57 protein-coding genes and 1 other RNA gene (1 of these 58 running past the window's edge) are annotated in these 57,671 nt (G+C 43.6%); 39 read left to right on the forward strand and 19 right to left on the reverse strand.

Annotated features, from left to right (window positions below; genetic code table 11):
• The 9 genes from E5A76_RS07815 to tldD all read left to right on the forward strand — a co-directional run.
• Nucleotides 1–2,360: DUF6701 domain-containing protein (locus E5A76_RS07815; RefSeq protein WP_316247324.1), on the forward strand; the 2,360-nt coding region annotated here is incomplete at its 5' end.
• A gap of 126 nt (nucleotides 2,361–2,486) precedes the next feature.
• The gene (locus E5A76_RS07820; protein WP_005371106.1) at nucleotides 2,487–3,530 is read left to right on the forward strand and encodes a rod shape-determining protein; all 1,044 of its coding nucleotides are present in this window, start codon (nucleotides 2,487–2,489) and stop codon (nucleotides 3,528–3,530) included.
• A 40-nt stretch (nucleotides 3,531–3,570) separates the two neighbouring features.
• Complete coding sequence (gene mreC / locus E5A76_RS07825; protein ID WP_161118581.1) at nucleotides 3,571–4,548, forward strand: rod shape-determining protein MreC; 978 nt, start codon at nucleotides 3,571–3,573, stop codon at nucleotides 4,546–4,548.
• Nucleotides 4,538–5,026, forward strand: a complete 489-nt coding sequence (gene mreD / locus E5A76_RS07830; RefSeq protein WP_053988023.1) for a rod shape-determining protein MreD — start codon at nucleotides 4,538–4,540, stop codon at nucleotides 5,024–5,026. The genes mreC and mreD overlap by 11 nt, the downstream gene beginning before the upstream one ends.
• 89 nt (nucleotides 5,027–5,115) lie before the next feature.
• The gene (locus tag E5A76_RS07835) at nucleotides 5,116–5,688 is read left to right on the forward strand and encodes a Maf family protein (RefSeq protein WP_107166914.1); all 573 of its coding nucleotides are present in this window, start codon (nucleotides 5,116–5,118) and stop codon (nucleotides 5,686–5,688) included.
• A 12-nt stretch (nucleotides 5,689–5,700) separates the two neighbouring features.
• Nucleotides 5,701–7,170, forward strand: coding sequence for a ribonuclease G (rng, locus tag E5A76_RS07840; RefSeq protein ID WP_161118582.1), 1,470 nt, complete (start codon nucleotides 5,701–5,703; stop codon nucleotides 7,168–7,170).
• 22 nt (nucleotides 7,171–7,192) lie between these two features.
• Nucleotides 7,193–11,092, forward strand: coding sequence for a YhdP family protein (locus tag E5A76_RS07845; RefSeq protein ID WP_161118583.1), 3,900 nt, complete (start codon nucleotides 7,193–7,195; stop codon nucleotides 11,090–11,092).
• Between the two features lie 109 nt (nucleotides 11,093–11,201).
• Nucleotides 11,202–12,020, forward strand: coding sequence for a carbon-nitrogen hydrolase family protein (locus E5A76_RS07850; RefSeq protein ID WP_161118584.1), 819 nt, complete (start codon nucleotides 11,202–11,204; stop codon nucleotides 12,018–12,020).
• A 19-nt stretch (nucleotides 12,021–12,039) separates the two neighbouring features.
• Nucleotides 12,040–13,485, forward strand: a complete 1,446-nt coding sequence (gene tldD / locus E5A76_RS07855) for a metalloprotease TldD (RefSeq protein ID WP_053988028.1) — start codon at nucleotides 12,040–12,042, stop codon at nucleotides 13,483–13,485.
• A gap of 83 nt (nucleotides 13,486–13,568) precedes the next feature.
• On the opposite strand, the gene yjgA is transcribed toward tldD, so the two are convergent.
• A complete protein-coding gene (gene yjgA / locus E5A76_RS07860) occupies nucleotides 13,569–14,093 on the reverse strand; it encodes a ribosome biogenesis factor YjgA (RefSeq protein ID WP_053988029.1) in 525 nt (174 codons plus the stop codon).
• A gap of 113 nt (nucleotides 14,094–14,206) precedes the next feature.
• Here yjgA and pmbA point away from each other — a divergent pair, with 113 nt between their 5' ends.
• Nucleotides 14,207–15,550 (forward strand): metalloprotease PmbA, encoded by a 1,344-nt coding sequence (gene pmbA / locus E5A76_RS07865; RefSeq protein WP_161118585.1) that lies wholly within the window; start codon nucleotides 14,207–14,209, stop codon nucleotides 15,548–15,550.
• Between the two features lie 91 nt (nucleotides 15,551–15,641).
• On the opposite strand, the gene mgtE is transcribed toward pmbA, so the two are convergent.
• From mgtE to E5A76_RS07920, 11 genes are all read right to left on the reverse strand, one after another.
• The gene (mgtE, locus tag E5A76_RS07870) at nucleotides 15,642–17,003 is read right to left on the reverse strand and encodes a magnesium transporter (protein WP_053988031.1); all 1,362 of its coding nucleotides are present in this window, start codon (nucleotides 17,001–17,003) and stop codon (nucleotides 15,642–15,644) included.
• A 292-nt stretch (nucleotides 17,004–17,295) separates the two neighbouring features.
• Nucleotides 17,296–17,568 carry an HPr family phosphocarrier protein gene (locus E5A76_RS07875; protein WP_107166909.1) on the reverse strand — a complete coding sequence of 91 codons (273 nt, stop codon included), beginning with the start codon at nucleotides 17,566–17,568 and terminating at the stop codon, nucleotides 17,296–17,298.
• Entirely contained in the window at nucleotides 17,565–18,416 is an 852-nt protein-coding gene (gene rapZ, locus E5A76_RS07880; protein ID WP_053988032.1) for an RNase adapter RapZ, read from the reverse strand. The genes E5A76_RS07875 and rapZ overlap by 4 nt, the downstream gene beginning before the upstream one ends.
• 39 nt (nucleotides 18,417–18,455) lie before the next feature.
• A complete protein-coding gene (gene ptsN, locus E5A76_RS07885; protein ID WP_053988033.1) occupies nucleotides 18,456–18,905 on the reverse strand; it encodes a PTS IIA-like nitrogen regulatory protein PtsN in 450 nt (149 codons plus the stop codon).
• Between the two features lie 3 nt (nucleotides 18,906–18,908).
• Nucleotides 18,909–19,196, reverse strand: coding sequence for a ribosome hibernation promoting factor (hpf, locus tag E5A76_RS07890; protein WP_053988034.1), 288 nt, complete (start codon nucleotides 19,194–19,196; stop codon nucleotides 18,909–18,911).
• Between the two features lie 35 nt (nucleotides 19,197–19,231).
• Complete coding sequence (locus tag E5A76_RS07895; RefSeq protein WP_053988035.1) at nucleotides 19,232–20,701, reverse strand: RNA polymerase factor sigma-54; 1,470 nt, start codon at nucleotides 20,699–20,701, stop codon at nucleotides 19,232–19,234.
• A gap of 72 nt (nucleotides 20,702–20,773) precedes the next feature.
• The gene (gene lptB / locus E5A76_RS07900; RefSeq protein ID WP_053988036.1) at nucleotides 20,774–21,499 is read right to left on the reverse strand and encodes an LPS export ABC transporter ATP-binding protein; all 726 of its coding nucleotides are present in this window, start codon (nucleotides 21,497–21,499) and stop codon (nucleotides 20,774–20,776) included.
• A 9-nt stretch (nucleotides 21,500–21,508) separates the two neighbouring features.
• Nucleotides 21,509–22,015, reverse strand: coding sequence for a lipopolysaccharide transport periplasmic protein LptA (gene lptA, locus E5A76_RS07905; RefSeq protein ID WP_053988037.1), 507 nt, complete (start codon nucleotides 22,013–22,015; stop codon nucleotides 21,509–21,511).
• Complete coding sequence (gene lptC, locus E5A76_RS07910) at nucleotides 21,996–22,559, reverse strand: LPS export ABC transporter periplasmic protein LptC (protein WP_053988038.1); 564 nt, start codon at nucleotides 22,557–22,559, stop codon at nucleotides 21,996–21,998. Before lptC ends, lptA begins: the two co-directional genes overlap by 20 nt.
• 63 nt (nucleotides 22,560–22,622) lie before the next feature.
• Nucleotides 22,623–23,594 (reverse strand): KpsF/GutQ family sugar-phosphate isomerase, encoded by a 972-nt coding sequence (locus E5A76_RS07915; protein WP_161118586.1) that lies wholly within the window; start codon nucleotides 23,592–23,594, stop codon nucleotides 22,623–22,625.
• Between the two features lie 14 nt (nucleotides 23,595–23,608).
• Nucleotides 23,609–24,568 carry a calcium/sodium antiporter gene (locus tag E5A76_RS07920; RefSeq protein WP_053988040.1) on the reverse strand — a complete coding sequence of 320 codons (960 nt, stop codon included), beginning with the start codon at nucleotides 24,566–24,568 and terminating at the stop codon, nucleotides 23,609–23,611.
• A gap of 518 nt (nucleotides 24,569–25,086) precedes the next feature.
• Between E5A76_RS07920 and mlaF the strand changes: the two genes are divergently transcribed.
• Genes mlaF through murA form a run of 7 tightly spaced genes read left to right on the forward strand, consistent with a single transcriptional unit; the run spans nucleotide 25,087 to nucleotide 29,765 of the window.
• Complete coding sequence (gene mlaF, locus E5A76_RS07925) at nucleotides 25,087–25,887, forward strand: phospholipid ABC transporter ATP-binding protein MlaF (RefSeq protein WP_053988041.1); 801 nt, start codon at nucleotides 25,087–25,089, stop codon at nucleotides 25,885–25,887.
• Nucleotides 25,888–25,940: 53 nt separating this feature from the next.
• Nucleotides 25,941–26,723 carry a lipid asymmetry maintenance ABC transporter permease subunit MlaE gene (gene mlaE, locus E5A76_RS07930; RefSeq protein WP_053988042.1) on the forward strand — a complete coding sequence of 261 codons (783 nt, stop codon included), beginning with the start codon at nucleotides 25,941–25,943 and terminating at the stop codon, nucleotides 26,721–26,723.
• A 59-nt stretch (nucleotides 26,724–26,782) separates the two neighbouring features.
• Complete coding sequence (gene mlaD, locus E5A76_RS07935; protein WP_107218570.1) at nucleotides 26,783–27,262, forward strand: outer membrane lipid asymmetry maintenance protein MlaD; 480 nt, start codon at nucleotides 26,783–26,785, stop codon at nucleotides 27,260–27,262.
• Nucleotides 27,263–27,270: 8 nt separating this feature from the next.
• Nucleotides 27,271–27,909 (forward strand): phospholipid-binding protein MlaC, encoded by a 639-nt coding sequence (gene mlaC, locus E5A76_RS07940; RefSeq protein ID WP_161118587.1) that lies wholly within the window; start codon nucleotides 27,271–27,273, stop codon nucleotides 27,907–27,909.
• Nucleotides 27,906–28,223, forward strand: coding sequence for an STAS domain-containing protein (locus E5A76_RS07945; protein WP_187695588.1), 318 nt, complete (start codon nucleotides 27,906–27,908; stop codon nucleotides 28,221–28,223). The genes mlaC and E5A76_RS07945 overlap by 4 nt, the downstream gene beginning before the upstream one ends.
• A 19-nt stretch (nucleotides 28,224–28,242) precedes the next feature.
• Nucleotides 28,243–28,497 carry a BolA family iron metabolism protein IbaG gene (ibaG, locus tag E5A76_RS07950; protein WP_008987882.1) on the forward strand — a complete coding sequence of 85 codons (255 nt, stop codon included), beginning with the start codon at nucleotides 28,243–28,245 and terminating at the stop codon, nucleotides 28,495–28,497.
• A gap of 11 nt (nucleotides 28,498–28,508) precedes the next feature.
• Nucleotides 28,509–29,765 carry a UDP-N-acetylglucosamine 1-carboxyvinyltransferase gene (murA, locus tag E5A76_RS07955; protein WP_053988045.1) on the forward strand — a complete coding sequence of 419 codons (1,257 nt, stop codon included), beginning with the start codon at nucleotides 28,509–28,511 and terminating at the stop codon, nucleotides 29,763–29,765.
• A 68-nt stretch (nucleotides 29,766–29,833) separates the two neighbouring features.
• On the opposite strand, the gene degS is transcribed toward murA, so the two are convergent.
• The 3 genes from degS to zapG form a co-directional block, all read right to left on the reverse strand.
• On the reverse strand, nucleotides 29,834–30,916 hold the full coding sequence (gene degS, locus E5A76_RS07960; protein WP_053988046.1) for an outer membrane-stress sensor serine endopeptidase DegS: 1,083 nt from the start codon (nucleotides 30,914–30,916) through the stop codon (nucleotides 29,834–29,836).
• A gap of 128 nt (nucleotides 30,917–31,044) precedes the next feature.
• Nucleotides 31,045–32,415 (reverse strand): Do family serine endopeptidase, encoded by a 1,371-nt coding sequence (locus E5A76_RS07965; RefSeq protein WP_161118588.1) that lies wholly within the window; start codon nucleotides 32,413–32,415, stop codon nucleotides 31,045–31,047.
• A gap of 112 nt (nucleotides 32,416–32,527) precedes the next feature.
• A complete protein-coding gene (gene zapG / locus E5A76_RS07970) occupies nucleotides 32,528–32,986 on the reverse strand; it encodes a Z-ring associated protein ZapG (protein ID WP_181319887.1) in 459 nt (152 codons plus the stop codon).
• 196 nt (nucleotides 32,987–33,182) lie between these two features.
• Between zapG and zapE the strand changes: the two genes are divergently transcribed.
• The 8 genes from zapE (at nucleotide 33,183) to sspB (ending at nucleotide 39,606) form a co-directional block, all read left to right on the forward strand.
• Entirely contained in the window at nucleotides 33,183–34,286 is a 1,104-nt protein-coding gene (gene zapE, locus E5A76_RS07975; protein ID WP_161118589.1) for a cell division protein ZapE, read from the forward strand.
• A 284-nt stretch (nucleotides 34,287–34,570) separates the two neighbouring features.
• Nucleotides 34,571–34,999, forward strand: coding sequence for a 50S ribosomal protein L13 (gene rplM / locus E5A76_RS07980; protein ID WP_005371187.1), 429 nt, complete (start codon nucleotides 34,571–34,573; stop codon nucleotides 34,997–34,999).
• 15 nt (nucleotides 35,000–35,014) lie between these two features.
• A complete protein-coding gene (gene rpsI, locus E5A76_RS07985) occupies nucleotides 35,015–35,407 on the forward strand; it encodes a 30S ribosomal protein S9 (protein WP_005371189.1) in 393 nt (130 codons plus the stop codon).
• 377 nt (nucleotides 35,408–35,784) lie between these two features.
• Entirely contained in the window at nucleotides 35,785–36,375 is a 591-nt protein-coding gene (gene petA / locus E5A76_RS07990) for a ubiquinol-cytochrome c reductase iron-sulfur subunit (protein ID WP_053988049.1), read from the forward strand.
• Nucleotides 36,375–37,640 (forward strand): cytochrome b, encoded by a 1,266-nt coding sequence (locus E5A76_RS07995; protein WP_008987889.1) that lies wholly within the window; start codon nucleotides 36,375–36,377, stop codon nucleotides 37,638–37,640. The genes petA and E5A76_RS07995 overlap by 1 nt, the downstream gene beginning before the upstream one ends.
• Nucleotides 37,637–38,374: a cytochrome c1 gene (locus E5A76_RS08000; protein WP_161118590.1), complete on the forward strand. Its 738-nt coding sequence runs from the start codon at nucleotides 37,637–37,639 to the stop codon at nucleotides 38,372–38,374. The genes E5A76_RS07995 and E5A76_RS08000 overlap by 4 nt, the downstream gene beginning before the upstream one ends.
• 85 nt (nucleotides 38,375–38,459) lie before the next feature.
• Nucleotides 38,460–39,098: a stringent starvation protein SspA gene (gene sspA, locus E5A76_RS08005; RefSeq protein ID WP_008987891.1), complete on the forward strand. Its 639-nt coding sequence runs from the start codon at nucleotides 38,460–38,462 to the stop codon at nucleotides 39,096–39,098.
• 1 nt (nucleotide 39,099) lies between these two features.
• Nucleotides 39,100–39,606: a ClpXP protease specificity-enhancing factor gene (gene sspB / locus E5A76_RS08010; RefSeq protein WP_053988051.1), complete on the forward strand. Its 507-nt coding sequence runs from the start codon at nucleotides 39,100–39,102 to the stop codon at nucleotides 39,604–39,606.
• Nucleotides 39,607–39,670: 64 nt separating this feature from the next.
• Here sspB and E5A76_RS08015 read toward each other — a convergent pair whose 3' ends face one another.
• Genes E5A76_RS08015 through E5A76_RS08030 form a run of 4 tightly spaced genes read right to left on the reverse strand, consistent with a single transcriptional unit; the run spans nucleotide 39,671 to nucleotide 42,886 of the window.
• Nucleotides 39,671–40,213 (reverse strand): BON domain-containing protein, encoded by a 543-nt coding sequence (locus tag E5A76_RS08015; protein WP_161118591.1) that lies wholly within the window; start codon nucleotides 40,211–40,213, stop codon nucleotides 39,671–39,673.
• A 3-nt stretch (nucleotides 40,214–40,216) separates the two neighbouring features.
• Nucleotides 40,217–40,807 (reverse strand): phosphoheptose isomerase, encoded by a 591-nt coding sequence (locus E5A76_RS08020; protein ID WP_008987894.1) that lies wholly within the window; start codon nucleotides 40,805–40,807, stop codon nucleotides 40,217–40,219.
• Nucleotides 40,808–40,809: 2 nt separating this feature from the next.
• A complete protein-coding gene (locus E5A76_RS08025; RefSeq protein ID WP_258178288.1) occupies nucleotides 40,810–41,169 on the reverse strand; it encodes a YraN family protein in 360 nt (119 codons plus the stop codon).
• On the reverse strand, nucleotides 41,162–42,886 hold the full coding sequence (locus E5A76_RS08030) for a penicillin-binding protein activator (RefSeq protein WP_053988097.1): 1,725 nt from the start codon (nucleotides 42,884–42,886) through the stop codon (nucleotides 41,162–41,164). Before E5A76_RS08030 ends, E5A76_RS08025 begins: the two co-directional genes overlap by 8 nt.
• A 103-nt stretch (nucleotides 42,887–42,989) precedes the next feature.
• Here E5A76_RS08030 and rsmI point away from each other — a divergent pair, with 103 nt between their 5' ends.
• The 14 genes from rsmI to E5A76_RS08100 form a co-directional block, all read left to right on the forward strand.
• Nucleotides 42,990–43,850: a 16S rRNA (cytidine(1402)-2'-O)-methyltransferase gene (gene rsmI / locus E5A76_RS08035; RefSeq protein ID WP_161118592.1), complete on the forward strand. Its 861-nt coding sequence runs from the start codon at nucleotides 42,990–42,992 to the stop codon at nucleotides 43,848–43,850.
• Between the two features lie 147 nt (nucleotides 43,851–43,997).
• Nucleotides 43,998–44,386: RNase P RNA component class A (rnpB, locus tag E5A76_RS08040), an RNA gene on the forward strand.
• Between the two features lie 267 nt (nucleotides 44,387–44,653).
• Nucleotides 44,654–45,112, forward strand: a complete 459-nt coding sequence (gene mraZ, locus E5A76_RS08045; RefSeq protein ID WP_161118593.1) for a division/cell wall cluster transcriptional repressor MraZ — start codon at nucleotides 44,654–44,656, stop codon at nucleotides 45,110–45,112.
• Between the two features lie 14 nt (nucleotides 45,113–45,126).
• The gene (gene rsmH, locus E5A76_RS08050) at nucleotides 45,127–46,074 is read left to right on the forward strand and encodes a 16S rRNA (cytosine(1402)-N(4))-methyltransferase RsmH (RefSeq protein ID WP_161118594.1); all 948 of its coding nucleotides are present in this window, start codon (nucleotides 45,127–45,129) and stop codon (nucleotides 46,072–46,074) included.
• Nucleotides 46,071–46,391, forward strand: coding sequence for a cell division protein FtsL (ftsL, locus tag E5A76_RS08055; protein WP_008987900.1), 321 nt, complete (start codon nucleotides 46,071–46,073; stop codon nucleotides 46,389–46,391). The genes rsmH and ftsL overlap by 4 nt, the downstream gene beginning before the upstream one ends.
• Nucleotide 46,392: 1 nt before the next feature.
• Entirely contained in the window at nucleotides 46,393–48,141 is a 1,749-nt protein-coding gene (locus tag E5A76_RS08060) for a penicillin-binding transpeptidase domain-containing protein (RefSeq protein WP_161118595.1), read from the forward strand.
• A 3-nt stretch (nucleotides 48,142–48,144) separates the two neighbouring features.
• The gene (gene murE / locus E5A76_RS08065) at nucleotides 48,145–49,662 is read left to right on the forward strand and encodes a UDP-N-acetylmuramoyl-L-alanyl-D-glutamate--2,6-diaminopimelate ligase (protein WP_161118596.1); all 1,518 of its coding nucleotides are present in this window, start codon (nucleotides 48,145–48,147) and stop codon (nucleotides 49,660–49,662) included.
• Nucleotides 49,659–51,041, forward strand: a complete 1,383-nt coding sequence (gene murF, locus E5A76_RS08070; RefSeq protein ID WP_161118597.1) for a UDP-N-acetylmuramoyl-tripeptide--D-alanyl-D-alanine ligase — start codon at nucleotides 49,659–49,661, stop codon at nucleotides 51,039–51,041. Before murE ends, murF begins: the two co-directional genes overlap by 4 nt.
• A complete protein-coding gene (gene mraY / locus E5A76_RS08075; RefSeq protein WP_053988059.1) occupies nucleotides 51,041–52,123 on the forward strand; it encodes a phospho-N-acetylmuramoyl-pentapeptide-transferase in 1,083 nt (360 codons plus the stop codon). The genes murF and mraY overlap by 1 nt, the downstream gene beginning before the upstream one ends.
• 2 nt (nucleotides 52,124–52,125) lie before the next feature.
• The gene (gene murD, locus E5A76_RS08080; protein ID WP_161118598.1) at nucleotides 52,126–53,466 is read left to right on the forward strand and encodes a UDP-N-acetylmuramoyl-L-alanine--D-glutamate ligase; all 1,341 of its coding nucleotides are present in this window, start codon (nucleotides 52,126–52,128) and stop codon (nucleotides 53,464–53,466) included.
• Nucleotides 53,466–54,776, forward strand: a complete 1,311-nt coding sequence (gene ftsW / locus E5A76_RS08085; protein WP_053988061.1) for a cell division protein FtsW — start codon at nucleotides 53,466–53,468, stop codon at nucleotides 54,774–54,776. Before murD ends, ftsW begins: the two co-directional genes overlap by 1 nt.
• Entirely contained in the window at nucleotides 54,763–55,827 is a 1,065-nt protein-coding gene (gene murG, locus E5A76_RS08090) for an undecaprenyldiphospho-muramoylpentapeptide beta-N-acetylglucosaminyltransferase (RefSeq protein WP_053988062.1), read from the forward strand. Before ftsW ends, murG begins: the two co-directional genes overlap by 14 nt.
• 15 nt (nucleotides 55,828–55,842) lie before the next feature.
• Nucleotides 55,843–57,306 carry a UDP-N-acetylmuramate--L-alanine ligase gene (gene murC / locus E5A76_RS08095; RefSeq protein WP_053988063.1) on the forward strand — a complete coding sequence of 488 codons (1,464 nt, stop codon included), beginning with the start codon at nucleotides 55,843–55,845 and terminating at the stop codon, nucleotides 57,304–57,306.
• A 277-nt stretch (nucleotides 57,307–57,583) separates the two neighbouring features.
• On the forward strand, nucleotides 57,584–57,671 hold the 5' end (the start) of the coding sequence (locus E5A76_RS08100) for a cell division protein FtsQ/DivIB (protein WP_053988064.1). 698 nt of this gene lie beyond the right edge of the window; the window shows 88 of its 786 coding nt (coding positions 1–88); the start codon lies at nucleotides 57,584–57,586; its stop codon lies beyond the right edge, outside the window.

Raw genomic sequence — 57,671 nt, forward strand, 5'->3', positions numbered from 1 at the left:
GTTCTATAACTATACATGAGAACTTTAATAATATATCTAACGGCTCTATTATCAAGGCATTAATATATTCTGAAAACTTAATTGATTTAAGTAATGATGGTACTGTTATTTATGGTTCAGTTACAGCAAATAGAGTAACTTTAGCCAATAAATCTAAGATAGTAGGTGAAAGTGAATGTTTTAATCCTAAACCGGATAATTACATATTAGAAATCGAACCTGAAACGGCATTCTCTTTAACTTGTGATTATTTGCCTGTGACGTTCCGTGTCAAAAAAGAAGATGGAGCATTGGCAGATACTTATTCTGGCAGCGTGTCTGTAACAACCAATATTACAGAGGTAGGAAAAGCCTCATGGTTTCCGACCGATAGTGACACGCCATATAAAGATGTCTCGGAAGAGACTAGCGTTAATATCGTTAATGGTATTGGTCAGCTGCGATTAAAAAGCCATGGTTACATCGGCAATATTGCGGTCACTGGGAAATTAGATAATTCACCTTCAACTAATACAGTCAATGGTAGTTATACCTTTGTGCCGTTTAAATTTGGTTTTGAACCAAGCCCGGTGAAAGTGATTGCGGGTAAGCCTACAGCGGTAAAAATAAAAGCATTAGCTTGTGAGAACGATGAAGCGACAGTTGCAACAGGTTACAACGGAAATAAACGATTAAGTATTTCGAGTGCTTTTTTACAACCGTCAACGAAAGGCAATGGCGACGTAGCGTTAAAAGCCAGCAGTGATTGGCAAACCGAGCAAGAAACGTTTGCTTTCCTAAATGGGGGTGCTGAATTTTCATTACGGTATCCCGATGTTGGTATTGTTGATTTAAAACTTGCTGATCCTAACTGCTCAGTATCTAACGGTTGCGATATTTTACCGTTAGATACGTTACCGAAAAGTTTTGCTGATTGGACACAATTAGAAGGCTCTGTTGAAGTGCGTGCTCGTCCGTGGACATTTGCGGTATGTCCGGGCAAGCAAAGTGATGGCACATCATCATCAGGTGTTGGTTTTGTCGCAGCTGGCGATCCGTTTAAAGTGACGGTGAAACCGCTTGTTTGGCAAGTGGATGGCTCGGAGACCACATCTATACAGACAACGGATCAGTTGTGCTCGGCACAAACAACACAAAATTTCTTTAAATCAGATGCACCTATTGCAGATGTCGAGCTATCTATTCCGAATACGGTATCAGTAACACCAGTTGATGGTAAGCCTGGTGTGCTGCAAGGGACGGTACAACAAAGTCATACCGATGAACTGGTGTTTAGCGATTTGTCGTGGAGTGAAGTGGGTAGTGTTCGCTTACAAGCTGATGCTAAAGCGTCATATTTAGACATGACGATTAACCAAGGCTATCGCCATCTTGGACGTTTTTATCCAAAGTATTTAGAGATCCAACCTAATCGTTTTACCTACCCTGACGGGCATAATGAGTTTGCTTATCTCAGTCAGCCATTTAATGCTGATCTGATGATCAAAGCGAAAAATGCATTGGGTGAGCAGGTCGAGAACTACAATGATTTTACTTTGGATTTCCAAGCCGAAGTTGCTTTGATGGCTTATGAATCTCCATCATTAAATAGCTTAAATGATCGTTTCTCGTATCATCATATTACAAGTTCAACAGACCACAGCTTTAAAGGGCGCTGGAATAGTGGCATTGAACAGGTGTGGTTATTAAAACGAAAACCTGTGATAGCAAGTCCATTAACTACTGTTGAAGATGGGCCTTGGGATGAATCGAATAGTCGTTGGGGCGGGTATATATCTTCGTATCATGATCCTATTTCTATCCGCAATACCACAACCGATGTTACCGATGAAGTTGATAGTAAACAGGTTGCCCCTTTTGAGACAGCACCTCATTTACATTATGGACGTATGGTATTGAGTGATGCGATTAGCCCATTTGATAAACCTGTCACTATTCCGCTTAATATTGAACACTGGAATGGGACAGAGTTTGTCACACATGATGCTGATAGCGGCTCTAAATATAACAGTAACTATTTCTGTAAGGTGGCGTTACATCCTGCTGATGCGAGTAATACATCGATATTAACATTGGGTAATACTGGCACAGTTATGGTGGGCGAAACTGATCAAATTGAAGCGCACCCTCATCTTTCTCCGCCTGATAAATATAAAAAACAACAAACCCGTTTTTGGTTACGTATAGCCGATGATGCTCCAGTTGATATAGGTTGTAGTCAAAACAATAAAGAATACCAACCTTGGCTCACTTACAATTGGCGAGAGTTAGGGGATGAGGATCCATCTGCAGTGGTCACTTTTGGCGTATATCGGGGCAGTGATCGCATCGTTTATCGAGGTGAAAAAGGGTTAAATTAAGCCTTAGTGCAAATAAATTGCAAATCTGTGGCAGGTTTGACAATCCTTGCCTTGTTTCAGTGTCTAGCGCTTGGTACATTTAGTGCAATTTAACGAATTTTGAGCTTTCAGGATTAGCCGAAGACTATGTTTAAAAAACTTCGTGGCATGTTTTCTAATGACCTGTCTATTGACTTGGGTACTGCCAACACCCTTATTTATGTCAAAGGACAGGGCATCGTTCTAGATGAACCATCTGTAGTTGCAATCCGTCAAGATCGTGCAGGCGCAACAAAAAGTGTTGCTGCGGTAGGTCATGACGCTAAATTAATGCTTGGTCGTACTCCGGGTAATATCGCTGCTATCCGTCCAATGAAAGACGGTGTAATTGCTGACTTCTATGTAACTGAAAAAATGTTACAGCATTTCATTAAGCAAGTGCATGACAATAGCATCCTTCGCCCAAGCCCACGTGTACTTGTTGCTGTTCCTTGTGGTTCAACGCAAGTAGAACGCCGTGCTATCCGTGAATCAGCACAAGGTGCTGGTGCTCGTGAAGTATATTTAATCGATGAGCCAATGGCGGCAGCTATCGGTGCGGGTATGCCAGTATCTGAAGCAACAGGTTCGATGGTGATCGATATCGGTGGTGGTACAACAGAAGTTGCAGTTATCTCGCTAAATGGCGTTGTTTACTCATCATCTGTACGCATCGGTGGTGACCGTTTTGATGAAGCAGTAATTAACTACGTACGTCGTAACTACGGTAGCTTAATTGGTGAAGCAACAGCTGAGCGTATTAAGCATGAAATCGGTTCTGCTTACCCTGGCGATGAAGTTCGTGAAATTGAAGTGCGTGGTCGTAACCTTGCTGAAGGTGTACCTCGTAGCTTTACGTTAAATTCAAATGAAATTCTAGAAGCACTACAAGAGCCATTAACGGGTATTGTATCTGCAGTGATGGTTGCACTAGAGCAGTGTCCACCAGAGCTAGCTTCTGATATTTCAGAGCGTGGTATGGTACTTACTGGTGGTGGTGCACTACTACGTGATTTAGACCGTCTACTAACAGAAGAAACAGGGATTCCTGTGGTTGTTGCTGAAGATCCACTAACATGTGTGGCTCGTGGTGGCGGTAAGGCGTTAGAAATGATTGATATGCACGGTGGCGATCTCTTCAGCGAAGAATAATGCCTGCGTTAGTATTCTATAAAACAGGTCATAGTGTTAGATGAAACCTATATTTGGCAGAGGCCCATCTCTGCAATTACGCCTGTTTCTTGCCATATTACTATCGGCTAGCTTAATGCTAGCCGATAGTCGTCTTGATGCTTTTGCCAATGTTCGTTATTTCCTGAACTCAGCAATCGCTCCGCTTCAATATGCTGCTAATTTACCTCGTGAATTATTGGATGGCCTGAATGGGCAAATGAGTTCACACAAGCAATTATTGGCTGAAAACAAAGCGTTGAAGCGTGATTTGCTGATGATGAAAAGTAATGTGCTATTGCTTGATCAATTACAGCAAGAAAATCAGCGTTTAAGAAATTTATTAGGTTCACCATTTGTACGCGGTGAACGTAAGATGATCGCAGAAGTCATGGCTGTTGATTCTGATCCTTATAGTCATCAAGTGATGATTGATAAAGGACGTGTCGATGGGGTTTATGAAGGCCAGCCAGTTATCAATGATAAAGGTATTGTTGGTCAGGTATCTTATGTTGGTGCCCATAATAGCCGTGTATTGCTATTGATAGATCCTACTCATGCGATCCCTGTACAAGTGGTGCGTAATGACATCCGTGTTATTGCAACAGGTACAGGTAAAAGTGATGAAATTCAGTTAGAGCATGTGCCTAGTAGTACCGATATTCGTGTAGGTGATCTACTGGTGAGTTCAGGCTTAGGTGGTCGTTATCCTGAAGGGTATCCGGTTGCTCGCGTCACCGAGTTCTCGTTTGATAATAAGCGCCCATTTGCCCAAATTATGGCAAAGCCAACGGTGCAATTTGACCGTTTACGTTACTTATTATTAGTGTGGCCAACATCTCGTGAGAAAATGGCAGAAACGCCAGCGGCTGAAGCTTCAGCAGTATCAAGTGCGACATCAACGTTAGCACCTGCAACAGAGCCTAAACCCGCAACCACAGGTACTACAGCGCCTGCTGAGCAGAAAAAGCCAACCAATGAGGTGACTGATGTCAACTAGCCAAGCACATGGCCGAATTTGGATTTGGCTTTCTTTTGTTTTTGCTCTGGTACTGCAAGCAGCACCGTGGCCGGGGGAGTTGGAGCCGTTCCGTCCATCATGGGTATTGCTGATCACCTGTTATTGGGTATTGGCACTACCGCATCGTGTAAACGTAGGTACGGCACTGATCATTGGTCTGTTGTGGGATCTGATTTTAGGTTCCACCCTCGGTGTGCGAGGCTTAATGATGTCGGTGATTGCGTACATTGTTGCTCTTAACTTTAGAGTGTTACGTAATCTTTCATTAGGCCAGCAGGCGATTGTTTTTGCCTTACTCTCATTAGCTGGTAAGTTAATTGAGTTTTGGGCTGAATATTTAGTATCAAATGTGAGCTTTGAGCCACAGCAACTATGGGCGGTATTATTAAACTTTATCTTATGGCCTTGGTTGTTCCTATTACTTCGACGAATACGTCGTAAGTTCTCGATTCGTTAGTAATATGAAATAAGGGGAAGCCAATTTGGTATTCCCCTTATTTATAATTAAATGTATTTAAAGTATAAATAACAGATTAGAGGTGTAACATGTCTGCAATTCAATTATATCTTGCTTCAGGTTCGCCTCGTCGAATGGAATTATTAGCTCAACTGGGTTACCACTTTGAACGTGTTGTGGTGGATGTGGAAGAGTGTCACCAGCAAGGTGAAAGTCCTGAGGCATACGTTCAGCGTTTATCACGAGATAAAGCGCGAGCAGGAGTTCAAGCAGCAGCACAAGATTTACCCGTATTAGGATCGGATACAATTGTTGTTGCAGATCAGCAAATATTGGAAAAACCAGTCGATTTTCAGGATGCAGAGCGTATGCTGAAACTGTTGTCAGGTCGTCAGCATCAAGTGATGACAGCAGTAACCGTTGCAACGAAAACACGTGTAGAAACCAAGCTAGTCATCACCCAAGTGTGGTTCAAGACTTTGTCAGATAACGAAATCAAAAAATATTGGCAGAGTGGTGAACCGCAGGATAAAGCGGGAAGCTATGGCATTCAGGGCTTAGGTGGCAAATTCGTTGAACGTATTGATGGCAGTTTTTATGCGGTGATGGGGTTACCTTTAGTGGAAACCGACATCCTGCTACAAGATTTTTTAAAGTTATAAATAGAGGCAACCATGAGCACTGAGCTGCTGATCAATGTGACGCCGAGTGAAACCCGTGTCGCAATGATTGAACATGGCGTACTGCAAGAGATCCACATTGAACGTGAATCGAAACGCGGTATCGTCGGAAATATTTACAAAGGGCGTGTAAGCCGAGTATTACCTGGTATGCAGGCTGCTTTTGTCGATATTGGATTAGAGAAAGCGGCATTTTTACATGCGTCTGATATCGTTCCTCATACTGAATGTGTGGCTGAAAATGAGAAAAAACAGTTTCAGGTTCGCGATATTTCAGAGCTAGTACGCCAAGGACAAGACATTGTCGTGCAAGTGGTTAAAGATCCATTGGGTACCAAAGGGGCACGTTTAACCACTGATATTACTTTGCCATCGCGTTATTTAGTTTTCATGCCGGGCGCAAGCCATGTTGGTGTTTCTCAGCGTATTGAAAGTGAAAAAGAGCGAGATCGCCTGAAAAAAGCCGTAATGAAACATTGCGACGATTTGGGTGGCTTTATTATTCGTACTGCAGCTGAAGGGGCGAATACTGATGAAGTGGCGCAAGATGCGGCATTTTTGAAGCACTTATGGCGTAAAGTGTTAGAGCGTCGTGCGAAATATAAACCACGTTCAATGCTATACGGTGAGCTAGGTTTAGCGCAGCGTATTTTACGTGATTTTGTCGGCACAGAAATTGACAACATCAAAGTGGATTCACGCTTATCGTTTGAAAAGCTAAAAGAATTTACTGATGAGTTTGTGCCTGAAGTTACCGAAAATATTGAATATTATTCAGGTGAACAGCCGATCTTTGATCTTTATGATACCGAGTCTGAAATTCAGCGCTCGCTAGATCGTAAAGTTGAGATGAAATCCGGTGGCTATTTGATCATTGATCAAACCGAAGCCATGACCACCATTGATATCAATACAGGTGCTTTTGTCGGTCGTCGTAATTTAGATGAAACAATCTTCAATACCAACATTGAGGCGACCAAAGCGATTGCTCGTCAGCTACGCTTACGTAATTTAGGCGGCATTATCATTATCGACTTTATCGATATGGTGTCCGATGAGCATCAGCGTCGAGTGCTGCAAGCCCTTGAGCAAGCGCTATCGTATGATCGCGTAAAGACCAATATCAATGGTTTCACTCAGCTTGGTTTGGTTGAGATGACCCGTAAGCGTACTCGTGAAAGCATTGAGCATGTGTTATGTGGCACTTGTCCTGCTTGTGATGGACGTGGCACGGTGAAAACGGTCGAAAGCGTTTGTTATGAAATCCTACGTGAAATTACCCGAGTCAATCGTGCTTACGACGCCGATCGGTTCATTGTCTATGTGTCATCTGCTGTGGGTGATGCATTAACGGGTGATGAGTCCCATGCATTGGCTGAGTTGGAAGTGTTTATTGGTAAGCAAGTGAAGATCAAGCCAGAGCCACTATACAATCAAGAGCAGTTTGATGTGGTTATGATGTAATGGGCGCGATGGGGAGCAGTAAGTGAATCGCATACTCGTAAAACTCTTACGGGGTATATTGTGGTTTGTGGTCATTGGCGCGGTAACACTGGCGGTTTTGATCAGCGCAATACGCTTGTTGCTTCCCCATATTGATAATTATCGTCAGCCACTTACGCAGTGGCTGTCACAGCAAACACATACACAGATATCAGCATCGCATATTGAGGGGCATTGGCGTCCAGCCGGTCCTGAAATCACCTTAACTCAGCTTTCTGTTGCTGAACATGCTGATAATAAGCCTTTGGTTGAAGTAGGACGCTCAGAGATTTACTTTGATTTTTGGCGCTCTGTTCTGACCTTTCGACCTGTTTTTAAAACGGTGCAAATTGCGCAGTTTGATTTTGATGTCACTCAACTACCAGACAGCCCCTCTGCAACCTCTTCTTCAGATGTATCCCTTAGCAAGCGTTTAGAGCAACTTTTCTTTACTCGCATTGATGATGTGATCTTAAAAGATGCCACGATCACTGTTCCTTCTCCGTCTGGCAAGTTAGTCCAACTTGCGATCAAGCAACTGAATTGGCGTAACGATGATGGTCGTCATTTAGCCCAAGGGACTATCGGGGTTGTTAATAGTCAGTTGGGGAAAATTGAAGTACGTCTAGATATAACGGAAGACGGCGGTTTACCTAGCTTGAGTGGCATTGTGTATCTAAAAGGCCAAGATATTTCAGTGACGCCTTGGCTAAATAAAAAGTTCGCTGGTGTGGCGGATATTACCGATAGCAGCATTGGCTTGCAGGCATGGCTAACGTTAGATCACGGTAAGATTCAGTCAGCCACGCTGCAATTGGCTAATAGTCATATCGATTGGGCAACGAATAAGAAACCACATCAAATAGTGATTCATGATGGCGTTGTCACATTACAGCCAGAGTATAATAATGCGCAGCAACAAGTATGGCGAGTTGATACCGAGCAATTTGATCTTGCGACGGATGATATTGCTTGGCCTCAATTTGATATTGCAGCGCAATTTGCTTTAGATAAAAAGCTGCAATTAACGGATTGGAAAGCGACGTTAACCAATATTGAGTTAGAACGCTTATTGCCATTAATCTCATTTCTGCCAAAAACCAGTAGTGCGACAGAAGCAATTAAGCAATTACAACCGACAGGGTTAGTCACAAATATTCGTGTTGCTGGTGGCACTAAACAAGCGCCACATTTTTCGTTTAATGTTGATGATTTAGCTTTTAAGCAATGGCAGTTATTGCCAGGGATCAATAAATTAAATGCGCATGTTGTCGGTGATACGACAAAAGGGACTGTAGCTTTGCGAGTGGATGATGATGCGCTGCCGTATGGCACTGTGTTTCCGAAACCGCTTAATATTCATAAAGCAGATATCCATGCCAACTGGTATCACGATGAAAACACCACCACATTGTGGAGCGATAAACTGAATGTCGTGACTCCTGATCTCCAAGCAAAAGGTCAATTTAGACTCGATTTTTATACCAATGCGCCGACATGGTTAGCCTTTTATGGTGAAGTATCAATAAAAGATGCTGGACAAACATGGCGTTATTTACCTCGTCCTGCACTGGGTAATAAGTTAACTCATTATTTAGCAACAGCGATTAAAGGCGGCACAGTTAAAGATGCCAAATTACTGTGGTTCGGACCGCTTAATACCTTCCCATACCCGAAGCATGACGGCATTTTTAAAGTGGATGTGCCGCTGAAAAAGGCAAAATTTCAATTTGATCCTCAATGGCCATTACTGACTGATTTAGATCTGGATTTAGGGTTTAAAAATGATCGGATGACGATCAATGCCAGCCATGTCAAAACCATGTCTGCGATAGGTTCGAATGTCATCGGTGATGCGAAATTAGCAGAAGATGGACACTTAAATCTAGCCCTTGATATTGCTGCACAGGGTAAAGATGTCACTGATTATATGCTAGCAACACCATTAGCTGATTCAGTGGGAAGTGCGTTACAAACGGTTGCGGTTGATGGGCCGGTTAGCGCCAAATTAAACCTCGATATTCCATTTGATGGTAGCGATGTCGATGCGAAAGGCGAGGTTTTCTTTGACAATAATCGTATTGATTTAGCAACGCCACCACTGACAGTGGAGCATACGAAAGGCAGCTTATCCTTTGATAACGCAAAAATTGAAGCTAAAGGGTTAACTGGAAAATTATTGCAGCAGCCCATTACCCTAGGTTTTACAGGCAATAGCGTAGCCAGTGATAATTATCGAGTGAATGTTGGTATTGCTGGCGATTGGCAAGTGGCTGATTTAAAACCTTATATGCCGATGCAATTATCTCACTATTTATCTGGAACCAGTGCTTGGAATACCGCAGTACAAGTTGATTTAAACGGTGATAATTTTACTTATAAGGTGAAAAGCGTATTGCCGCTTGCACATATCAAGAGTGATTTACCTTATCCATTGCATCATCAACCTAAGCTTAATCAGTCACAGTTTATGACGGTAAATGTAGACGGTGATGCTCAAGGGCTTAATGGGCTATTACAGTTACCGGATGCGGCTTACCAAGCGCATATTAATCTTATTAATGGTACCCCTCAGCTTGCCAGCAGTGATTTGATGATAGGGAAAAAAGATCTGAAGTCAGCATTAGGGATCGGTCATGTGGTGAGTGTTGATACCAACACTTTTGATATTGATCCTTGGATTACACTGGCGAGTACATGGCAGCAATCAAGTGCAAATAACACGTCTGTTAGTCATGATTTTACTTGGCCGATCCCGAATAAGATCACGGCAAAGGTGAAGCAGTTAACACTGGGTGGTTTAGTGTGGAACGATGTGGATTTAGTTGCTCGCCATGGTCATCAGTGGTCTTTGAAAGTGGATAGTCGCCAAGCAGCGGGTTATATCACTTGGGATATGAAAGGGGCGGTGAATGCGATTTTCAAACGCTTACATATCAATGTTCCGCAATGGGATAAGCAATCAGACGCTTCTGCTACAGCGACGGTAACGACAGGCGAGCCGAGTAAAATAGAGCAAACAAAGCGATTATCATCACCAATGGTTACAGATGCTGATCGTCATATTATGGCTTCGATCCCAGCCATTGATCTGACGGTTTCTGATGCGTGGTTACAAGGTTATCGATTAGGGCAAGTGAGCGCAGCCATTACCAAATCACCGAATGCATTAACACTGAAAAAACTATCAGTCAGTGCTGGTAATATCAGTTTAGACGCCAATGGTCGTTGGGCTTTTAAAGATGATCGAAACCATACCGATCTCGATTTTACGATAAAAGGTAAAAACAGCTCTGATCTGCTTCATCGTTTTGGTATTGAAGGTGGTGTGCAAAATGCATCATTTAATACTCAGGTGTCATCATCGTGGTTAGGCTCGCCTTGGGCGATGGAGCGACGCACGCTAAATGGCAAAGTGACCACTGATATTGGTAAAGGGCTTGTGAGTGGCGCATTTGGTGCTGGACGATTATTGGGGTTGTTTAGTCTAGATTCGATTATTCGTAAGATGCAGCTCGATTTCTCAGGCGTGTTTGATAATGGCTTAGCGTTTAACTATATCCAAGGGGCGGGTGTGATCAAGCAAGGTATTTTCCATAGTGACAATATCAAAATGCAGGCACTGGCAGGAGATATGTATATTAAAGGTAAGGTCAATTTGATTAATGAAACGGTGGATGCCAATGTGAAATTTATCCCCGATTTCACCTCAGGTTTACCGGTATTAACGGCCTTTGCGGTTGCACCACAAACAGCCTTGTATGTGTTTGCGATTTCAACGGTGTTATCCCCTGTTTTAGATGTGATCACCCAAGTGAATTACCAAGTGACAGGGCCGATTGATGCACCAAAAGTGCTTGAGCGTTCACGATTATCCGGTGAATATTCAGTACCAGAAGAATAGCTTTAGAATGAATCAGTTGCGTTAATTTCTATCAGTGGTACAACAAGGTATTACGATTTGTTATTTAGCGAAAGCTTAATGTTATTAGGTATAGTTCAGGGAGCATTTCATGGCGAAGATTGGTTTAGTACAAATGAATTCGGGAGCCGATCCTGAGCATAACTTAAGTAAGTTAAAAAAGAAGGTGAAAGGACTTCAGCTACAAGGCGCTAAACTAGTAGTTACGCCAGAAAATACACTGGTATTTGGTAGCAGAGAAGATTACCAGCAATGGGCTGAGCCTTTAAATGATGGCCCGATGCAAACAGCGCTCTCGGAGCTTGCGGGTAAATTGGGAATTTGGCTACTGCTAGGCTCTATGCCCATTCTTCAGCCTGACGGCACAATCACTTCAACTAGCCTACTTTATGACGATAAAGGTCAGTTAAAAGAGCATTACAGTAAACTGCATATGTTTGATGTGGATGTTGCAGATAAGCACCATAGCTACCGTGAGTCAGATACATTCAAAGCAGGTGATGAGATTAAAGTGGTTGCGACGCCTTACGGTAACATCGGTATGTCGATTTGCTATGACGTCCGTTTCCCTGCGCTGTATAGCGAATTACGTGCTCAAGGTGCCGATATCATCGTGGTACCAGCCGCCTTTACTAAACTCACAGGTAAAGCCCATTGGGAAGTGTTACTGCGTGCGCGTGCGATTGAAACTCAGTGTTGGGTGATTGCGGCAGCGCAATGGGGAGAGCACAATGAGAAGCGAGAAACCTGGGGACATTCGATGATAATTGATCCTTGGGGACAAATTGTTGCCTGTCAGCAGCAAGGCACAGGTGTTCTGACTGCCAATATTGATTTACAATTATCTGCAAAGATCCGCGCTAATATGCCAGTTGCTGAACACGCTAAATTTTGTGTTCAACCGCGCTAAATAATTTAAGAGCAAATTAATGACCCTTAACACCGTAGAAAATACCATGCTAGACCAATCAGGTCTGGGCCGTGATGAACTGCACAACATCTTAGGTATCATTGCCGCAAGAGATGTGGATTATGCTGATATTTATTTCCAATCTTGCTGGCATGAGTCTCTGGTGCTGGAAGACAGCATCATTAAAGATGGTTCATTTAATATCGATCGTGGTGTTGGTGTACGCGCAGTTGCTGGTGAGAAAACCGGTTTTGCCTATTCAGATCAAATTAATCAATTAGCCTTAACTCAAAGTGCGAAAGCGGCACGTGGTATTGTGCGCCAAGGCGGTAATGGCAAAGTACAAACCTTTAGCCCATTAACCACATCAGGCATTTATGCGCCAGTTAACCCTCTGGGTAGCTTAGATAAATTCCAAAAAATCGCATTGTTGGAAGAGATCGATCGCTACATTCGTACTAAAGAGCCATTGGTAACAGAAGTGTCTGTTAGCATTAATGGTGTATACGAAGAAGTATTAGTGGCCGCTCTTGATGGCACCTACGCTGCCGATATTCGTCCATTAGTTCGTTTATCAATCAGCGTATTAGTAGAAAAAGGTGACAAGCGCGAGCGTGGGAGTGCAGGTGGTGGTGGTCGTTATGGCTACGAAGCGTTTTTAGTTGAAACGGATGGTAAGAGCCAAGCGCTGCACTTTGCTGATGAAGCGATTCGCCAAGCTCTAGTGAACCTTGAAGCAGAAGCGGCACCTGCGGGCACTATGCCTGTGGTATTAGGTGCTGGATGGCCGGGTGTGCTATTGCACGAAGCGGTTGGTCATGGTTTAGAAGGTGACTTTAACCGTAAAGGTTCATCCATGTTCTCTGGTCAGCTTGGTGAGCAAGTGACGTCATCGCTATGTACAATTGTGGATGATGGTACCTTGGTTGATCGTCGTGGTTCATTAAACATCGATGATGAAGGAACACCTGCGCAATACAATGTATTGGTAGAAGGCGGTAAGCTAAAAGGCTACATGCAAGATAAGCTTAATGCTCGTCTAATGGGTGTCGCACCGACAGGTAACGGTCGCCGTGAATCTTACGCACACTTACCTATGCCGCGTATGACAAATACCTACATGCTACCGGGTGAGCATACGCCAGAAGAGATCATCTCAAGCGTGAAGAAAGGTATTTATGCGCCAAACTTTGGTGGTGGTCAGGTTGATATTACCTCTGGTAAGTTTGTGTTCTCTGCATCTGAAGCTTACTTAATTGAAAACGGTAAGATCACTCGCCCAATCAAAGGGGCAACCTTAATTGGTAGTGGTATTGAAGCCATGCAGCAAGTCTCTATGGTTGGTAATGATTTAGATATCGATCGTGGTGTTGGTGTGTGTGGTAAAGCAGGTCAAAGCGTTCCTGTTGGTGTGGGTCAGCCGACACTGAAAATCGATTCAATGACAGTGGGCGGTACTGAATAAAGCCTGTTGTTATCGTGATAAAGAAAAAGCCAGCAAAAATTTGCTGGCTTTTTTGTTTTTTTACTATCTAGCTCAAGACTGACTTAGTCTTCTAGGTATAAAGATTTAAGGTATTGGAAAATCTCACGGTAAGCTTTACCTGGTTTTTCCTGTGCCTTTTCTTTGGTCGCTGTACGAACAAGCTGACGTAAGTGCTGACGATCAGCATCTGGGTGATCAACTAAAATGGCGTTGATCATGCTGTCGCCATTTTCAATTAGCTTATCACGCTTTTGTTCAAGCTTTTTCAGCGCAACCGTGTGCTGAGAGTGCTTGTTACGTAGCTTGTCTAATGCCGCTTGGATTGGCTCAATATCGATTAAGCGCATTTGCTTACCGATGTATTGAAGCTGACGACGACGTGCTTCTTTGTTGAAGCGCTGCGCATCTTTTACTGCAGTCATCATGTCATCATCAAGAGGCATTTTAGCAAGAGCATTGGGCTTTAATTCCACTAACTCTTCACCAATTTTTTGTAGCGCATCCATGTCGCGTTTCATCTCGGATTTACTAACCCAGATGATTTCCTCTTCTTCATCCCAAGGGGCTTTTTTGTTTTTACGGCTCATAATGGGCTCACTAACACTATCAATAGCTCTATTTTATCAGTTTAATAACGATTTTGGGCGTAAATTACATTATTCTATAACCAATAAGCAAAACCCTAACCTTAAGTGATTGTATGGACGTAAGAGAACAGGTAGCCCAGCAGCGAGTTGAACTGGAAGCCGCTGTCGCGAAAGCGCTAGAAGTCGCCGGTAAACAAGCGGATGCCGCCGAAGTAGCCATTAACAAAACAACAGGGATCAGCGTCTCTACACGTATGTGTGATGTTGAAAATGTTGAATTTAATAGTGATGGCGCATTGGGGATCACTGTTTATCGCGGAAATCGCAAGGGCAGTGCATCAACATCAGATCTCAGTGAAGCGGCGATTGCTCAAACAGTGGCGGCGGCACTAGATATTGCCAATTATACGTCAGAAGATCCGTTTGCAGGTCCTGGCCCGAAAGAGCTAATGGCGCATGATATTCCTGATCTGGATCTTTTCCATCCTGATGAGCCAGAGCCTGATCGCGCAGCATCGATTGCCATTGCCGCAGAAGAAGCCGCACTAGCGTACGATCCTCGTATTAAGCAAAGTGATGGTGCAAGTTACGATAGCCATTATGGTGTGCGTGTTTACGGTAACAGTCATGGCATGTTGGCAAGTTACGCATCTAGCCGTCACAGCATTAGCTGTTGTGTGATTGCGAAAGGCAAAAATGGTGAGATGGAGCGTGACTACAGCTACACCACTTCTCGCATTGCATCGGATTTATGGACGCCAGAGCGTGTGGGGCGTCATGCGGCAGAGCGTACTGTAGGCCGTGTTGATGCACAAAAACTAACAACTCGTGAAGCACCTGTGATGTTTGCTGCTGATGTAGCAACGGGTTTGTTTGGTCATCTTGTGATGGGGATTAGCGGCGCTAACCTATACCGTAAATCGTCGTTTTTAGTTGATAAGTTAGGCGAGCAAATCTTTCCAGAATGGTTAGATATTAGCGAGCGCCCACATATCTTGCGTGGGATGGCAAGTACCCCGTTTGATAGCGAAGGTTTAGCGACTTATGATCGTGAAATCATTACAGATGGTGTGTTACAGACTTATCTTCTAACTAGCTATGCTGCTCGTAAAATGAATATGCAGCCAACAGGTCATGCTGGTGGTATTCATAACTGGATGGTGAAATCGACCGGTGAAAGCTTCGAGCAAATGCTGAAGAAGATGGATCGTGGTTTATTAGTCACCGAGTTAATGGGTCAGGGCGTGAACATTGTCACAGGTGATTATTCTCGTGGTGCGGCAGGTTTCTGGGTTGAAAATGGTCAGATCCAATTCCCAGTATCAGAGATCACTATTGCGGGTAACCTTAAAGATATGATGCAAAACATTGTGGCGATTGGTAATGATACGGAAACACGCAGCCAGATCTTAACTGGTTCTATGTTGCTAGATTCAATGAAGATTGCTGGTGAGTAATATTCATTGTAATGAATAGCAAACCATAGAAAGAAGAAAGCCCGAATCATTGATCCGGGCTTTTTGTTTATCTGATGAATGTCATCATCTGTTATGGTGTGATAAAGATAGTGGCAAGGCCAAGGAACACCATTAAGCCGACAATATCGGTACAGGTAGTTAATGCCATACCGCCAGCAAGCGCTGGATCTATCTTGAGCTTCTTCAAGCCAATTGGGATCAATACCCCAGCAACACCTGCGACAAATAAGTTAGCCAGCATTGCTCCTGCCATAATGGCACCGAGCATTAAACTGCCTTTCCAGATCACCACTACGGCACCAATAATTAAAGCCCATACAAAGCCATTAATTAAACCGACTCGAGCTTCTTTACTCAGTAACCAACGGGTGTTGGTATCACCAATGTGACCGACAGCTAAACCACGAATAACCAGTGCGACAGTTTGGTTACCTGCTACACCGCCCATTGATGGAACGATAGTCATTAATACGGCTACGGTCGCCATCTGCTGTAAAGTGTTTTCAAACATGTTGGAAACAGAGGCTGCAGCCAAGGCAGTTAGTACGTTAACACCTAACCAAATACTACGACTTTTCGCTGATTTAATAACGGGCGCAAAGGTATCTTCGTCATCATCCATACCCGCCATACTCATCATTGAGTGTTCAGCTTCTTCACGGATAATATCAACCACGTCATCGATGGTAATACGACCTAACAGGTGATTATTTTCATCGACAACTGGCGCTGATACCCAATTACGGCGTTCAAACAGGTTGGCAATTTCACTGTCTGCCATATCAACAGGGATCGCTTCATCGGCATCTTCCATCACGTCTTTGATCTCAACATCAGGTTGCGTTGTGATCAGGCTTGCCAGTGATAAATGACCGATCAGAGCTTCATTTTCATCAACCACATAGAGTGCATCGGTAGCTTCAGGAAGCTCACCGCGCATACGTAGGTAACGTAAAACCACATCTGCGGTTACATCACCACGAATGGTAATGAAATCGGTACTCATCATACCGCCAGCGGTATCTTCAGGATACGCTAACGCTTTTTCGATACGATGACGATCGGTGGCATCCATTTGCGCCAGTACTTCTTGATAGCGATCATCAGGAAGGCTACGTAATACGTAAGCAACGTCATCGGTTTCCATCCCCTCGGTAACAGCTGCCAGTTTTTCTGGCTCCATTTGCGAGACGATGCCATCTTTTACATCTTCAGACAGTTCATCAAGGATCTCACCTTGCTCTTCCGGATCCGTCAGTTGCCATAGCACTTGACGCTCTTTAGGAGGTGAGGCTTCTAATAGATGTGCAATATCCTCCGGCTCCATATCTTGTAGGAGTCGGCGAACATGGACAAACATGCCATTTTCTAAAGCTGTATTAACTTCTTGAAGTCGTTGATGGGTTTGATCTTGTTCTAATACATCCGCCATAGGTATTAGGCCCACTTATATTTTGATGGCGCAATAAGCTGAATTTTAACGTAATAACCTAGCTTTTGTCTCATATGATTTACGTCTGAACAGTGAATTTATCCCTCAGACACATGCGGTATATACAATTGCTTGGCGCTTAAAACGAAAAGTTATCGCCTGTTGCCTACAGAGTTATTAATAATAGCGGTAATCGGAGCGGAATTTTAGATGTGTTCGAGAGTTTTTACGTATAAGAAACATAGAGTAGAGATACGGTAAGCTATTTTATCGTCATATGATAAAGAGAGCATTAACTCTCTTCATCAAATCCAGCTTCGATTAATGCAGAAATGGCTTCTAGTGCAGCGGTTTCATCATCACCTTCTGCGCTAACCATAATTTTTTGGCCCTGTGCAGAATCAAGCATTAAAAGTCCCATTACACTGTCGGCTGTGGCTGAGACATCGTCGTTACTGACGGTGATCACGGCACTAAAGCTTTGTGCTAGCTCAACCAGCTTAATGGCAGCGCGTGCGTGTAAGCCTAAGCGGTTTTTAATGAATAATTCGCGTTGGACTGTCATCGTTTCTCTTCTAATGTGCGGTGGCGAACTTGGACTTGTTGCCCTTGATGCTCAAAGTAATCTGCAAGAGACTGCGCAATATAAACAGAGCGATGTTGACCGCCAGTACAGCCAATGGCAACAGTGACATAACTGCGGTTGTTTTTCTCCAGCATTGGTAGCCAAGTTTCGATGAAATTGCGGATTTGGTAATTTAGCTGGTTGACTTCACTATGGCTGGATAGAAAATCTTTAACACCTTGGTCTAGCCCTGTTTGCGGTTTTAATTCCGGTACCCAGTGAGGGTTTGGCAAGAAACGCACATCAAATACGTAGTCGGCATCTGAGGGTAAACCGTGTTTAAAGCCGAATGATTCAAACACCAGAATCAGTTCTTTGGCTTCTCTACCTAACACACGAGAGCGTACTGTTTCGCTTAAATCATGAATGGATTTGTTAGTGGTGTCGATCACCAGATCTGCATGCTCTTTGAGATCGCCTAGCAGTTGGTGCTCAGTGGTGATTGCTTGCTCTAGCGTCATATTCTGGCGAGACAAAGGATGTAAGCGACGTGTTTCGCTGTAGCGTTTCACCAATTCTTTATCATCGGCATCAAGGAAAATAACATTCACATCAATGTCTTTTTCCAGAGACTTTAGAATACGTTCTACTTCACCTGGTTGTTGCGGCATGTTTCGGACATCGATGCTAACAGCAATGTCTTGCTCGGTATGGGCGATATCATGAATAAACTGTGGTAGTAAATTCACTGGAAGATTATCGACACAGTAATAGCCGAGATCTTCAAGTACACGTAGGGCGACAGATTTTCCAGAACCAGAGCGGCCACTGACAACCATCAACATCATGGTTTATTTACCTCGGAATTAGGGATATGAAGCAGGAGATTATGATTCATCGGTTAGGATCTGATACAGCTCTTGATCGTTTTTGGCATTACGAAGCTGTTTACACACTTGCTTATTGCCGAGTTTCTCAGCCATGCTTGCAAGGGTTTTAAGGTGTTCTTTACATTGATCTTCTGGAACAAAAAGAGCGAACAGCAGATCAACGGGTTGGTTATCTATCGCATCAAAATCAATCGGCTCTTGGCACTGAACTAATACGGCAACAGCTTGCTCGCTGTTACTGATACGTCCATGTGGGATAGCAATACCATTACCAATGCCTGTAGTGCCCATCTTTTCACGGTTGAGCATACATTCAAATAAAGGTTGTGGATTTTGATCGAGATGAGCAGCAGCGATCTCACTAATAAGTTCTAGTGCGCGCTTTTTGCTGGAGCAAGGGACTGCACTTTTTGTGCAGTCCAGGCTCAATACATGACTAAGTTGCATAGTTTAGTGGCTGTTGAGCTTATCTTTGTGTTTGTTTAATTGGCGAACGAGTTTATCAGTCAATTCATCAATCGCGGCATACATATTTTCAGAATCCGCCTTTGCGTGGATTTCCCCTGCGTTAATATGCAGGGTAGCTTCTGCAATTTGCTGAAGTTTTTCAACATTAAGAATGACTTGCACATTATTGATTTTATCGAAGAAGCGTTCAAGTTTTTCAAACTTGGCTAAGACATACTCACGTAGAGAATCGGTTACATCAACATGGTGCCCTGTAATATTGATTTGCATAGACATCTTCCTTTTGTTGGATCTGAACGAGTAGTTTAGATCAGACGTTTTCGCTGATTCGATGGCGGAATACCTAGAGATTCACGGTACTTAGCGATAGTACGCCTTGCAACCATGATCCCTTGCTCAGCTAGCAGTGTCGCAATTTTGCTATCACTTAATGGCTTCGCTTGGTTTTCAGCAGCAACAAGTTTCTTCACCAGTGCGCGGATTGCAGTCGACGAACATTCGCCACCGTTATCCGTACTGACATGACTTGAGAAGAAGTATTTCAATTCAAAAATACCTCGAGGTGTATGCATGTATTTCTGCGTAGTCACTCGAGATATGGTGGATTCATGCATTTCTACGGCAAGCGCGATGTCATTTAACACCATAGGTTTCATCGCTTCTTCGCCATACTCAAAGAAGTCTTGCTGATGTTCGACAATGCAGCGAGCCACTTTAAGTAATGTTTCATTTCGGCTTTCTAAGCTTTTGATCAGCCATTTCGCATCTTGAAGGTGAGTACGAATGAATTGGCTATCAGCACTATTGCGCGTATTTTTGCTTAGCGCAGCGTATTGTTCGTTAACCTTGATGCGTGGCACGCTATCTGGATTGATAGTGACGACCCATTTGCCGTGGTCTTTAAATACAGATACATCAGGCACCACGTACTCTGTATCTGTACTGATCACGCGATTACCCGGACGAGGATCAAGCGAGTGGATCAGTGCCATTATCGCTTTGAGATCGGACTCTTTTAATTTGGTATCACGCATTAACTGGCGGTAATCACGATTACCCAGTAGATCAATATGCTCGGTTAACAGCATTTTTGCTTCTGCGAGCCACTGAGTATCCGATGGGTAGGTTGCTAATTGGAGTAACAAACACTCTTGCAAGTTACGTGAAGCCACACCGAGAGGATCGAACTGTTGAACGCGTTTCAATACGGCTTCTACTTCATCAAGTTCGATTTCTTCATCTTCAAAACTGTCCAAAATGTCTTCAGTAGAACAAGAAAGGTAACCTTTCTCGTCAACTGCATCAATGATGGCTGTGGCGATGGCTAAATCGGTTTCACTAAATGGTGTTAAGTGAACTTGCCACATTAAGTAGTCTTGAAGAGATTCGGTGGTTTCGCCTTGATAAACAGGCACATCATCATCAAGGGCAATGCCTGTGTTACCAGTGCCTGCGCTGTAGACATCATCCCATGTTGTATCGACAGGAAGATCTTCTGGCATTTCATGGGTTTCAATGACATCGGCAGTATCAAAACTTTCAATGTCATCAATATTGTCTGATATGTCATCTTTTGCTGAATCAGCCGCAGCTTTATCGTCCGTTGTTGAAAGATCTTCATTCTCTTCCAGCTCTAACAATGGGTTACCATCGAGTGCTTCTTGGATTTCCTGTTGGAGATCCAAAGTGGAAAGCTGCAGCAGTCGAATGGCTTGCTGTAGCTGCGGCGTCATGGCCAGTTGTTGGCCTAGCTTAAGCTGGAGCGAAGTTTTCATTAACGTAGATATACCTTGTCGTTATTATTTTTATACTGTGGCTTTTTCTTCAATCGCAGACCTATCTGTGGGTTATAGACGGAACTGATCACCTAGGTAAACACGTTTAACATGTTCATCGTTAAGAACGTGCTCAGGTGTACCATTCGCAATAAGATGCCCTTGACTTACGATATACGCATGTTCACAGACATCAAGTGTTTCCCTTACATTATGGTCTGTTATTAAGACACCAAGCCCACGATCACGTAAATGTTCAATGATCTTTTTGATGTCGATCACGGAGATTGGGTCAACACCAGCAAAAGGCTCATCAAGTAAAATAAATTTTGGGTTAGCGGCAAGTGCACGTGCAATTTCGACACGGCGTCGTTCACCACCTGAAAGTGCCTGACCTAAGCTGTTACGAATATGCTGAATATTAAATTCATCTAACAAATCTTCAGCTTTGTCTTGGCGCTGTTCTTTCGTTAACTCTTTACGGGTCTGTAGTACTGCCATTAAGTTATCGTAAACACTTAAACGGCGGAAGATGGATGCTTCCTGAGGAAGATAACCAATACCCATGCGTGAACGATTATGCATAGGTTGAAGGCTAATATCTTCACCATCAATAGTGATGCTTCCTTCATCGCGAGCAACAAGACCCACAATCATATAAAACGATGTCGTTTTACCAGCACCGTTTGGACCGAGTAGGCCCACAATTTTTCCAGATTCAACCTCAAGGCTAACATCAGAAACAACTTTACGTCCGTTGTAGCTCTTTGCGAGGTGTTCAGCTTTTAGAATAGCCATAGATACTGTTTATTTCTTGTTATTGTTCAATTGATTTGGTTGGATGACAGTAGTAACACGCTCATTATCGCCACTTTTCGCGACTAAACGCTGCTCATCAATTTTATAAGTGATGACGTTACCTTTAATCTCACTGCCGTCTTGGTTTAAAACCGCTTTGTCTGTCATCTTCAAGAATTCGGTTTTGGTTTCATAACGCATTTTTAGCGCTTCACCGTCGATAGGTTTACCGTCATCCATGATTTGATGGAAGGTGGCTGGGTTACCATAAGCGACAATGGTTTGATCTTTAGATTGACTGTTAGGTCGTGTTACCACAACTTTGTTAGCACGAATATCAATGGTGCCTTGGCGCAGTTTTACATTGCCAGTAAAGGTTGCGATGTTGTTTTGCACATCGATTTCTTGGCTATCAGAGTCAATATTAATAGGTTGTTTAGTATCACTTTTTAATGCCCAAGACGGTGCGCTGACACATAATAAGCATAGTAGAGCACTAATTTTGATTCGGTTCATATCTACTTTTCACATTCTTTAAGAGTTTAGCTACTTTACGCTTCATATTACCTGTCATACCGTCGCCTTGGTTTTGGAAAGCGGGGCCGGTAATGGTGACGTGGTCTTGAGTATTAAAATCTTGCGTTTCAATATTCAATTGCAAGTTATCGGTTTTGATCACTTGAATATCTGAATCTGGCAATAAGTTAAACATACGTACATTGCCATGAAGGTTCAGAATGTTTTTGTTGTCTAGCATGGCGGTATTTGCGCTAATACGCCATTCCGCATTGCTGCCGTCTTTAAATACCCACAGTACAGGTTTAACAAAGTCGGTTTGACCACTTTTCTCAAAGTATTCAAGATGATCTGAGTCGATCTGGTAACTGCGGATACCTGAAAGATCAAATGTTGTATTGCTAATATCATTACCAATAAATACTGGCTTTTCATCATCAGGCTTCACCTGATTTTCTTTTTGCCAATGCTGTTCTAGTTGGTAATAGCCTAACCATGCACAAAATACTGCGAGAAGTACATAGAGTAGCCTTTTTAAAGTCATAGACTTAAGCCTTTATCATATTTCATTATTCTTATGCGTTACGCAATTTGCCTGCGTATGCTACTACATCACGCCTGCTTTTAATAAATCATGCATGTTGAGCGCCCCAACAAGTTGATTATTTTCGGTCACCAATAACCCATTAATTTTACGATCCTCCATGATTTTTAGGCCTTCTGCTGCCAGTAACTGAGGGGAGATCGTTTGTGGGTTACGTGACATGACATCACCAATACTCGTGGTATGAATATCAATATGTTTATCAAGTAGGCGACGTAAATCACCATCGGTGAAGATGCCACTTAGCTCTTGCTGAGCATTGACTATAGCTGTCATACCTAAGCCTTTTCGTGAGATCTCAAGTAAAGCATCTTTGATGCTGGCAGTTTCTTCAATAATAGGCAGCATTTCACCACTATGCATGACATCAGCAATGCGCATTAATAATTTACGTCCTAATGCACCACCAGGATGAGAGAGAGCAAAATCATCAGCGGTAAAGCCACGGGCTTCCATTACAGAAATGGCTAAGGCATCACCCATCACGAGTGTTGCAGTGGTGCTTGATGTCGGCGCTAAGTTCAGTGGACAGGCTTCTTTTTCAACGGTGATTTGTAAATTCACAATCGCCATTTTCGCCATGCTGGAGTTTGGTTTACCTGTCATGCTGATCATAGGAATACCTAGGCGTTTGATAACAGGTAAAAGAGCAAGGATTTCAGAGGCTTCACCGGAATTGGAGATCGCGATAACGACGTCTTCTTGTTTGATCATCCCCAGATCGCCGTGGCTGGCTTCTCCTGGATGAACAAAAAAGGCAGGCGTACCAGTACTGGCTAGCGTTGCTGCTAATTTACGCCCGATATGACCAGATTTTCCCATTCCCATCACAATGACTTTACCTTGGCAGTCTAAGACGAGCTGACAGGCTTGATGAAAACTGTCGTCAATGTAATGGCTGATGTTTTGTAGTGCTTGGATTTCTATATCCAACACTTGTTTACCATGACGACAAAAGTCAAAGGAGCGAGACATCTGAAAATTCTCCATTATGCGGAAACGTTTAAGAATAGGTAGGCTTGGTAGGCAATAAAGCAAATAACCAAAATACCACCTTCAACACGATTGATACGACGACGTTTACCAAGAGCCATCAGCAATAGCAATACAGAAAGCGCTAACATGACATAAAAATCACGGCTCATCGCAAGTGGGCTTAATACGGATGGATTAAGAAGACCCGGGATCCCCATCACAGCAAGGATATTAAAGACGTTGGAGCCGATAATATTACCTACCGCCATATCATCTTCACCTTTGTAGATACTAGCGATGGAAGCGGCCAGTTCTGGCAAGCTAGTACCAACAGCAATAATGGTTAAACCAATTACTAAATCACTCATACCAAAGTATTTAGCGATAGTAACCGCTGACTCTACCACCATATCAGAAGAATAAAGAAGTAGACCTAAGCCGATAAAGACCCAAATTAATGCTGATGAGTTACTAACGCCGGTGGGAATTTCTTCTTCTTGGTTTTCCATTAATGGGTCGTTTTTATTTGCTCGACTAATTTTTAGCATCGCAAGCAGGAATAGAATAAATAGGACGGCAAGGAAAGCACCTTCCATACGCCCTAGATAGTTATCCCAAAGTAATAAGCCAGCAATAACAGTAACACCTAGCATTAAAGGCAATTCACGGCGAATAATCGTAGAGCTGATAGAAAGCGGTTTAAGTAGCGCAGTGATACCTAAAATAAGAGCAATATTGGCAATGTTAGAGCCCAGTACGTTACCGACGGCAGTATCTGTTTTACCTGCAAGTGCTGCTGTGGCTGAAACCATCATTTCTGGAGCCGATGAGCCCATTGCGAGGATAGTCATACCGATCACAAGCGGCGCAACACCAAAATTGCGTGCAAGTGCGGCTGCACCATAGACAAGCCTGTCTGCACTCCACACTAATAAAACTAACCCTACACAGAGCAACACAATGGCTTCGAGCATTCTAATCCCTTTTAAAAATGGCACGTTGGAACGATGGAAGTGAATCAATCGTTAAGTCGTATTTGATCTTTGCGGCTAATTTTGACGGTTAGCAACGCAAAAGGGAAGTATAACAAATGACTAATTCTCTCATTCGCTGCATTTAGATGTGAAAATAGCAAATAAGATGAATTTCTTATCTTAGGCTTGTAAAGCACACTCTTTTTATCTGGTTTTTTGAATATTATGAATAGCGTACAATTATAGAGTTGAAATAAAACTAAAGGCGTAGCAGAAGAGATAAATAGGGATACCTATTGATGAAAGCCGCTGCAATGATTGTTAAATAAACAAAAATAGCTGGGAGATAAGCCGACTAACTTGAGTTGGTGATTTATTCTCCTTATCATCGTCGGCTATAATATTTCTTCACATAATGATGATAGTTTTTATGTGATTAATTTTTAGTTGGCTGATTTTTAAAATAATTATCGGTATTTCATAAAGAATCACCAGTAAATAGAGGCGAATACGAAGCAATGGCTAAAAGCGATATACTGGTTTCGATTAAAAATCTTACTTTTTCTCGTGGTGAACGATACATTTTTGATGATATCTCCCTTGATGTGCCAAGAGGAAAAGTCACCGCTATCATGGGGCCATCGGGGATTGGTAAAACCACATTATTACGCTTGATTGGCGGTCAAATCACACCAGAAAAAGGTGAGGTTTGGTTTGATGAATGGAATATACCAACGTTAAGTCGACGTGATTTGTATCAAGCACGTAAACGTATGAGCATGCTATTTCAATCGGGCGCGCTTTTTACCGATATGAATGTGTTTGATAACGTTGCATTTCCACTACGAGAGCACACCGATTTACCGGAAGACTTACTGCGCAGTTTAGTGTTATTAAAGCTTGAAGCAGTTGGCTTACGAGGGGCGGCAGAATTAATGCCGAATGAGCTATCAGGTGGTATGGCACGTCGTGCAGCATTGGCGCGTGCCATTGCTCTTGATCCAGAGTTGATGATGTACGATGAGCCGTTTGTTGGTCAAGATCCGATCACCATGGGTGTGCTGGTTGAATTGATCAGTAGCTTAAATAAAGCATTGGGTATGACATCAGTGGTGGTTTCACACGATGTGCCTGAAGTGATGAGTATTGCTGATTATGTTTACCTGCTATCGGGCGGAAAGATTATCGGTAGTGGTACGCCACAAGAGCTACGTGATAATCCCGATCCACGGGTTCGTCAGTTCCTTGATGGTGATGCTGATGGACCAGTACCATTTAAATTCCCCGCTCAGCCGTTAGAACAAGATCTCTTTGGTTAAGCATTTAGCTCGATGTGTCAGATACATCGGTAATTACATGGATAATGAGCAAAATGATTGTTAATGCGATAGCTCGTATAGGGCGAAGCGGTATTGATAAATGCCAAACCATGGGGCGGGCAACGCTCATGTTGTTTGGGGCATTGGTCAGTAAGCCTCAGCCTATAAAAATGTTTCCGTTATTGATGAAGCAACTCTACTCAGTAGGTGTGTTGTCAATGGCGATTATTTTAGTGTCAGGTCTGTTTATTGGCATGGTATTGAGTCTGCAAGGCTATATCGTGCTGGCAGATTTTGGTGCTGAAACCAGTTTAGGTCAGATGGTAGCGTTATCACTATTACGTGAGTTAGGACCTGTTGTGACTGCGTTATTGTTCGCTGGACGTGCAGGCTCTGCTTTGACCGCTGAAATTGGTTTGATGAAAGCCACAGAGCAGCTTTCTAGTATGGAGATGATGGCGGTTGATCCACTACGTCGTGTGATTGCCCCACGTTTTTGGGCGGGCGTGATCTCGATGCCATTGTTAGCATTAATGTTCAGTGTGGTCGGCTTATGGGGCGCACAGATCGTTGGTGTTGACTGGAAAGGGATTGATTACGGTAGTTTCTGGTCCGTGATGCAATCATCGGTGAACTTTAGCTATGACATTGGTAATAGCATTATTAAAGCTGTTGTCTTTGCAATCACAGTAACTTGGATTGCAGTCTTTAATGGTTACGATGCGGTGCCAACCTCTGAAGGGATCAGCCGAGCGACAACACGCACCGTTGTTAATTCATCACTCGCCGTTTTGGGCTTAGATTTTATTTTGACCGCGCTGATGTTTGGCAGCTAGGTAAAAAGGATTGTCGATATCGTTGTCGGCGTGGCAAAACAGATTAAGTGGATAAAAGCATGCAACAAAATAAACGACTAGAATTATGGGTTGGCGTATTTATGCTAGCCGGCATTGCTGCATTATTGGTATTAGCATTCAAAGTAGCGAATGTGCAAAACTTTGGCAGCAGTGAAACATACACCTTAAAAGCACATTTCGATAATATTGGCGGTTTAAAAGTACGTTCACCGGTGAAAGTAGGTGGCGTGACTGTTGGTGAAGTGACGGCAATTACCTTGGATAAAGAAACCTATGTTCCAATGGTGACGTTAGCGATTAACAAAAAGTTTGGTTACTTTCCTGAAACCAGCTCAGCCTCTATCTTAACTTCAGGTTTATTAGGTGAGCAGTATCTTGGTATTTCACCAGGATTTATTGATGAAGATGTAGATATGCTGCATAACGGTGATCTTATTGAAGACACTAAATCTGCGTTAGTATTAGAAGATATGATTGGCCAAGTGCTTTATAGCATTGGCGGCGACAAAAAAGACTAGGAGCACCCATGAAATTTTTACGATGCCTAATACTGGCTTTTCTTGCCCTACCAATGTTGGCTCAAGCAGCAACAGTAGAGCAAACTAATCCATACACAATGATGGATAAAGTGTCAGCGAAGCTATTTCAAACTTTAAAAGCTGAACAACCAAAGATCCAAGCAAACCCAGAAGAATTACGTATTATTGTTAAGCAGGAATTACTGCCATACATCAATGCGCGTTATGCTGCTTATAAAGTGTTAGGTAACAATAACCTAAAGAAAGCAACGGTGGCACAGCGTGATGCATTCACTAAAGCATTCACAGACTACCTTGTGGCTTCTTACGCACAAGTTTTAACTCAATACACCAACCAAAAAATTCAGATTGAACCTGCGAAACCAATTCCTGCTGATCGTAGCATTGTCTCGGTACGTGTGGATATCCTCGATAACCAACGTCCACCTATTCGTCTTGATTTCAAACTACGTTTGAACAAAAAGACAAAAGAATGGCAAGGATTTGACATGGTTGCGGAAGGAGTCAGTATGATTTCGACTAAACAAAGCGAATGGAGTGGTGAGCTTCGTACTAAAGGTATTGATGCGGTAACGCAGAGCCTACGCGATCTTGCTGCTAAGCCGATTCAGATCGAGAAAAAATGATCATGTCTCAGGATAAGATCAGTTGGCAAGCTCTCGGTAATGACCAATATTGCTTGTCAGGTTGTTTAGAACGTGACACAGTGCCAGCCTTTTGGCTACGTAGAAAAGAGTGGATGCCTGATTCAAACAAGGTATCGCTCGATCTGGGTGGCTTGAGTCGGGTAGACTCAGCTGGCATGGTGATGCTATTACATCTTCACCAACAGTTAAGCAGCGCAGGATGTGACTTTACACTGCTTAATGTGCCCGAGCAGCTAAAAACATTATTACGCTTGAGCCATGTTGAACCTATATTAGCAACTTGCATGAAGTGAGTTGTAGCGAGGATAGCTTGTGGAAATCTCTGAGATTAAACAAATTCTAGAAACCGCCTTAGATCTTGATGAAGTGATCGTTAAAGGTGAAGGTAGCCACTACGAAGTGATTGCAGTGGGTACACTTTTTGACGGCATGAGCCGAGTTAAAAAACAACAAACTATTTATGGTCCATTAATGGATCGAATTGCAGCAAACGACATTCATGCGTTAACTATCAAAACATACACGCCAGAAGAGTGGGCGCGTGATAAGAAGTTAATGTCGTTATAACGAGGTAAATGATGCAGAAGTTTCGTATTCAGGGCGGTGGTCCACTAAGCGGTGAAGTGTCCATTTCTGGCGCAAAGAATGCCGCATTGCCGATTTTATTTGCCGCTTTGCTTGCTGAAGAGCCTGTAGAAATCGCGAATGTGCCAAAGCTACGTGATATCGACACCACAATGGAGCTGCTTTCTCGCCTAGGCGTTAAAGTGTCGCGTAATGGCTCTGTGCATATTGATGCGAGTGACGTTAACGAGTTTTGTGCACCTTATGATTTAGTAAAAACTATGCGTGCGTCGATTTGGGCATTAGGCCCTCTAGTTGCGCGTTTTGGTCAAGGTCAAGTGTCACTACCTGGTGGTTGTGCTATCGGTGCACGCCCTGTTGATCTACACATCGTTGGTCTAGAGCAGTTAGGTGCAACGATCACGTTAGACGAAGGTTACGTTAAAGCAACCGTTGATGGTCGTCTAAAAGGCGCACATATCGTAATGGATAAAGTGAGCGTTGGCGCAACAGTAACAATCATGTCTGCAGCAACCTTAGCTGAAGGTACAACGGTTATTGAAAACGCAGCACGTGAGCCTGAAATTGAAGATACTGCAGCATTTTTGAATGCACTGGGTGCAAAAATCACAGGTGCAGGTACTGCAACGATTACCATCGAAGGTGTTGAGCGTTTAGGCGGTGGTTACCATGAAGTGGTAGCTGATCGTATTGAAACGGGTACTTTCCTTGTTGCTGCTGCTGTTTCTGGCGGTAAGATCGTTTGTCGTAATACCAAGCCTGAACTAATGGAAGCGGTACTCGCTAAGCTAGAAGAAGCTGGCGCATTAGTTGAAAGTGGTGATGACTGGATCAGCTTAGATATGACTGATCGTGAGCTAACAGCGGTAAACATCCGCACAGCACCACACCCAGGTTTCCCAACAGATATGCAAGCGCAATTCTCACTACTTAACCTAGTTGCGAAAGGTACAGGCATCATCACTGAAACGATTTTTGAAAACCGTTTCATGCACATTCCTGAACTAATTCGTATGGGGGCTCATGCTGAAATCGAAGGTAACACTGTAATTTGTGGTGATACTGACGGTTTAAGTGGTGCTCAGGTAATGGCGACGGATCTACGTGCATCAGCAAGTCTTGTCATTGCTGGTAGCATTGCAAAAGGCGAGACAATCGTTGATCGTATTTACCATATCGACCGTGGTTACGAGTTTATTGAAGAGAAGTTCAGTGCATTAGGCATGAACATCGAACGTATCTCTGCTTAATTGATTTAAGTTGCGATAATAAAAACGCCTCACATTGTGAGGCGTTTTTTTATAACTAAACCTGAGTATTATCGCATTGGTTTGTTTTCAGATTCAGGGCGGTTGGCGACCGTGACAGGAATGATCATTGGTTGTCCGTCACGTAAGATCTTCACATTGACACGTGTACCTGGGCGAATATCGGTAACGATATCCCTAACACTCTGCACGTTAGTGACTTGCTTACCATCAATCTCAATCACGACATCATTCTTTTTAAAGCCAGCTTTTACGGCGGGACCATTCGGGTTCATACCGATCACAATGATGCCGTTGACTTGGTTCGCGTCATAAAGGCGTGCCATAACAGGATTAATTTCACGTCCTTCAATCCCAATCCAACCACGGATCACGCGTCCATCGGCGATCAGCTTTTTCATGATCTTAATAGTTAGTTGGTAAGGAATCGCAAAAGAGATCCCATAAGTTTCAATATTTGTTGCTTGTTGGAAAGAGGCGGTATTAATACCCACAAGCTCACCACGGGTGTTGACCAGTGCACCACCGGAATTACCACGGTTGATTGCAGCATCGGTTTGCAGGAAGTCTTGAGGGCCATAGAAGCTCATACCAGAGCGACCCGTAGCAGAAATAATACCAAAAGTGGTGGTTTGACCTAAGTTGTATGGGTTACCGATAGCTAGTACCACATCACCCACTGTTGCTTTGTATTCTGGGTTGACTGGGATCACAGGTAAGTTATCAGCATGAATTTTTAAAACCGCTAGATCCGTTAGTTGATCCAAGCCGATCAACTGAGCATTTAAAATGCGTCCATCTTGTAGTGCTACGATCACTTGATCTGCATTTGCTACTACATGGTAGTTAGTGACGATATAGCCCTTATCACTCATGATCACACCCGAGCCAAGACCTTGGGTAATAAGCTCAGGATCTGGTTTCGAGGTGTCATCTTCATAGCGGCGGTTATAGATGTTAACAACAGCAGGTGAGGCACGTTTAACGGCATAGTTAAAAGATAATGGCGTGGGTGCATCATCAAGTTGAGGTAAAGATACTGGAGATGATGGACGTAAACTTGGTACAGCAACCAGAATGACAGCTGCTGTGATAAGGCCGAGAAGAATAGAGCGACCAAGAAATGCCAACATCAAGAGTCCTTAATAGAAAATGGGAGAATAATGGCAAGGAGAATACCATTCCTACTCATTGAGACCAATAATAAAGTCAGGGCTAAGATCGCCCTGACTTTGTATGACATGATAGAAGAAACGTAAGATTATCGAATGATCAGGTACAATACGTTATCACCACGTTTGACTTCCATTGCGAGCACGCTTGGCTTTTCTTCTAGTGCTTTACGCAATTCACCAAGGTTATTAATCTTCTTACGGTTTAAACCAATGATGATATCGCCTTTTTGGAGACCATAACGGGCTGCAATTGAGCGTTCATCGAGCTGTGATACTTTCACGCCTTTCACTTTATCGGAAGCTGTCGTATTGGTAAATTCAGCTCCGGCTAAACTTGGGTGGAGGTTATCAGCCTTCACTTTATTGTCACTTGCCGCTTTTAGGGTAACATCGAAGTTTTGCTTCTTGCCGTCACGAATAACACCTAATGTCAGGGTCTTACCCGCGCCCATAGTGGCAATTTTTGCTCGTAACTCACTAAAGGTTTTAATTGGTGTACCATTAACTTCGGTAATGATATCACCCGCTTTTAATCCTGCTTTTTCAGCTGAAGAGTCAGGCATAACTTGGTTTACAAATGCACCGTGGTTAGTGGAGTAACCAAAGGTTTTTGCAAGCTCAGCGGTGAGTTCACCACCTTGAACACCTAAAATACCGCGTTTAACTTGACCAAATTCCAATATTTGATCAGTTAAGCTCTGCACCATATTCGATGGGATTGCAAAACCGATACCGACGTTACCGCCGTTAGGACCAACAATCGCGGTATTAATACCGATCAGTTCACCGTTAAGGTTAACCAAAGCCCCACCTGAGTTACCGCTATTAATTGCCGCATCAGTTTGAATGAAGTTTTCAAAGTTTTCGATATTCAAACCACTACGACCAAGTGCAGAAACAATCCCTGAGGTTACGGTTTGGCCTAACCCAAATGGGTTACCAATAGCGACCGCAAAATCACCGACACGCAGCTTATCTGAGTTAGCGAGTTTTACTTCTTTCAGGTTTTCAGGCTTGTCGATTTGTAGTAGAGCAATATCAGACATTGCATCACTACCAATTAACTTGGCATCAATTTCACGACCATCAGAAAGTTGTACTGCAATTTGATCTGCGCCATCAATAACATGATGGTTCGTTACAATATAACCTTTCTTAGCATCAATAATCACGCCAGAGCCAAGCCCTCTAAATGGGCGTTCTTGTACCTGCTCTGATGGGAAATCTGGGCCAAAGAAATAACGAAATGATTCCGGTAAACGTTGTTTTGACACATGTTTACCTTCAACTGCAATACTCACGACAGCTGGTGTGACTTGCTCCAGCATAGGCGCAAGACTAGGAAGTGATTGGTTGTTTACGGACGCAGGCAGAGCCGCGGTAGCCGTTACTGGGGTAATAACAGAACTGATACCTAATGCTAACGCACTAAAAACAAGCAAAGGTTTTTTAATCATTACTGAACTCCGGTTTTACAAGTACGAATAAGACATAAAAACCGGAGCTAAAGTTCACTTACATTCATTATTTGATGCATAAATATTGAGTGGATTGTGAATAATGTGATGGTTAGCTCGCTTTGGGTTCTGCGTGTAGTTGGGCTTTCTCTTCTTCCGTCACACTCGTATTTTCGCCCTTAAATAAACCTGTTGCGCCATTAGCGTAATCACGTGGCGGTTGCTCAATGTTTTCATCATCATTGGCGTTGTCTTTCACAGCTTCTAAGCTAGTGATACGTTTAGCAAAAGGATTATCTTGTGCAGGTAAGTTAGGCATTAACTCGGTGGATGTTTTTGCCATATGCTCATAGAGCTTACTGTAATCTTTCGCTACGTTGTCGAGTAAATCTGCACTACGGGCAAAATGATCAACAAGCTCTTGGCGGAACTGTTCTAGCTCGTACTTAGATTTATCAAGCTCTTTTTTAAGCGATTTTTGTTGTTGTACGCTTTTGTTTGTAAGGCGAACGGCAAGAGCACCAACAAGGATCCCTGCTAAAAAAATAATAATTGCGCTAATCCAAGTCATAGTCATGAATAAACTCCTTGTGACTTATCAGTATGTACTAATACTTGTGTATCAATGTTTATCAATAATGGCTGTCGCGATACTATACCGTGAGGTTAAGCGACATGGTACTCAATAAATAAGATGTAAGAGCAATGTTGCTGATTATCCTCTCATAATTAAGAGATAAGCATGGATAAAACAGGTAGTGTTTAGGATGACACCATTAGAAAAGTATCAACTCGATTTACAACAAACAGATTTCTTTGCTGATCCTGCACAAGCGAATGCAGTTTCCCATCTTGATGGTTTATACCATCGCATGCTAGTACCTAAACCAGAACCCAAAGCGTCATTTCTTCAACGAATATTTAAACTTAATCACAATCAAGCAGATATCATGCCAGTGAAAGGTTTGTACTTTTGGGGCGGGGTTGGGCGAGGGAAAACTTACCTTGTTGATACATTCTATGAATGTTTGCCTTTTGATCGAAAATCGCGGATGCACTTTCACCGTTTTATGCATCGCGTCCATACTGAGTTAAAACGACTCGATGGTATTGAAAATCCATTAGAACATGTTGCTGATAAGTTTAAACAAGAGACCGATATTATTTGTTTTGATGAGTTTTTTGTCTCAGATATTACCGATGCCATGATCCTTGGTACCTTGTTTGAAGCACTGTTTAAACGTGGGATCACCCTTGTTGCGACATCCAACATTCCGCCACAGGAGTTGTATCGAAATGGTTTGCAACGTGCGCGTTTTCTTCCTGCGATTGCGCTTATTGAGCAGCACTGTGACATCGTTAATGTTGATGCGGGTATTGATTATCGCTTACGTACGTTAGAGCAAGCTGAAATTTATCATTTTCCACTTGATGAAAGTGCGAAGTCTGATCTGAAACGTTATTTTGAGCAGCTCACGACAGCACCTCGTTATGAGCATAAAACAATCACGCTTAATGGACGACAATTAACGACTGAGCGAGAAGCGGATGGGGTTGTTCAGTTTAGTTTTCATCAATTATGCCAAACAGCGCGAAGCCAGACCGATTATATGGAAATTGCACGTTTATATCACACGGTGATTTTATCGAACGTACCGCAAATTACCGTACAAGAAGATGATGCAGCAAGACGTTTTATTGCCATGGTTGACGAATTCTATGAGCGTAACGTTACTTTGATAATTTCAGCTGCGGTACCGATGGAGCAGCTTTATCTGCAGGGGAGACTCATGTTTGAATTTAAACGTTGTTGCTCACGCCTGACAGAAATGCAAAGCCATGACTATCTTGCTAAGCCGCATTTAGCCTAGAGAATTAAACATAATTAGATAACGTTATTAGGGATAATAAGGATTTATTGACTGCTTTTGACCTAATTTCTCGCTAATCAGAAAAAAATGCATTTTTTTTTAGGAAAAGAGGTGATTTTTTCCACACCCTTCCCTATAATCTTGCGACCCACCGTACCTGTGATGGCGAAAGCCAGGAGTGCCAACCACTCGAAGGGGTGATGACTGGGCTCTTAACAGAGGGATCATCAATATATGATGGTTCTAGTAAGTGAAACTATTTAAATAATTGGGTAATAATTAGCATGAAAACTTTCGTTGCTAAACCAGAAACTGTAAAACGTGACTGGTATGTTGTTGACGCTGAAGGTAAAACTCTTGGTCGTCTAGCAACTGAAATCGCATCTCGTCTACGTGGTAAGCACAAGCCTGAGTACACTCCACACGTTGACACTGGTGACTACATTGTAGTTATCAATGCTGAGAAAGTAGCAGTAACTGGTAACAAGCGTACAGACAAAATGTACCACCACCACACTGGCTACATCGGCGGCCTTAAGTCAATCAGCTTTGATAAGCTAATCGACAAGAAACCAGAAATGGTTATTGAAACTGCTGTTAAAGGCATGCTTCCAAAAGGTCCTCTAGGCCGTGCTATGTACCGTAAGCTTAAAGTTTACGCAGGTACTGAGCACAACCACGCTGCACAACAGCCAAAAGTACTAGACATCTAATTGGGAATAATGACAATGGCAGAGAATCAATACTACGGCACTGGTCGTCGCAAAAGCTCAGCTGCTCGCGTTTTCATCAAACCGGGTACTGGTAACATCGTAATCAACAAGCGTAGCATCGAAGAATACTTCGGCCGCCCAACAGCGCGTATGGTTGTTCGTCAACCTCTAGAGCTTGTTGAAATGACTGAGAACCTAGACCTATACATCACTGTTAAAGGTGGTGGTATCACTGGTCAATCTGGTGCAATCCGTCACGGTATCACTCGCGCTCTTATGGAGTACGATGAAACTCTACGTCCTGCTCTACGTGCAGCTGGCTACGTTACTCGCGACGCTCGTTGCGTTGAACGTAAGAAAGTTGGTCTACGTAAAGCACGTCGTCGTCCACAGTTCTCTAAGCGTTAATTTTACGCTCCAGATTTTATCTGGTTACTGTGTACAGGAAGCTCAACCTTCGGGTTGGGCTTTTTTTTATTTATTAATAAGTTACCAATAAATTTCCTCCAATAAAGATCATTTCTGTTTATCCTCTCGTAATAAATACTGAAGCCTTTTAAGTAACAATGTTTCTATTTGGTTACAAAAAAGAACGCGCCTCTCACATTTGTTGCTAAAAAGTAGCTTTATCTTGTCAACATATAGCCTTTTCTTTATCCTTCTGATGTTGGAATCAGTTTAAATTTGTAATTTTACTGTTACCTTTTCGTTGGAAGTTAGCCGTAGCTCCAGGGACGCATAAGGACATAATAAGAATCCAGAGCGGGAGTAAGGGAGAATATTGGATGAGCAATGCGCCAGTAAGTAAAGGACGACGTCGCTTTCTGACCGCAACAACCTCGGTTGTTGGTGGGCTAGGAGCCGCAGCTGTCGCCGTTCCTTTCATAAAATCATGGAATCCGAGTGCGAAAGCAAAAGCAGCCGGTGCCCCTGTCGAAGTTGATATTAGTAAGTTAGAAGATGGACAAATGGTTCGCGTTGAGTGGCGTGGTAAACCTGTATGGGTTGTCCGCCGTAGTGATGCCGTTTTAAAAGAGCTAGATTCGCATGATGGACAATTACGAGATCCTTCATCTGAAGAGCCTCAGCAACCATCATATGCACAAAATAATTTCCGTTCAGTAAAGCCAGAAATCTTTTTGGCCGTAGGTATTTGTACACACCTAGGCTGCTCTCCGACCTATTTACCTGATAGCTTTAGTGAACAAGTCAGTGGCGTATCATCAGGGTTCTTCTGCCCATGTCACGGTTCTAAATTTGATATGGCGGGACGCGTATTTGCTGGCGTTCCTGCACCATTGAACTTAGTGATCCCACCTTATCAATTCTTAGATGACAACACGATCTTAGTGGGTGTTGACGGGGAGGTGGCATAATGGAAGCGCTATTTGGTTGGATTGAAAAACGCTTACCTGTAATGAATGCATACAAAAAGCATGTTTCAGAATATCCAATGCCGAAAAACTTTAACTTTTGGTATATTTTCGGTTCATTAGCCATGCTTGTTTTAGTTAACCAGATCGTGACAGGGATTTGGTTAACCATGAACTATGTACCATCTGGTGACGGCGCATTTGCGTCGATTGAATACATTATGCGTGATGTGGAATACGGTTGGTTGCTGCGTTATATGCATTCAACAGGAGCATCGGCATTTTTTGTTGTTATCTACCTTCACATGTTCCGTGGTTTGATCTACGGCTCATACCAAAAGCCGCGTGAGTTATTGTGGCTATTTGGTATGTTGATCTTCCTTGTGCTGATGGCTGAAGCTTTCATGGGGTATCTACTACCATGGGGGCAAATGTCATACTGGGGTGCACAGGTTATCATTTCTCTGTTTGGTGCGATCCCTGTGATCGGTGATGATCTAACGCTTTGGATCCGTGGTGACTACGTGATCTCTGGCGCAACCCTAAACCGTTTCTTTGCGCTTCACGTTATCGCATTACCAATCGTATTACTGCTTTTGATTGTGCTACATATTTTGGCATTGCATGAAGTGGGTTCCAACAACCCTGATGGTATTGATACGAAATTACCAAAGGGATCTAAAGGCGAAGGGTATAAAACCCAATTTCCATTCCACGAGTATTACAGCAAGAAATACGACATCATTGATTCTATTCCATTCCATCCGTATGGAACGGTAAAAGATATGGTTGGTGTTGCTGTCTTTGCTTTCTTCTTTAGCTACGTGATTTTCTTTAATCCAGAAATGGGAGGCTACTTCCTTGAGCCGCCTAACTTTGAAGCAGCAAACCCACTGAAAACACCAGAGCACATTGCGCCAGTTTGGTATTTCACACCGTTCTATGCCATTTTGCGTGCAGTTCCTGATAAGTTGTTGGGTGTGGTAGCGATGGGAGCATCCATTGTTTTCCTATTCCTATTACCGTGGTTTGATCGCTGTAAAGTTCGTTCGTTCCGTTACCGTAGTAAAGTGCACTTCGTTAACATTTGTCAGTTCACAGTAAGCTTCATTGCATTAGGTATTTTAGGTGCGCTACCAGCAACACCTACTTACACACTACTTGCGCAGATCTTTAGCTTTGCTTACTTTATGTTCTTCATTTTATTGTTCTTCTACAGTAAAAATGAAGCAACAAAACCGCTACCAGAGAGGGTGACATTCAAATGAAAAAATGGATTGTAGCGCTGCTGGCGGTACTACCAACCTTTGCTTTTGCAGCAGGTAGTAATGTCCTTTTGGATGCGGCGAATAATGATTTAAGTGATAAAGCGTCATTACAGCGTGGTGCAAAGACATTCATGAACTATTGTTCAGGTTGTCACTCTACTCAGTACCAACGTTATGAGCGTGTTGCGGAAGACTTGGGTATTCCACCAACTTTGATGAAAGAGAATTTGATCTTCGATCAAAACGCGAAGATTGGTGATCTGATGACCAATGCTATCTCAACGGAATACGCAGCGGCATCGTTTGGTGCTCCAGCACCTGATTTAACCTTGGTTGCACGCGTACGTGGTACTGATTGGATCTATACTTATCTAAGATCCTTCTATGCGGATCCGAGTCGTCCGTTTGGTGTTAATAACCTTGTGTTCCCAAGTGTCGGTATGCCCCATGTACTTGAAGAATTGCAAGGTGCTCCTCGTAAAGTATTCGAAACGAAAACCATTGACGGTGAACAAGTTCAAGAGTTCGTGGGGATCGAATCTGACGGCACGGGTGAGTTAAACGTTGAAGAATACGATGACATGGTACGTGATTTGGTTAACTTCCTTGATTATTCTGCAGAGCCAATGAAGCTGGAGCGCCAGCATATGGGCTTGTGGGTGATGGGCTTTATTGCGGTATTCTTTGTTTTAACTGTATTGTTGAAGAAAGAATATTGGCGTGATGTCCACTGATAAGGTAATCTAGTGGGTTAAGAATCTCGCAATGGGGGCTCAAGCCTCCATTGCTTTTTGTGTATTGAATATACTGGAGGGGTTGATGGCTGTTGCTGCCAATAAACGCTCTGTGATGACTCTGTATTCTGATGCTTCAGACATCTACAGCCATCAGGTGCGTATCGTACTAGCCGAAAAAGGTGTTAGTGTTGAAATTGAATTGGTTGATCCATTGAATCTACCTGAAGATCTGTTAGAGCTGAACCCATATCAGTCAGTTCCAACATTGGTTGATCGTGAATTAGCACTATACCAAGCGAACATCATTATGGAGTACTTGGATGAGCGTTTTCCTCACCCACCTCTAATGCCGGTTTACCCTGTTGCTCGTGGTAACAGCCGTCTAATGATGTACCGCGTTGAGCGCAACTGGTACTCACTTGCTGAGAAGATCAAGACTGGCTCTGCCGATGAAGCTGATAAAGCGCGTAAGCAATTACGTGAAGAGTTACTTGCATTAGCACCAGTATTTGCAGAATTCCCATTCTTTATGAGTGACGAGTTCAGCCTTGTTGATTGTTACCTAGCTCCACTGTTATGGCGTTTACCTGAAATGGGTATTGAGCTAAGCGGTGCTGGTGCAAAAGAAGTTAAAACTTACATGACACGTGTATTTGAACGTGATTCTTTCCTTGCTTCATTAACTGAAGCTGAACGTGAAATGCGTTTAGCTGGCCAGTAATATGGATATGGAAAAAATGACGCCGCGTCGACCTTATCTACTGCGCGCGTTTTATGATTGGTTAGTGGATAACGATCTCACTCCACACCTTGTTGTTGATGCAACATTACCGGGTGTGAAAGTGCCGATGGAGTTTGTGAGTGATGGTCAAATCATCCTAAACATCGCTCCTCGCGCTGTGGGTAATTTAGAACTTGGCAATGAAGCGGTAAGCTTTAATGCGCGTTTTAGTGGTCGTCCACACTCTGTTATCGTACCTATGTACGCTGTGCTTGCTATCTATGCCCGTGAAAACGGTGCAGGAACGATGTTTGAGCCAGAGCCTAGCTACGAAACAGATATGCCAGTCTTTGACGATGCTGAAGAAGCAGAAGACATGATTGATGAGGCTCCAGAATCAACATCACCATTTGCTGTAGTTAGTGAAACTGAAACAGTAGGTAGTGATGATCCAGATGATGAGCCACCACGTCCTCGTGGTCGTCCAAGTCTACGTGTTGTGAAATAAGTAGATACCAAAGAAAAACGCAGCCACTAGGCTGCGTTTTTTTATGTTTAGAAAGTGCTGTTATTTAACTATTTGGGTTTTTCTCAAATAGCGTAACTACCTTTTGCACTCCACTAACATTACGAGCAATGTTAACCGCAATCTCCCCTTGACGAGGGGTGACATAGCCGAGCAGATAAACTTTTCCACCTTCACTGATCACTTTGATCACTGCACCTGTTAGCTGTTTGCTTGCGATCAGTTGTGATTTTACCTTGGTGGTCAGCCAAGCATCGTAACTGATGTCGCCAAAACCTAGTAATGGTCTGACTTCTAGCTGGTTATAGACATGTTCAACGTTAGCAATATGTTTGACTTGCTGGGCAAATTGCTCCTTAACAGTAGGAGAGGTGACTTGACCTATCAGCAGTACATTACCATCTAAAGAGACACTGTTAATACTAGCAGTACGGGTAAATTGACGACTGTTTGCCATTCCCGCAACATCCATTTCTATTTTTTGATCATCCCAGTGTTGTTCGACATCACGCGGATCTTGAGTTGAAAAGCTTGAGCATCCTTGTAATACAAAGACAAAAGCGATCAGTAGGCGAGTGAGGCAGCGCATGATTTATCCTTCGTGATGGGGAAATAGTACTTGGTCAATGAGATCACAAAGGCAGTGTACAGTAAGTAAATGCACTTCTTGAATACGGGCTGTGCGCTGAGAGGGAATTCGGATCTCAACATCTTGTATGCCCAGTAATCCGGCCATTTCACCACCATCTTTACCTGTTAGAGCAATAATGGTCATATCACGTGTTAGTGCCGCTTCCATCGCTTTGATAATATTTTTACTGTTACCACTGGTTGATAATACAAATAAAATATCACCGGCTTGACCTAAAGCGCGTACTTGCTTTGAAAACACTTCATCATGGTGGTAGTCGTTAGCAACAGCGGTGAGGATCGTAGTATCTGCCGTTAATGCTAATGCTGGTAAGCTTGGACGTTCAGTTTCAAAACGGTTGATCAAACAAGAGGCAAAGTGCTGTGAGTTAGCAGCTGAGCCACCATTACCACAACATAAAATTTTGTTGCCGTTTAAAAGGCTTTGCACCATCACTTGGGCTGCTTTGGAAATGGAATCTGGCAGAGCTTCTGCGGCGGCAATTTGAGTTTGAATACTTTCGGTAAAACTTTCACGAATGCTATCTAGCATGATTAACCTTCAACTAAGATGTTGGTATGCCACTCAATATGGTGTTCTTGACCTTCAATTGTCACGACATCAAATCGGCATTCCGTTTGATCAATTGAAAAGCCATTTTTTTGTAACCAAAAAAGGGCGGTGCGTTTTAATTTCTGTTGTTTGTGCCAATTCACCGCTTCTGAAGCCGAACCGAAATGGCGATGTGTTCGGTATTTTACTTCAATAAAAACAAAACATTTACCCTGTCGCATAATTAAATCTATTTCACCGCTGCGACAGCTAAAATTTCGTTCAACAAGCTTAAGACGGTGGCGAGACAGAAACTGCTCCGCCATCCGTTCATAAGCTTGACCTTGCTGGCGTTTATTCAGGTTGAATACCGTCTGCTGTGAACTTACCCCAGTCAATTTGGCGATGAATAACACATTGGCTATCAGCACTTAATTTACCGGTTGCGCCTTGAGTGGTGTAATCACTCATCGTACGCATTTGTGGCAGCTCTTTGCTTAACAGGTAAGCATCCATACCAAAGGCATGAAGACGAATACTGGTATTTCCCTCATTTGGCCATAGTTGATTGAAACGTGCCATGTAATCTGCAGGTGGATTGATCAGTAGTGGAATATCCCCCACTTCTAAACCACGGATCTCTGGAGAGTTTGATTTATTGTCTGAGTTACTACGAGAGCTCACGTAAATTTGTGGTGGGTTACCACTTGCAGGCAATGACGCTTCAATAAATGGCTTGATGGTCATTAACTCTGTTTTACTGGCAATAACGTAGATCGCATCAGTGTGGCTACCTGGAGCTCGTCCAAATGCTTGACGGATCTGTTGTGGGATTTCACCGCGAGAGCCAAAAGTTACCACTTGTGCTGGCTGGCTATTTAAGCTCGACCATTCTTGGTTAAATGCAGCGCTTACACGTTGACCATAGCTATTGCCAGGTACCAATACCACCGGATTGCGATGGCCTTCATTAAAGATACGCTCAGCCGCTTGCTCTGCATCTTGCTCAGGTGATAGCGCAAAATAACATGCATTCGGGTGATTGTTATTGATCTCTGGTGGAAGGTTTAGCGCTAATGTATTGATGTGCGTGGTGTTATCACGTTGGAACTCAAGGATCTTATCTTTACGAAGTGGACCCACAACAAACTGAGTACCGTTTTGTTGTAGTTTTGCCATGATCGAAGCCATTGGCTCTGCTTCAGTATCGTAGATATTCAGATCGGTATCTGTACCACGACTAGCATCATCCATCATTGCATTAACAAAGCCATCACGCACGGTTTTACCTTGCGCAGCAAAACGACCTGACAATGGTAGTAATAGCGCTACGTTATCAAGTTTGATTGCTTTTAAGTTCATCACCGCTTCAAGTTCAGTCGGTAAGTACTGATTAGCTGGATGATATGGATGTTGGCTTAGCCATTGCTCCACGGCTTCTTTTAGTTTGCCTGGTTGGCGAGCAGCACTGTTTTTCAACATGGCTAATTCAACCCAACCTTTCAATACACTTTCATCGCTACCAATTTTGGCATTACTCAGTTGTGTATTTGAATAGCCTGATAAGTCATGCCATAGATTGTTCCAGTTTGCTGCTTTTTGATCATTACTTAAGTAGAAATCAAGTTTACTGCGTTCACGCGCGGCTTGAAATTGGTGATTAAGTTGATCTAATAATTCAGCACGGAAAGTGTGATAGCGTCGGTATTGACTCTTCGTTAACTGCCAAGATGGTTGGAAATTTAAGCTGTTTAGTGCTTCTTGGTATTGCCCTTGATGATAACGCACAGCTGCGCGTGCAAGTTGCCATTCAGCAATTTGCAATGGGCTCATTGATTGTTGTGAAAGTTTGGCAATTTGTTGGTCAGCTTGCTGCCATTTGCCTTCTTCAATCATGGCCTTAAGAGCTAGAATTTCCCAGTTAATGCGCTCGGCACCTTTGCTGGCTTGAGCTTTACTGAGGTAAGCGGCTGAGCTTTGAGCGGCTGCCGCAGTGATATCAGTTAACGGAGCCTGTTGGTTATACAGGTTTGGCGTACTACAGCCTGCTAAAACTACAGCAAGGGCTACAGGCGCCATCAGTCGTGATACACTTTTACGCTTATGGGTAAAATTGGGCATTGAATTCATTCAACTGTGACAAATTACTCTTGATATTAATTGCAGATGAGATCTAAGACAAATGAGTGAAACCAATTCAAGCATGGTTGATGTTGCTACGTTGTACATCGTACCTACACCCATCGGTAATTTGGCTGATATAACCCAACGAGCATTAGACGTATTAGCAAATGTTGATTTGATTGCTGCTGAAGATACTCGCCATACATCACGCTTGTTATCCCATTTCTCTATCTCAACCCGCACCTTTGCGCTTCATGATCATAACGAACAGCAAAAAGCTGATTTTTTGATCGAGAAGCTTCAGTCAGGTACTAGCATTGCGTTGGTCTCTGATGCTGGTACTCCGCTGATAAGTGATCCAGGGTATCATCTTGTGAATCGCTGTCGTCAAGCGGGTGTTAAAGTTGTGCCATTACCTGGCCCATGTGCAGTGATCACTGCTTTGAGCGGTGCTGGTTTACCTTCAGACCGATTCAGTTTTGAGGGCTTTTTACCACCCAAAAGTAAAGGTCGCCGAGACTGTTTTCAAGCGTTAGCGAATGATGAACGAACGCTGATTTTCTACGAATCGCCACATCGCATTAATGATTCCCTGAGTGATATGTTAGCCGTGCTTGGTGCCGAACGCCAAGTAGTATTAGCGCGTGAGTTAACAAAAACTTATGAAACAATTCATGGTGCACCACTAGGAGAGTTAATTGAGTGGTTGGCTGAAGACAGTAACCGAGTACGTGGTGAAATGGTGGTATTGATTGCAGGTCACCGTGCACAAAAAGATGAATTACCTGCTGATGCATTGCGTACGCTGGGTTTACTTGCGAAAGAATTACCATTGAAAAAAGCAGCGGCACTAACCGCTGAAATTCACGGTGCTAAGAAGAACGCACTGTACAAGTGGGGGTTAGAGCATCTCGAATAATTGAGATGGCGGAGAAGGGAATAAAAGTGCATCGATTAAGATGAAATTACGTGAGCAATAAACGCTTTTGCTGTTTTTTTGCTCATGCTGTGACTTTGTTTCGTTTTTCACTGGTAACTGTGATGGTTGTCTTATACAATCCGCCTCGGAGTTGGTCAGGTGATCGCTGCTTCATTGATGTCCTTTGGGAGACTGATGAAGGGGAGGAAAGTCCGGGCTCCATAGGGCAGGGTGCCAGATAACGTCTGGGGGGCGAAAGCCTACGACCAGTGCAGCAGAGAGTAAACCGCCGATGGCCCATTGTTCGCAGTGGTGCACAGGTAAGGGTGAAAGGGTGCGGTAAGAGCGCACCGCGCGTCTAGTAATAGTTCGTGGCACGGTAAACTCCACCCGGAGCAAGACCAAATAGGTCCCTAATGGCGCGGCCCGCGTTGGGGACGGGTAGGTTGCTTGAGTCTGTGAGCGATTGCAGACCTAGATGAATGATTGCCGCCGCGCAAGCGGAACAAAACCCGGCTTATCGACCGACTCCCTACATTTAGAGAAGGTGGTGTTTGGATAACAAACACCACCTTTTTTTCGTCTTATTCCCCCATAAAAGCATTACATTACGCATAGCAAACAATGGAGTGTTAGAACTCTGTTTGAATTAAGGCCATGCGCTTGACATCGTTTTTGTCTCATACGTACACTTTGTGGTGGGAATTTGTGGGGAAAAGTGGTGCAGTCTCATTCTCTCTGTTTTTATTCTGCTAAAGTCAGTATCAATCACTGATTTTTAGTATCATGGAATGGACTAAAAAATGCTAAGAGGCGCAACATCGATATCTATTGATAGCAAAGGACGCATAGCGATCCCGAAACGTTATCGACAATGGATCACCGAACAATGTGGCGGCTTATTCATTTGCACTATTTATCACCAGTTTTCTTGCTTGTTGCTTTATCCCATCAATGAATGGGAGCACATAGAAGCGAAGTTAGCGACATTATCAAGCCTTCACCCTGCAGAGCGCCGAATTCAACGATTGTTGCTTGGCCATGCAAGTGAATGTGAAATGGATGGACAGGGACGAATTTTACTCTCACCAACCTTACGACAATACGCTCACTTACAAGATAAAATCATGCTTGTTGGCCAACTCAATAAATTTGAAATTTGGTCTGATGTGTTATGGCAACAGCAAATTGAACTCGATATCAACCTTCAGGCTGAGGACGCGTTAGCACAATCATCGCGCCTTAGTGAGCTTTCACTTTAGCTGAACTTATATTTATGTCTGAACAATTTGAGCACGTTTCCGTTTTACTTCATGAATCTGTAGACGGACTAGCAATTAAACCTGACGGTATTTATATCGATGGTACCTTCGGCCGTGGGGGACATAGCCGCCTTATTCTTTCTCTGTTAGGTGAGAATGGTCGTCTATACAGTATTGATCGCGATCCTCAGGCCATTGCCGAAGCTCAGAAGATCAATGATCCGCGCTTTGAAATCATCCATGGTCCTTTCTCTGGTATGGAGAAATACATGGAAGAGCGTGACTTGATTGGTCGTGTTGATGGTGTGTTACTCGATCTTGGGGTGTCGTCACCACAGTTAGATGACGCTGAGCGTGGTTTTAGCTTTATGCGTGACGGCCCACTAGACATGCGAATGGATCCAACATCAGGTCAGTCGGCCGCTGAATGGTTGGCGGAAGCGGAAGCGGATGATATTGCTTGGGTGCTAAAAGAGTTTGGTGAAGAACGTTTTGCTAAACGTATTGCTCGTGGCATTGTTGAGCATCGTGAAGATCCTGAAAAAGAGCCGTTAACACGTACACGTCAGTTAGCGAGCCTAATCGCTGAAGTTTCACCATTTAAAGACAAGCATAAACACCCTGCAACACGCAGTTTCCAAGCTATTCGTATTTACATCAATAGTGAGTTGGATGAGATCCAAACAGCCCTAAATGGTGCCGTGAATATTTTAGCTCCTGAAGGTCGCTTATCGGTGATCAGCTTCCACTCTCTAGAAGATCGTATGGTGAAACGCTTTATCCGTAAGGAAAGCAAAGGTCCTGAAGTACCAGCCGGTTTACCGTTAACGGAAGAGCAAATTAAAGCACTAGGCAGTGCTGCGCTTAAAACCGTAGGTAAAGCGATTAAACCATCGCAAACAGAGTTAGGTCATAATACACGAGCACGTAGCTCGGTACTGCGTTTGGCTGAACGTCTATGAAACAACCTACAGAATCATCATTGAATCTGGCACGCCTGATTGGACGAGATCTCGTTACAGTCGGGCTTGTTCCACTCATTCTAACCTTTGCTATTCTCGCATCGGCACTTTCAGTGGTGTATATCACTCACGACACACGCCAACAAATTGTTAAACAAGAGCAATTATTAACTGAGCGTGAAGGCTATGATGTGGAATGGCGAAATCAAATCCTCGAAGAAAATTCACTTGCAGAGCACAGTCGAATCGAACGATTAGCAGAAACTGAACTCAAAATGCAACGTCCATCTGCCGATAGTGAAGTCGTAATTCAATAATATGAAGTTATTTAATCGTTCGAAGTCTAAGAACAGTGCAACTAAAAAAGCAAAGCCCTTGATTAAATGGCGCTTCACGGTTGTGTGTATTTTTGTTTTGTTAGGCTTCTTTGGCCTTATTGCTCGCGCCGCGTATATCCAAGTCCTTGAACCGGGCCGCCTTATTCAAGAAGGTGACGCACGTTCACTACGTACTAAATTAATGCCTTCAGCTCGCGGTATTATTTCCGATAGAAATGGTGAGCAGTTAGCCGTGAGTGTGCCTGTTCAGGCCGTATTCGCTAACCCTTCTGAAATTTTTAAGCATGGCGGTTTGAGTGATGTTGAACGATGGCATGCACTGGCTGATGTATTAGGCCTTGACCGTAGTTGGTTGCTACATGAATTAGATTCTAAGAAAAAACGTAAATTTATTTATCTTGCCCGCCAAGTTAGCCCTGCGATGGCGAACTATGTTCATAAACTAAAGCTGCCAGGTATCGGCCTTAAAGATGAATCTCGTCGTTTTTATCCATCGGGTGAAGTAAGTGCCCATCTACTAGGTTTCACAGGTATTGATGGTCACGGCCTTGATGGTGTTGAAAAAACCTATGACGGTTGGTTAACCGGTGAGCCGGGGCGCCGAACAGTGCGTAAAGATCGCTACGGTCGTGTGGTTGAAAATATCTCACAACAAAAACGCCAGCCGGGCAAACCGTTGCAATTAAGTATTGATCAACGCATTCAGGCTGTTGCTTATCGTGCAGCTAAAGAGGGTGTGTTAGATATTCCAGCAACGTCCGTTAGTATTGCTATTTCTGATGTGCGAACGGGTGAAATTCTCGCGATGGTCAATGCGCCATCTTTCAACCCGAATAACCGTGATGATCGCCAGCCGTACAAAATGCGTAACCGTGTGATCACTGATACCTTTGAGCCAGGCTCAACGGTGAAGCCATTTGTGGTTTACACTGCGATGAAGCATAGCATCGCGAATGAACATACGCTGATTTCGATCCCAGGTAAGCATTTCCGAGTAGGCAGCAAGGTGATCACTGACGTATCACGTATTGAGCCGATGGCAACTGTACAACGTATCTTGCAAAAATCGAGTAACATTGGTGTGACTAAGTTATCACTGGCGATGCCGGTGGATTACTTGATTGATACTTATCGTAAAGTGGGCTTTGATGAGCCATCGGGCATTAACTTAATTGGTGAAACAACAGGCCACTTTCCAAACCGTTCTCGTTGGTCTGATATTGAACGTGCAACCTTTGCTTATGGTTATGGTTTATCGTTAACACCACTTCAGCTACTTCACGCTTACACAACGCTAGGTGCTTACGGTATCAAGCGTCCGTTATCTATTTTAAAAACGGAAAAAGTGGTACCGGGTGAGCAAGTACTTGATCCTAAGATCGTTAAGAAAATCTTGTTAATGATTGAATCTGTAACCGACAAAGCCGGTGGCGGCGGTGGTTGGCGTGCAGCTGTTCCTGGCTACCGTGTTGGTGTGAAAACGGGTACGGCTAAAAAGGCAATTGCTGGTGGTTATGGTGATGATTACTTCTCATACACCGTGGGTGTTGCACCGATCAGTAACCCGCGCTTAGCAATTGTGGTGATGGTGAATGAGCCAAAAGGTAAGGTTTACTATGGTGGTGCGGTTGCTGCGCCAATTCTGTCAAAAGTATTAGGTAGTGCATTACAAATTCTGAACGTGCCGCCTGATGCAAATACCTTACATAAAGTCGATAAGGGAGCGTAAATAATGGCATCGTCACGCATTATGATGAAATTAGAGATGCTGTTATCACCTTGGTTAGCAAAAGATAAGTTGCCTCTTGAACTTACTGATTGCCAGATTAGCGCGATAACATTGGATAGCCGACAAGTTGCCGCAGGTAGCTTGTTTGCTGCTGTAAAAGGACATACGGTTGATGGTCGTCGTTTTATTGAAACGGCGATTAAGGCTGGTGCTGCTGCCGTGATTGCAGAAGCTGATGGTGTTGCACAAGATGGTGATATTGTGCTGCAAGACGGTACATGTATTGTCTACTTGCAGGATTTAAATCAAAAGTTATCTTCGATTGCTGGGCGCTTTTATGGTGAACCAGATCAGCAACTTGCACTGTATGCGGTAACGGGAACTAACGGTAAAACCACGATCAGCCAATTATTAGCGCAATGGGCAAATCTTATTGGCTATAAAGCTGGTGTGATGGGGACCACAGGTAATGGTTTACTTACTGATCTAAAGCCTGCGGCAAATACCACGGGTAGTGCGATTGAGATCCAGCAAACGTTAGCGGATTTAGTGGCGCAAGGCGCTGATTTTGCAGCGATGGAAGTCTCTTCTCATGGCCTTGTTCAAGGTCGAGTACGTGATCTGCATTTCAAAGCGAGTATTTTTACTAATTTAAGTCGTGATCATCTTGATTATCATGGCAACATGCAAAATTATGCTGATGCAAAGAAGTCTTTGTTTACTGAGCATGATGCGGGTGTGCCGATCATTAATGCAGATGATGCTGTCGGTGCTAAGTGGCTCCATGACTTAACGCATGCTGTTGCCGTTGCTATTGAACCTGAGGCGGTTGCTGAGCATACGGGCTTAAAGCTTTGGGCAACAGAGGTGCAGTTCAGTACCCAAGGTGTCACCATTGCTTTTGATTCTAGTTGGGGGCAAGGCAAATTTACCGCACCATTAGTTGGTTCATTTAATGTCACTAACTTATTGCTGGCATTGGCGACGTTATTAGCGACAGGTCATCCTATGGCTGACTTACTTGAAAAAGCACCGCAACTACAGGCGGTGATTGGTCGAATGGAAGTTTTTCAAGCCAATGACAAAGCGATGATGGTGGTCGATTATGCTCACACACCAGATGCATTAGAAAAAGCATTGCAAGCTCTGCGTGTACATTGTGATGGAAAGCTATGGTGTATCTTTGGTTGTGGTGGCGATCGCGATAGCGGTAAACGCCCAATGATGGCAGAGGTTGCTGAGCGCCTTGCCGATCAAATTATTCTGACTGATGATAACCCTCGCAGTGAAGATCCTAAGACAATTATTGCAGATATGTTGGCTGGTCTAAACGCGCCTCAATCTGCATCAGTAATCCACGATCGTGCAACGGCTTGTCGCCATGCATTTACTCATGCTTCTCACCAAGACATTATTTTAGTGGCAGGTAAAGGGCATGAGGATTATCAAATTCTAGCGGATCGTACGATCCATTATTCTGACCGTGAAACGGTTGCTGCATTATTAAAGGAATTGGCATGATTGAGGTTCAATTAAGTCAGCTTGCATCGGTATTAAATGCCGAGCTTATTGGTGCGGACACATCAATTTCTGCGGTATCAACCGATACGCGAAATATCTCTGCCGAAACGCTGTTTATTGCCTTAAAAGGCGAGCGTTTTGATGCTCATGATTTTTGCCAAACGGCGAAAGATAACGGTGCTAAAGCTCTATTGGTAAGTAAACGCTTACCTGTCGAGTTACCTCAGTTAGTTGTGACAGATACCCGTATTGCTTTAGGGCAAATGGGCGCATGGCTAAAAGCGGAAATGACTCAAAAACACGGTTTAAAGACATTAGCGCTAACAGGTAGCTGCGGTAAAACCACAGTAAAAGAAATGTCTGCAGCTATTCTCGCAACCAAAGGCAATGTATTAGCGACAGCGGGCAACTTTAATAACGACATTGGTGCACCATTAACGCTACTGCGTTTAACGCCTGAGTACCAATACGCTGTGATCGAGCTCGGTGCAAATCACCAACAAGAGATTTCTTATACCACTCATTTAGTTAAGCCTGATGTCGCGCTTATTAATAATTTGGCGGCAGCGCATCTGGAAGGTTTTGGTTCACTTAAAGGTGTGGCAAAAGCGAAAGGTGAAATCTTCGAAGGGTTAAGTGATGGTGGGATTGCTATTGTTAACCTTGATTCGAATGACTTACCGCTATGGCAGCCATTGCTTGCACAGCATCAAGTGCTTACTTTCTCTGTAACCGCACCTGACGCCGACTACCATGCCGAGCAGATAAACATTAACACTCAAGGGTTAGCCTGTTTTACAATGTGCACCCCGATTGGCAAGGTTGAAGTGAATCTAACCCTGGCGGGTATGCACAATGTGGCGAATGCACTGGCAGCAGCAGCATTAACTATTTCGTTAGGTGCAACACTTGCAGAAGTGAAAGCTGGGCTAGAGACCATGGCGAACGTGAAAGGTCGTTTAGATATTACCGAGCCTCGTGCGGGTTTACGTCTGATTGATGATACGTACAACGCCAGTGTTGCTGCAGTAAAAGCCGCAATTGATGTATTAGCCAATTTCCAAGGTCAGCGTTATTTCATCTTAGGGGATATGGCTGAACTGGGTGAAGAAAGCGATAATCTTCACCGTGAAGTGGGTGAATATGCGCAAGCAAAACAGCTTGATTGTGTGATGACGTTTGGTCGTTCAAGTGCAGTGGTTAGCGAACTAAACCAAGGGCAACACTTTACCGATAAAACGGCACTGATCGCATTACTTAAACAACAATTACAACAACATTTTAGTCAACCAGACTTTGAGCAAGTGACGGTGCTTGTAAAAGGTGCTCGAAGCTCGAAAATGGAAGACGTTATTGCAGCATTGCAGGATGATAAATAATGATTTACTGGTTAGCTGAACAGTTTCAGTCAACAATCCCATTTTTCCGCTTATTTGAGTACCTCACGTTCCGAGCGATCATGAGTATTCTAACAGCGTTACTTTTCTCGTTATGGATGGGGCCTCGTTTAATTGCCCGCTTGCAGATGCTGCAAATTGGTCAGGTTGTGCGTAACGAAGGCCCTGAGTCTCACTTTAGCAAGCGTGGTACGCCAACCATGGGCGGTATTATGATCCTTGCTGCGATCACTTTCACTGTATTGCTATGGTGTGACTTAGCTAACCCTTATGTTTGGGCTGTGCTGGTTGTGATGCTTGGCTATGGTGCTGTGGGTTTTGTTGATGATTACCGTAAAGTGGTACGTAAAAATACCGATGGTTTGATCGCCCGTTGGAAGTACTTCTGGCAGTCAGCTATCGCATTAGTCGTTGCTTTTGCGCTATATGCTTACGGTAAAGATACAGCCGCTACTCAATTGGTTGTGCCTTTCTTTAAAGATGTCATGCCTCAGCTTGGTCTGTTCTACATCATCATGACTTACTTTGTGATTGTTGGTACCAGTAACGCAGTAAACCTAACCGATGGCCTTGATGGTTTAGCAATCATGCCAACCGTGATGGTATCAGCGGGTCTTGCATTTATTGCATGGGCGACAGGTAACTTTAATTACGCAGAATACCTTCATATTCCTTATATCAAAGATGCTGGCGAGTTAGTGATTGTTTGTACGGCTATCGTTGGTGCAGGTCTTGGCTTCTTATGGTTTAACACTTACCCAGCACAAGTCTTTATGGGCGATGTTGGCTCACTAGCATTAGGTGGTGCACTGGGTACGATTGCAGTATTAGTTCGTCAAGAGCTACTGCTGGTGATCATGGGCGGTGTATTTGTAATGGAAACTGTATCGGTGATCCTACAGGTCGGCTCATACAAACTACGTGGTCAACGTATTTTCCGTATGGCACCGATCCATCACCACTACGAATTAAAAGGCTGGCCAGAGCCACGAGTTATCGTGCGTTTTTGGATTATTACACTGATGTTGGTATTGATTGCGTTAGCAACACTTAAGGTACGTTAAAAATGAAAGGCTTGGCTGGTGTGAATACGGTCGTTGTGATCGGTCTAGGGATGACAGGGCTCTCTGTTGTTAATCATTTAATGCGTTTACCGCAATCATTGACCATCAAAGTGATTGATACCCGTGACAATCCACCTGGCCAAGATCAACTGCCTGAGTCGGTAGCGTTATGTAGTGGGCAATGGAATACCGAATGGCTATTGTCCGCTGACATGATCATTGCAAGCCCTGGTATTGCATTAGCAACGCCAGAGCTTGTACTCGCTGCTGAAGCGGGCGTAGAAATCATTGGTGATATTGAGCTATTTGCTCGTGAAGTGGATAAACCTGTCGTTGCGATCACAGGCTCTAATGGTAAAAGTACCGTAACGAGCCTTGTGGGCGAAATGGCAAAAGAAGCGGGTATTGATGTCGGTGTTGGCGGCAATATCGGCTTTGCTGCACTGGATATGCTAGTGCAGCAACATCAGTTATATGTGCTAGAGCTCTCTAGCTTTCAACTAGAAACCACATCCTCTCTTGAATTAACCGCAGCGGTTTATCTTAACCTTTCTGAAGATCACATGGATCGCTATCCTGGCGGATTAGCACAATACAGCCAAGCAAAAATGCGTATTTTTGATCACGCACAACTAGCTGTGTTCAATCGTGATGATTTAGCCACAAAACCTGCTCACTTTAATGGTGAGATGACAAGTTTTGGCTTTGATGACAAGGCTTATGGCATCGTTTTAGTCGATGGCAAAGAGTGGTTAGCTGTAAACGGTGAGGCGGTGATGGCGGTCGCTGATATTGCTTTAGTAGGTCGTCACAATGTAGCGAACTGTTTAGCGGCATTAGCGCTTGCTGATGCAGCTGGTATTTCGCGTGACGCATCATGCCGTGCAATGCAGCATTACACAGGTCTTGCTCACCGTTGCCAATTAGCGGTTAATCGTCATGGTGTACGCTGGGTCAATGACTCAAAAGCCACTAACCTTGCAAGTACTTTAGCAGCATTAAATGGTTTACAGCTTGATGGTAAATTGCACCTATTAATGGGTGGTGATAGCAAAGGTGCGGAGTTTAGTGAACTAAAACCGGTTCTTGCTGACTTAAACGTACAGCTTTATAGCTTTGGTCGAGATCGACACTTATTTGATGATGTAACTAATAACGTTATCAGTGTTGAAACGATGAGCGAAGCAATGGAGCAAGTGAGCCATCGCGTCCAATCTGGCGATATGGTGTTGTTATCTCCTGCCTGTGCTAGTTGGGATCAATTTGCCAACTTTATGGCACGTGGCGATGCGTTTGTTGAGCAAGCGATTAAGTTACAAGATTCGGTTTCAGGAAATAGTTAATGTTTAAAATGATCCGTAATGGATTCGCTGCAGTGGGGGGCTGGTTTGTTAAACCAAGTAAGCCCTGTTTGTATGATCGCCAATTAGTCTGGATTGCGATTGCATTGATGATCACCGGCCTTGTAATGGTGACATCGGCTTCTGTACCTGTAGCGACACGCCTTACTGGCATTCCTTTTTATTTTGCTTATCGTCATGCATTCTTTTTGCTGGGTGCTTTAGTGATCGGTGCTATTGTATTGCAGGTACCGCTAGCAAGATGGAGGCAATTAAGTGTGCCGATGTTATTTATATCGATAGTCTTACTGGCTGTCGTGCTAATCATCGGTCGTTCGGTTAACGGTGCGGCACGTTGGATCCCGCTAGGTATTTTCAACTTACAGCCAGCTGAAGTGGCAAAGCTTTCACTGTTTATTTTCCTCGCAGGTTATCTTGTTCGTCAGTACAACCAAGTCCGTGGTACTTTTATTGGCTTTTTAAAGCCGCTTGGCGTACTTGGTATTCTGTGTATGCTATTGTTGATGCAGCCTGACTTAGGCTCATCCGTAGTAATGTTTGTTGGTACTGTCGGCATGCTCTTTATTGCCGGTGCCAAATTATGGCAATTCTTAATGATGCTAGGTACTGCCCTTGTTGGTATTGCCTTTTTGATCATTTTAGAACCTTACCGTATGCGCCGTGTTACATCTTTCCTCGACCCATGGCAAGATCCTTACGGCAGTGGTTATCAGCTAACCCAATCCTTAATGGCGTTTGGTCGTGGAGAATGGTTTGGACAAGGGCTAGGTAACTCGATTCAGAAACTGGCTTACCTTCCTGAAGCACATACTGACTTCGTATTTGCTGTACTAGCAGAAGAGCTAGGACTTGCTGGTGTGATTGTGGTGCTTTGCTTACTGTTTGCACTGGTTTACAAAGCCTTAATGATCGGACGTAAATGTCTTGAAACAGGTCAATTATTTGGTGGTTTCCTTGCGTTTGGTTTCGGTTTTTGGTTCGCATTCCAAACCCTTGTAAACGTAGGTGCTGCAGCCGGTATTGTTCCAACAAAAGGTCTAACATTGCCGTTGATCAGTTACGGTGGTTCCAGTCTGTTTATTATGGCAGCAGCTGTTGCTATTTTGATCCGTATCGATTTTGAGCAGCGTATTGCTGCCAAATTTGAATCTGACGAGCCAGCTGAAGTGGATGACGAAGCACTGGATAATATGGATGGTGCAGTCGAGCAAATTGCGATTGACCCAGAGGCTTTACTTGATGAGCCTACTCAATTAGAGAACGATAAAAAAGACGCTCATGACAAAGAATAAACGTTTATTAGTAATGGCAGGTGGCACTGGTGGTCACGTTTTTCCAGGACTTGCCGTTGCACAGAAATTACAGCAAGAAGGCTGGGAGATCCGCTGGCTAGGTACCGCAGATCGTATGGAAGCCGATTTAGTACCAAAACATGGTATTGAAATTGATTTCATTAAAGTGAAAGGCTTACGTGGTCAAGGTGTACTGCGCTTACTGACCGCGCCTTTTAAAATTGTTGGCGCTATTTTACAAGCTCGTAAATACATCAAAGCATGGCAACCTGATGTCGTGCTTGGTATGGGCGGTTATGTGAGTGGCCCTGGCGGCGTCGCTGCATGGTTATCAGGTGTACCCGTTGTACTGCATGAGCAAAATGCAGTAGCAGGTTTAACTAACCAGTGGCTATCTAAAATTGCAGCTAAAGTACTGCAAGCCTTTCCAGGTGCATTCCCAAACAAAGAAGTAGTGGGAAACCCTGTTCGTCATGATGTTACTGTCTTGCCTGCGCCTTCAGAGCGTTTTGCTGAACGCACTGGTCCTATTCGCATTCTAGTGATGGGGGGCAGCCAAGGTGCACGTATTTTGAACCAAACTATGCCAGAAGTGGCAAAAGTGTTAGGTGATAGCGTGACGATTTGGCATCAAGCGGGTAAAGGTAGTCAACAATCTACTGAGCAAGCTTATACCGAGCAAACTTCTACTCCACACAAAGTCACCGAGTTCATCGATGATGTTGCTGCAGCTTACAGCTGGGCAGATCTTGTGGTTTGTCGTTCAGGCGCATTAACGGTTTCAGAACTATCTGCAGCGGGTGTGGGTGCTATTTTTGTTCCATTTATGCATAAAGATCGCCAGCAAGCGTTAAATGCTGATCATTTGGTACAGTGTGGTGCAGCCAAAATGATTGAGCAAATGGATCTGACCGTGTCAGGTTTAGCTCAAGAAATACAACAATTAGATCGTCATGCGTTAGAGCAAATGGCATGTGCAGCACGTGATGCTGCCATTCTTGATGCTGATGAACGTGTGGCGACTGTGATTAAATCACTGGCAAAAAATTAAGACGGGAACAAAGTGATGAGTAAACTGGATAACCAGCAATTAGCAAAAATTCGTACAATGGTGCCTGAGATGCGCCGTGTAGAGCGAATTCACTTTGTTGGCATTGGTGGTGCAGGCATGAGCGGTATCGCTGAAGTGCTTGTAAACGAAGGCTACCGTATTAGTGGTTCTGATATTGCGCCTAATGCCGTGACTAACCGTCTAACAGCAAAAGGTGCAGAGATCTTCTTTGGTCACTCAGCTGAAAACGTACAAGGCGCAAGCGTCGTGGTAGCATCAACGGCTATTAGCAAAGAAAACCCAGAGCTAATGGCGGCAACAGAGCTACGTATTCCCGTTGTTCGCCGTGCTGAAATGTTGGCAGAGCTAATGCGTTACCGTCATGGTATTGCTATTGCGGGAACACATGGTAAAACCACAACGACGGCACTTACGACACAAATTTATTCTGAAGCAGGTCTCGATCCAACGTTTGTTAACGGTGGTTTAGTGAAAAGTGCAGGTACCAATGCTCGTTTAGGTTGTAGCCGTTATTTGATTGCAGAAGCGGACGAAAGTGATGCGTCGTTCTTGCACCTACAACCTATGGTGTGTGTGGTTACTAACATTGAAGCCGATCATATGGACACTTATGGCGGTGACTTTGAAGTATTAAAGCAAACCTTCATTGATTTCCTACATAATTTACCGTTTTATGGTTTAGCCGTAATGTGTATTGATGATCCTGTGGTACGTGAATTATTACCACGAGTGGGTCGTCCAATGCTGACGTATGGTTTTGCAGAAGATGCAGATGTACGTTTAGTTAACTACACCCAAACAGGTCAACAAGGTCACTTTACAGTACTACGTAAAGGCAAACCTGCGCTGGATATTACGTTAAATATTCCAGGCAAACATAATGCATTGAATGCGACAGCGGCAATTGCTGTTGCAACTGAAGAAGGCGTTGATGATGATGCTATCTTACGTGCGTTGGTTGAGTTTGAAGGTACTGGCCGTCGTTTTGATCATCTAGGTGAGTTTGAGACGGGCAATGGTAAAGTGATGCTGGTGGATGATTATGGTCACCACCCAAGCGAAGTAGATGTAACGATCAAAGCTGCACGCGCTGGTTGGGAAGATAAACGCCTAGTGATGATCTTCCAGCCGCACCGTTATAGCCGTACTCGTGATTTATACGATGACTTTGCAAATGTACTGGATCAAGTCGATGTGCTAGTGATGCTAGATGTTTATGCAGCAGGCGAAGCACCAATCGCTGGTGCGGATGGTCGAGCTTTATGTCGAACCATTCGTTCTCGCGGTAAGATTGATCCTATTTTCGTACCTGAAAAAGAAGAATTACCCGCAGTCTTGGCGAATATTATTCAAAATGATGATTTAGTTTTGACACAAGGTGCAGGTGATGTCGGCAAAATAGCGCGTCAGCTTGCAGATATGAAGCTAAATATCGAGATCATGCAAAAAGACGTATAAGTTTGTTATAAACGTCAAGCATTCAGCTGTAAGTAAATGGTAATGACTGGCTATAGATTGTCTACACAATAGCCAGTTATGCTACTTTTTTCGATATTTGGGTAGGTATACACAAAATTATTCTCAGGTTATGCGTCGAAAACGCCTAATGAGTGTTGGAGTGGGTCGAGTTGCTCGGTATAATCGTTCAACTTTGCTTATTATACCTGTGATAGCTGACAGCTTATTTGTACCGAAAGGTTGGGTGAAGCTGAAATGGTAAGGCGAATAGTAAACAATGACTGAAGAAGTCGTAGACCAAGAGCATGTACTCCCATCTCCGAAAAAGCGTTCGCGCTGGGGAGGATTGGCGTTTTTCATCTTTG

It is taken from the genome of Photobacterium lucens (assembly GCF_009873615.1).
GTDB lineage: Bacteria > Pseudomonadota > Gammaproteobacteria > Enterobacterales > Vibrionaceae > Photobacterium > Photobacterium lucens.

Bases quoted from the DNA above. Each gene is read 5' to 3' on its own strand.
- E5A76_RS07920 (WP_053988040.1), bottom strand. From the start codon at position 24,568: ATGCTCGAAGCCATTGTGTTGCTCTGTGTAGGGTTAGTTTTATTAGTG.
- murF (WP_161118597.1), top strand. From the start codon at position 49,659: ATGATTGAGGTTCAATTAAGTCAGCTTGCATCGGTATTAAATGCCGAG.
- mlaD (WP_107218570.1), top strand. From the start codon at position 26,783: ATGCAACAAAATAAACGACTAGAATTATGGGTTGGCGTATTTATGCTA.
- ftsL (WP_008987900.1), top strand. From the start codon at position 46,071: ATGAAACAACCTACAGAATCATCATTGAATCTGGCACGCCTGATTGGA.
- zapG (WP_181319887.1), bottom strand. From the start codon at position 32,986: ATGACTTGGATTAGCGCAATTATTATTTTTTTAGCAGGGATCCTTGTT.
- E5A76_RS08060 (WP_161118595.1), top strand. From the start codon at position 46,393: ATGAAGTTATTTAATCGTTCGAAGTCTAAGAACAGTGCAACTAAAAAA.
- zapE (WP_161118589.1), top strand. From the start codon at position 33,183: ATGACACCATTAGAAAAGTATCAACTCGATTTACAACAAACAGATTTC.
- E5A76_RS08015 (WP_161118591.1), bottom strand. From the start codon at position 40,213: ATGCGCTGCCTCACTCGCCTACTGATCGCTTTTGTCTTTGTATTACAA.
- E5A76_RS07820 (WP_005371106.1), top strand. From the start codon at position 2,487: ATGTTTAAAAAACTTCGTGGCATGTTTTCTAATGACCTGTCTATTGAC.
- rsmH (WP_161118594.1), top strand. From the start codon at position 45,127: ATGTCTGAACAATTTGAGCACGTTTCCGTTTTACTTCATGAATCTGTA.
- lptB (WP_053988036.1), bottom strand. From the start codon at position 21,499: ATGGCTATTCTAAAAGCTGAACACCTCGCAAAGAGCTACAACGGACGT.
- lptA (WP_053988037.1), bottom strand. From the start codon at position 22,015: ATGAACCGAATCAAAATTAGTGCTCTACTATGCTTATTATGTGTCAGC.
- mlaC (WP_161118587.1), top strand. From the start codon at position 27,271: ATGAAATTTTTACGATGCCTAATACTGGCTTTTCTTGCCCTACCAATG.
- petA (WP_053988049.1), top strand. From the start codon at position 35,785: ATGAGCAATGCGCCAGTAAGTAAAGGACGACGTCGCTTTCTGACCGCA.
- mreD (WP_053988023.1), top strand. From the start codon at position 4,538: ATGTCAACTAGCCAAGCACATGGCCGAATTTGGATTTGGCTTTCTTTT.
- E5A76_RS07850 (WP_161118584.1), top strand. From the start codon at position 11,202: ATGGCGAAGATTGGTTTAGTACAAATGAATTCGGGAGCCGATCCTGAG.
- E5A76_RS07995 (WP_008987889.1), top strand. From the start codon at position 36,375: ATGGAAGCGCTATTTGGTTGGATTGAAAAACGCTTACCTGTAATGAAT.
- rsmI (WP_161118592.1), top strand. From the start codon at position 42,990: ATGAGTGAAACCAATTCAAGCATGGTTGATGTTGCTACGTTGTACATC.
- mgtE (WP_053988031.1), bottom strand. From the start codon at position 17,003: ATGGCGGATGTATTAGAACAAGATCAAACCCATCAACGACTTCAAGAA.
- ftsW (WP_053988061.1), top strand. From the start codon at position 53,466: ATGTTTAAAATGATCCGTAATGGATTCGCTGCAGTGGGGGGCTGGTTT.
- pmbA (WP_161118585.1), top strand. From the start codon at position 14,207: ATGGACGTAAGAGAACAGGTAGCCCAGCAGCGAGTTGAACTGGAAGCC.
- rpsI (WP_005371189.1), top strand. From the start codon at position 35,015: ATGGCAGAGAATCAATACTACGGCACTGGTCGTCGCAAAAGCTCAGCT.
- E5A76_RS08000 (WP_161118590.1), top strand. From the start codon at position 37,637: ATGAAAAAATGGATTGTAGCGCTGCTGGCGGTACTACCAACCTTTGCT.
- E5A76_RS08020 (WP_008987894.1), bottom strand. From the start codon at position 40,807: ATGCTAGATAGCATTCGTGAAAGTTTTACCGAAAGTATTCAAACTCAA.
- E5A76_RS07965 (WP_161118588.1), bottom strand. From the start codon at position 32,415: ATGATTAAAAAACCTTTGCTTGTTTTTAGTGCGTTAGCATTAGGTATC.
- tldD (WP_053988028.1), top strand. From the start codon at position 12,040: ATGACCCTTAACACCGTAGAAAATACCATGCTAGACCAATCAGGTCTG.
- degS (WP_053988046.1), bottom strand. From the start codon at position 30,916: ATGTTGGCATTTCTTGGTCGCTCTATTCTTCTCGGCCTTATCACAGCA.
- rplM (WP_005371187.1), top strand. From the start codon at position 34,571: ATGAAAACTTTCGTTGCTAAACCAGAAACTGTAAAACGTGACTGGTAT.
- E5A76_RS07945 (WP_187695588.1), top strand. From the start codon at position 27,906: ATGATCATGTCTCAGGATAAGATCAGTTGGCAAGCTCTCGGTAATGAC.
- murC (WP_053988063.1), top strand. From the start codon at position 55,843: ATGAGTAAACTGGATAACCAGCAATTAGCAAAAATTCGTACAATGGTG.
- E5A76_RS07875 (WP_107166909.1), bottom strand. From the start codon at position 17,568: ATGACAGTCCAACGCGAATTATTCATTAAAAACCGCTTAGGCTTACAC.
- mraY (WP_053988059.1), top strand. From the start codon at position 51,041: ATGATTTACTGGTTAGCTGAACAGTTTCAGTCAACAATCCCATTTTTC.
- mlaF (WP_053988041.1), top strand. From the start codon at position 25,087: ATGGCTAAAAGCGATATACTGGTTTCGATTAAAAATCTTACTTTTTCT.
- E5A76_RS07915 (WP_161118586.1), bottom strand. From the start codon at position 23,594: ATGTCTCGCTCCTTTGACTTTTGTCGTCATGGTAAACAAGTGTTGGAT.
- yjgA (WP_053988029.1), bottom strand. From the start codon at position 14,093: ATGAGCCGTAAAAACAAAAAAGCCCCTTGGGATGAAGAAGAGGAAATC.
- E5A76_RS07895 (WP_053988035.1), bottom strand. From the start codon at position 20,701: ATGAAAACTTCGCTCCAGCTTAAGCTAGGCCAACAACTGGCCATGACG.
- E5A76_RS08030 (WP_053988097.1), bottom strand. From the start codon at position 42,886: ATGGCGCCTGTAGCCCTTGCTGTAGTTTTAGCAGGCTGTAGTACGCCA.
- hpf (WP_053988034.1), bottom strand. From the start codon at position 19,196: ATGCAAATCAATATTACAGGGCACCATGTTGATGTAACCGATTCTCTA.
- mraZ (WP_161118593.1), top strand. From the start codon at position 44,654: ATGCTAAGAGGCGCAACATCGATATCTATTGATAGCAAAGGACGCATA.
- murE (WP_161118596.1), top strand. From the start codon at position 48,145: ATGGCATCGTCACGCATTATGATGAAATTAGAGATGCTGTTATCACCT.
- mreC (WP_161118581.1), top strand. From the start codon at position 3,571: ATGAAACCTATATTTGGCAGAGGCCCATCTCTGCAATTACGCCTGTTT.
- murG (WP_053988062.1), top strand. From the start codon at position 54,763: ATGACAAAGAATAAACGTTTATTAGTAATGGCAGGTGGCACTGGTGGT.
- sspB (WP_053988051.1), top strand. From the start codon at position 39,100: ATGGATATGGAAAAAATGACGCCGCGTCGACCTTATCTACTGCGCGCG.
- murD (WP_161118598.1), top strand. From the start codon at position 52,126: ATGAAAGGCTTGGCTGGTGTGAATACGGTCGTTGTGATCGGTCTAGGG.
- rapZ (WP_053988032.1), bottom strand. From the start codon at position 18,416: ATGATGTTGATGGTTGTCAGTGGCCGCTCTGGTTCTGGAAAATCTGTC.
- E5A76_RS07835 (WP_107166914.1), top strand. From the start codon at position 5,116: ATGTCTGCAATTCAATTATATCTTGCTTCAGGTTCGCCTCGTCGAATG.
- murA (WP_053988045.1), top strand. From the start codon at position 28,509: ATGCAGAAGTTTCGTATTCAGGGCGGTGGTCCACTAAGCGGTGAAGTG.
- rng (WP_161118582.1), top strand. From the start codon at position 5,701: ATGAGCACTGAGCTGCTGATCAATGTGACGCCGAGTGAAACCCGTGTC.
- sspA (WP_008987891.1), top strand. From the start codon at position 38,460: ATGGCTGTTGCTGCCAATAAACGCTCTGTGATGACTCTGTATTCTGAT.
- mlaE (WP_053988042.1), top strand. From the start codon at position 25,941: ATGATTGTTAATGCGATAGCTCGTATAGGGCGAAGCGGTATTGATAAA.
- lptC (WP_053988038.1), bottom strand. From the start codon at position 22,559: ATGACTTTAAAAAGGCTACTCTATGTACTTCTCGCAGTATTTTGTGCA.
- ptsN (WP_053988033.1), bottom strand. From the start codon at position 18,905: ATGCAACTTAGTCATGTATTGAGCCTGGACTGCACAAAAAGTGCAGTC.